A 57215-nucleotide genomic window follows, 5' to 3' on the forward strand; every position below is an offset into this window, starting at 1 on the left:
GCTGTGCCCATACATTCCTTTCGGCAATCCATATTGCTGCCATTGTCATTTTTTACCTTTAATGAGTCCTGACCCTAACGTGCGCCGGGGAGGGGTTGGGGGGTGTGGGGGGATGGGGAGGTCCGCCCGCGCGAGGCGGGGGCCTCCCCTTCCCCCCACAGAAAAACGAATATCCCCCATCATGCGGCACGTTGCCTTGCGGCGACGGTGCGGGTAGATTGCGGAGAGGAGAGGCAGCCGCCTTTCCGTCACTTCAGCCACGCATCGAAAGGATCGAGCATGAGCGAGACACGCAAGGAACACGATTTTCTTGGGGAGCTGGATATCCCCGCCGACATCTATTACGGCATCCAGACGTACCGGGCCGTGGAGAATTTCAAGATCTCCGGCATCAGCATCTCCATCCTCAGCAAGTTCATCCAGGGCATGGCCTGCGTGAAGAAGGCGGCCGCCCTGGCCAACTGCGAGCTCGGCGTCCTGTCGCAGGAAAAATGCGAGGCCATCTGCAAGGCCTGCGACGAGGTGGTGGCCGGCAAGTTCGACGATCAGTTCCCTGTGGATGTCTTCCAGGGGGGCGCGGGGACCTCATGCAACATGAACGCCAATGAGGTCATCGCCAACCGGGCGCTGGAGATCATGGGACACAAGAAGGGGGAGTATCAGTACTGCCATCCCAACAATGACGTGAACCGCTCGCAGTCCACCAACGACGTGTACCCCACGGCCATCCGCATCGCCCTCTACGCCAAGCTGACCCAGCTCATCGGGGATATGGACTACCTGCGGCAGGCGCTGGCCGACAAGGCGGAGGAGTTCCACGACGTCATCAAGATGGGGCGCACCCAGTTGCAGGATGCCGTCCCCATGACGCTGGGCATGGAGTTCGCGGCCTATGCCGAGACCATCCGCGAGGACATGATGCGCGTGGGCGAGGCCCGCAACCTCATTGCCGAGATCAACATGGGCGCCACGGCCATCGGCACGGGCATCAACAGCCCCGAGGGCTATGCCGCGCTGGTGACGCGCAAGCTGCGCGAAGTGTCCGGCGTGCCGGTGGAAATGGCGGACAACATGGTGGAGGCCACCTCCGATACCGGGGCCTATGTGCAGCTTTCCGGGGTGCTCAAGCGCTGCGCCACCAAGATCTCCAAGATATGCAACGACCTGCGCCTGCTCTCCTCCGGCCCGCGCTGCGGCTTCAACGAGATCAATCTCCCGCCGCGCCAGCCCGGATCGTCCATCATGCCGGGCAAGGTCAATCCGGTTATGCCCGAGGTTATGAACCAGATTTGTTTCGACATCATCGGCAAGGACGTGACCATCACCCTGGCCGCCGAGGCCGGCCAGCTCGAACTCAACGTCATGGAGCCGGTCATCGCCTATTCTCTCTTTTCCGGCATGAAGCGGCTGGGAGCGGGCTGCCGCAGCCTCGTGGACTACTGCATCCGCGGCATCACGGCCAATCGTGAGCGCTGCCGGGAGCTGGTCTATCATTCCATCGGCATCGTGACGGCGCTCAATCCCTATCTGGGCTATGAGACGTCGGCCTCCATCGCCCGGGAAGCGCTGGAAAGCGGCCGTTCTCTTGTGGACATCGTGCAGGAGCGCGGCCTGATGACTCGCGAGCAGCTCGACGAACTGCTCGCGCCGGATCACATGCTCCAGCCCGGGAAATGGAAGAGGTAGCCAGGCCCTGACAGGGGAAGAAAAAAGGGGGGGCCATCCCGTGATGGTCCCCCCCTTGCCGTTGCCTGCCTGCCGGCTACTGCGCGCCGCTGAGGCGGCCCGTGATGTTGTCGCGTATCCACTTGGCGTCCAGCCATTCCAGCGGGGTCACCTCCACCCCGCCCACCAGGATGCCGAAGTGCAGATGATCGCCGAAAGCCAGGCCGGTACTGCCTGTCTTGCCGATGATGTCGCCCTTGTTGACCACGGTCCCCTTGTTCACGCTGATTTCGCTGCAATGCGAATAGAGCGACATGAGCCCCATGCCGTGATCGATGATGATAAGATTGCCGTAAATGCCCATATCGCCGACAAAAATGACGCGTCCGTTATTGGCGGCGGGGATGTCGGCATTGCGTACCGAGGCAAGGTCGAAACCCAGATGGTAGGATTCGCCCACCTGTTTGCCCTGATAGCTGAAGAAGCGGTGGTCGGCAAAGCCCGCGCGGGGCGCGGAGCGGGGCAGGCGGGTGAAGGTCCCGTCCCAGAGCTGCCCGGCCACGGTATCCCGGCTGAGTTCGCGCAGGGCCTCCACATTGGCGGCGCGCACGTTGTTGTTGATGGTCAGGTAGCAGTCCAGCGGGGAGGAGGCCTGCGGCGCAAGATGCCCCAGCTTGTTCTGCACGTTCATAAGAAAGTCGTCGCTGATGGTGATGCTGTCACTCTTGAACTTGCGTTCAAGGGCCATGACGGTCAGGCGGTTTCGCGTGGTATTGCCGGCCAGGTCGGTGGCCGTGATCTCCACCGCGTTCTTGTACTGCACGGCGGTCATGGTGTAGGGGAAGGGGAAGTAGCAGATGTAGCTTCCGTCCTTCTGCCGGTAGCCGGGCACGAAGTAGCCCGCCACCAGCACGCCGCTGGCGACGACGTCCTCATCGATGGTGTACTTGATGACCGTGGAGCCTCCGCGGCGCACATAGGGGGGCAGGGTCTTGACGGAGATGCGCGGCGGCTGGGTATCCAGCCGCATGGAACGCAGCTCGGTACGGGTGTTGCCCTGTCCGAAACCGGCCAGAGAGGCGTCCGTGGCACGTATCTCGAGCTCGAAGGCGCCTTCGCGCAGGCCGGCGTCCTTGAAGGGCACTTCCACCGTGTGCTCGGTGAGGTATTGGTCGAAATGCTTGCTGAAAATGGTGTTGACCACGTTGTTTTTACGGATGCCCACGCTGAGCGAGCGTATGCCCGAGGGGTCGCTCATGGTGATGGTCAGTACGCTTGCCGGCGATATGCGGTCCGTTTCCGGGCTGACGGTGACGACAGGCCCGTCGAGATCCTTGAAAAAGACGTAGGCCGCGGCCCCCAGTGCCGCGATGACCAGCAGCATCAGAACCGAGGAGAAAACCCCTTTTTTGCGCATGATGCACTCCTTGTCTGCAAGATTTTCAGCCTTGCATACTTCGCCGATTTTTTCAAGAATGGGGCAGCCGCGGCGGAAAGATCCGCGGCGGCATGGGGCGGGCCCGCACGGCCGGGCCTCGTTGACTTGTACGGTAAAATCTGTTTTGTGTCGGTGTCATGCAGTATCCAGGTCCTCCATCCTCCGTTTCGCCACGCCCTGTGCGGGTGGATCCCAAGCGTCAGCGCGCCCGCATGGTGCGGGAGCTGGAGGCGCGCGGCATCCGGGATGCGGCCGTACTGGCGGCCATGAACAGCGTGCCCCGGCACATCTTCGTCCAGGAGGCGTTGCGCGCCCATGCCTATGAGGACACGGCCCTGCCCATAGGTTACGGGCAGACCATCTCCCAGCCGTCCACCGTGGCCCGTATGACCATGCTGCTGGAGACCTTTCCCGGCTGCCGGGTGCTGGAGGTGGGGACGGGCTCCGGCTATCAGACGGCGGTGCTGGCGGCCCTGGGCTGTATGGTCATCACCATCGAATGCGTGCGCGAGCTGCATCAGCATACCCGCCGGCTTTTCCAGTCCCTGGGGCTGCGCGACGTGCACAGCCTGTTCGGGGACGGCACGCTGGGCCTGCCGGATGCCGCGCCCTATGACCGCATCATCGTCACGGCGGGCGGGCCGGTCGTCCCTCAGCCGCTGTTGCAGCAGCTTGACGACGGCGGCATCCTGCTTATCCCTGTAGGGACGAAACCCCGCAACCAGCGTCTGTTGCGCCTGGAGCGCCGCGGGGACACCATCGAAGAATCGGATCTCGGCCCGGCCGCCTTCGTGGATCTGGTGGGCGACCACGGCTGGTAGATCCGCCGCAGCAAGGAGTTAGGCTATGGCTTCCTGTTCTTCCTGTTCCTCCGCCTCGTCCTGCGCCTCGGCAGGGCATCCGGGGGGCGAGGGCTGTCTTGAAAGCGCCATGAGCAAGCAGGACGAGATGATCGCCCGGCGTCTGGAGCGCATCCGGCACAAGATATTCATTATGAGCGGCAAGGGCGGCGTGGGCAAGAGCTCGGTCACCGTCAACGTGGCCGCCGCGCTGGCCCACCGGGGTTTTAAGGTGGGCATCATGGATGTGGACATCCACGGCCCCAGCGTGCCCAATCTGCTGGGACTGCCGTCCGGCATCGACATGAACGAGGACAATGCCCTCGTGCCCTCCCGCTACAACGGCAATCTTTCCGTCATCTCGATGGATTCGCTTTTGCAGGACCGCAATACGGCCATCCTCTGGCGCGGCCCCAAGAAGACGGCGGCCATCCGGCAGTTCCTTTCCGACGTGGCCTGGGGCGATCTTGATTTCCTGTTCATCGACTCGCCTCCCGGCACCGGCGACGAGCACATGACCGTGCTCAAGCTCATCCCCGACGCGCTGTGCGTGGCCGTGACCACCCCGCAGGAGATCTCGCTGGCCGATGTGCGCAAGGCCATCAACTTCCTGCATCATGCCGGCGGCAAGCTGCTCGGCGTGGTGGAGAACATGAGCGGGCTGGTCTGTCCGCACTGCCATACGGAGATCGACCTGTTCAAAAAGGGCGGCGGCAAGGAGCTCGCCTCCCATTACGGCGTGCCCTTCCTTGGGGAGATCCCGCTGGATCCGGTGACCGTGGTCTCGGCGGACAGAGGCGTCCCGGTGGTTTTCCTGGATCAGGAGAGCGCCGCCAGGGAGGCTTTCCTGAAGGTGGCCGATGCCGTGGCGGCCGCGGCGGAAGCCGGTACGGCGGCCGTCCCGCCGGCTGAATAGCGATCCCCCCCGGAGGGGCCGCGGCCCCTCCGGGAGCCATGCCGCATTTCCGCTTTTATCTCGCTGAAAAATATGCTACGTCAGGACGATTCCTCTCGGAGCCGATAACTGCCCATGAAGCTGAACCTTGCCAACAAGATAACGCTGCTGCGCATTCTGCTGGTGCCGCTGATCATCGTTCTGCTCTATTTTGAAGGGCCGGTTTTCTGCGTCCTGGCGGTCTGCGCCTTTGGCTTCGCCTCGCTGACGGACTGGGTGGACGGCTATATCGCCCGCCGCCGGAACATGGTTACGAGCATGGGGAAGTTTCTTGATCCTCTGGCGGACAAGGTGCTCATCTGCTCCGTGCTCATCATGTTCGTGCATCTGCGATGGGCGCCGGCCTGGGTGGTCATCATCATGGTGTGCCGCGAACTGGTGGTGACCGGTCTGCGGGCCATCGCCATGGACGAAGGCATCGTGCTGGCGGCCGACAAGTTCGGCAAGGCCAAGACGGTACTGCAGATATGCGCCATCATCCCCCTTACGCTGCATTATCCCTACTGGGGGCACGAGCTGTGGCGGCTGGGGGAATGGCTGCTCTATCTTGCCATGCTCATGTCCATTTTTTCCTGTATCAATTATTGTATGGGCTTTTATGGAAAGCAACGCAAGCAAGCTTCAGCTGCGGCTGAAAAACTGCATACAGACGATCCTCGAGCTTGAGCCGCAGATGCAGGACAGCGGCCTGGAGCAGGTTTTTGCCCGTGAGCTGGAAGCTCTGCGGGCTTTTCTGGCACAGGTGGACGGCATGGCGCTGGTCGAGGCGGACGTCTGTCGTCTGGAGACGGCGACGGCGGTCTTTTTGTCCGAATTGCGCCCCAGCATGGGAGTCGGCGGGCGCAGGGTGTTGCAGTAGATGGTCGCGCGGGTCGCCATTCTCATCTCGCTGTGGACCATCAACCTGGTATTGTTTTTTCATATGGTCTGGGGCGAGGGCGGTATCATGGTCTACCGGGACCTCAAGCATACCTATGCCTCGCTGGAGCAGGAGATCGCCAGCATCGACGCGGAAAACCTCGCCCTGAGCCGGGAAATTCGCCTTTTGCAGACAGACAAGCAGTATGTGGAAAAGATGATCCGCGAACGTCTGCACTATGTCCGGGAAAACGAGTTGCTCTATCTTTTCTCGTCCGATAAGGACGCCGCAAACGGGACGGCTGATGATGACGGAAAAAATTGAATGGTACAAGGAAGTTCTGGAGCTGGAGCCCAATTCCAAGGTTTTTCTGCCCCTGGCGCACCTCTACGCCTCGCGTAACGAGATCGATGAGGCCGTGGCCGCGCTGGAGCACGGGTTGAGCCGCCATCCCGAGCACATGGAGGCCCGCCTCTTTCTCATCGAGCTGCTCTACAAGGCCGGCCGCCAGGCGGAATGCACCGTCCATGTGCGGGAAATGAGCCGCCTGTTCTCCTCCTACGCGCATTTCTGGCAGGCCTGGGCCGTGTGTCTGCGCACGGCCGGCGAAGCGCCGGAAATGTCGGCCGCACTGCGCCTCATGGCGGTCAATTTCCTCTACGGCCCCATTTCGGTCGCCGCGCTCATGGAGAAGGGGCTGGATGCCGTGCTCGGCGAACTGACCCCGGCCGCCGGCAAGGTGGCGGACAAGGTGCTCGCGGCCATGCCGGCGGGACCTGACACGACCGCTGCGGAACCGGTCGTCGCAGCGGAAGAAGCGGCAGCGCCGGCCGCGGAGACTCCGGTCGCGGAGACGCCCGCCGCAGGCAGTCCCGTCGGGCAGGCCTTTGCCGCCGATGCCGACACGGATGAAGAAAATGATGACGACGTGCTGCCCGCGGATATGCCCCTGCCGCGCGACGCCGAGCTGGATATGCCGGTCAGCTTTGCCGGCGATGAGGACGGTATGGATGCCGGCGAAGCCGCGGCTTCTGCCGAAGAACAGCCCGTCGCTTCCGCCGATGCGCTGACTCCCGCCGCCCCCCCGCTGGTGGTGGCCCCCGCCGCCCAGGCTGACGGCGGCACGGAGGAGAGCGGGGAGGGGGTCTCCCTGCGTACCCGCTCCATGGCCGAAGTGCTGGCCGAACAGGGCGACCTGCGCGGCGCGCTGGACATCTACCGGGAACTGGAGAACGCCGCCGCCACGCCCGAGGAACGCGCCGATCTGCGCCAGCGCATCACGACGCTGTCCGCCCGTCTGTCGGGGCAACCCGTCCTGGAGGCCGCGACCGATCAGCCCCTTGATGCCGTGCCCGGCAAGGAAAAGCTCATCAATGTGCTTGAAGCGCTGGCTGAACGCGTCGAAGCCAGGGCCCAGAACTGATTCAGGGGAGAGACGCGCGTGAAGAAAACGAGTTTTCTGTGCGGTACCGTGCTGGCGGGCAGCCTGGCCCTGTACGCCTGCAGTTCCTACCAGCCGACCAAGAATGCCTGGAAGACCACCAAGGATCTGTGGTACACGTATGTCAGCGTGCCGGCCAGGGTGGACTACAGCGAAAAGGGTGATCTTTCGCCGCGGGCCATGGCCCTGTCCACCTGCATGATGGGCATAGATGTGGAGCTTTCCCGTTTCGAGCGCACCATGATGAACGCCGACAGGGCGCCCACGCGGGAATGGCTGGACAAGCTCTTTGCCGACTACCCGTGGGTGAGCGGTTTTGCCGGGGTCAAGTACGACGGTACGCTGCTCGGCCATGAGCCCGGTCCGAGCCTGAAAAATCTCGACTTCATCCCGCTGCTCTATGAGGACAAGAAGCAGAACAGCCGGGCCCTGCGCGGCTATGTGCAGCAAAGTCCCCTGGGCCCGGAGGTGATGCTGGCCGCCCCCCTGTATGACGGGGTGGATTTCCTCGGCATCGTGGTGGCCCACTTCGATATGCGGGCGCTCTCCAAGTTTTCCAGCAGCCCGGAGGACCTTGTCATCCTGTCGCCCGCGGCCCTGCTCTGGCCGGGCAAGTACGACTTTGCCGCCACACCGTTGGCCGGAGTGGACTGGGAGACCGTCGCCAGCAAGAGCACCAGCGGCACATGCACCAATGAGCGCGGCAGCTTTTACTATCAGATCCGCTATCTTGGCAATCTGCCGCTCATCTTTGCCGTGGTCGAGTCCGGTTCCTTCCCCGAGGGCAACGGCGACGTCAACCAGGGCACGCCCTTCTTCCCGCAGATCACGGAAAAGCTGCCGCCACCGCCGCAGCCTGAACGCAAGAAGAAGGATGACGATACGACGTCCGCCACCCCGCAGTTCGGCGCGTCCGAGGAGTCGATGGATCCGCTGAGCGCCGTGGATGCCGAGATCCGCGCCACCCAGCAGCCGCATGACATCCAGCCGGGCAGCTCGCAGTCCGTGCTTGAACCCGGTCAGCCTGCGCCTGAGCGCAAGTCCCGCGTGCAGGAGCGGGCGCTCGAGGGCGAAAACGTACAGGTGCGTCGTCCTCAGCGTCGCCGCCTGCACATCCCCGACGAAGCGCTGGAGATGCCGGAAGCGCCCAAGCCGGAACCGCGTCCGACCATCCAGATGCCCAGCCCCTTCGGCCCGCGGCCCAGCCGTCCGGCTGAGGACGGCGCTGCCGCCCCCGCCGACACGCCGGCCGATACCGCACCGCAGGCCACGCCGGATGCCGCCGCGCCCGCGCAGGCCGGCGACGCCGAAAAGGCCGCGCCCGCTCCCGAGGAAAAGGCCGCTCCGGCGGAACAGCCCGCCGCGGCGCAGGAAACGGCGGCGGAGGAAAAGCCCGCCGCTCCCGAGGAGCCGTCCAGGCCCGCGACGCTGCCGGGCGGACGTCCCAGCCCCTTCGGGCCGCGCAAGTGATGTCGCGCGTCGTGAGGCAGACAGGAGAAACAAGCATGAATACGGAAGTCACGGTCACCGAACATCTGCTCCTGCATCAAAAGAAGTCGCCGCATGCCACGGGCCAGTTCACCGGCCTGCTGTATGACCTCATCCTCTCCGGCAAGTCCATCGCCTTCCGCATCAACAAGGCGGGGCTGCTGGATGTGCTCGGCGGCACGGGAGAAGTCAACGTGCAGGGCGAGAACGTACAGAAACTGGACGACATCGCCAATCGCATCATGCTCTACCGCATGGAACGGTGCGGCGCGCTGTGCGCCATGTCCAGCGAGGAGGAGCCGGATCTCATCCGCGTGCGGCCCGAATTCCCGCAGGGGGACTACATCCTCATCTTCGATCCGCTGGACGGCTCCTCCAACATCGACGTCAACGTCAATGTGGGGACCATCTTCTCCATCCTGCGCCGTCCCGAAGGCAACAGCGGGGAGGTGAGCCTCGAGGAAGTGCTCCAGCCCGGCTGGAAGCAGGCCGCCGCGGGCTATGTGCTCTACGGCCCCTCCACCATGCTCGTGCTGAGCACAGGGCAGGGCGTGCACGGCTTCACCCTCGATCCCGGCGTGGGCGAGTTCCTGCTCTCGCATCCCGACCTGACCATCCCGGAACAGGGCTATATCTACTCCGTCAACGAAGGGAACCGCCAGAACTGGGATGAGGCCACGCGCGAAGCCGTGGAATGGTTCCATACCGCGCCGGCATCCAACGGCAAGAACTACTCCGCCCGCTATGTCGGCTCGCTGGTGGCGGACTTCCACCGCACGCTCATCTACGGCGGCATCTATATGTATCCGCCGGACAAGGCCAAACCCAGCGGCAAGCTCCGCCTCATGTGCGAAGCCAACCCGCTGGCCTTCCTGGCCGAACAGGCGCGTGGCAAGGCCTCGGACGGTTACGGTCGCATCCTTGACCGGCAGCCCGACAAACTCCACGCCCGCACGCCGCTCTTCATCGGCTCCGCGCGGGATGTGGAAGCCGTGGAAGCCATCTACGCCAAGTACCCTCGCCCCTAGGGCAAAGCGTATCGCCACGACGGACGGCTTGTTTTGGCGGGGAGAGGGAGCCCCCTTCGCCTGGGGCCTGTTGACACCAGTTGCTGTTTGTTTGGGGGGAAGGGGAATCCCTCGCTCCGTTGTCGATGCCCGTAAGGCTCCTTCGTCGCCTGACGGGCACGGCCCGCGGTCGCCATTCGGTCGCTCCCCTTCCCCCCAAAGCCCCCATCCCTTCCCCAGCGCGCTTTTACCGGGGGGCGAGAACACGAGGCAGGCCCGCCCCAAAAGGGAAATGAAACGTGTATGGATAATTTGCCTTATCCATTGCAATAAGATGTAAAATTTGTGTTGACAGGCCCTGGCGCGAGTGGGGCTCCCTTTTTCCCCACCATTCTTCCTTCCCCAGCGCGCCGTAAAGCGCTTTGCCTTTTCCAAAAGCAAACCGCGAGGCGGCGGCACGGCACAGTCCGGCCTGAAGCGGAAGGCCGCACTTTTCCACGAAACGACGGGCTGTTCTGAAAAGGGCACTGCCGCAACTGAACGCCTCACCCGCCGGAACGGCGGCGAGGGGAGGAGGGAGTCCGGCAACTCCATCCTTCCTCACCGTACGACGCCCGTTTTTCGCCGCACGCCGCCGCATTGCCGAATGAGGCCGACGTCCATCCCACCGGGGATGGACAGGCGAAGGGACGGCTCATGCGTCGCCGCAATTTTTACCTTCCCTGATAAAGCGCATTGGGGGAAGGGGAGGGGGCAGGGGGAGGGGGGAACCTCGTGCGCGCCGGCCAAGGGGGGGCCCCTTCCCTTGAAAAAGGCTGCGACAGCAGCGCCGCAGGTGTTGCGCGCATCGACAGAGCAGAGGCCCTCCCCCGGAAAAACTGCTCGTCGAAAAAGGAGCGAGAGAGCCGACATGTTGTGCCTGGGGATAGAAAGTTCATGTGATGAAACGGCGCTGGCGCTGGTGAAGGACGGCAGGCTGCTGGACGCGGTGCTGGCCAGTCAGGCGGACATGCACGCGTTGTTCGGCGGCGTGGTGCCGGAGCTGGCCTCACGGGAGCATTACCGCTACATGGGGCCGCTGTATGACACGCTCATGGCCCGCAACGGCTGCACGGCGGCGGATCTGGACGTGGTGGCCGTCTCGCGCGGCCCGGGCCTGCTGGGCAGTCTGCTGGTGGGGGTGGCCTTTGCCAAGGGGCTTGCGCTGGCCAGCGGGGCGCGCCTTGTGGGCGTCAATCACCTGCATGCCCATCTGTTGGCGGCGGGGCTGGAGCAGGAGCTGGTCTTCCCCGCCCTTGGCCTGCTGGTCTCCGGGGGGCACACGCATCTGTACCGGATGGAAGGGCCGGACGCCTTCGTCACGCTGGGCCGGACGCTGGACGATGCGGCCGGTGAAGCCTTCGACAAGGCGGGCAAGCTTATGGGGCTGGCCTATCCGGCCGGGCGGCTCATGGACGAGCTGGCCGCCGGCGGCAATGCCGCAGCCATCGCCTTTCCTCGCCCCTATGTGCATAATGAGACGCTGGATTTCAGCTTCAGCGGCCTGAAGACCGCGGCCGCCGCCTTTCTGGACGGCCTTCCCGCGGACTGCCGCTGGCCGCGACCGCTGCGAAGCGCTGAAGAGGCCCCGCCCATCCTGCGCGATTGCTGCGCCGCCTACACTCAGGCCATCGTGGAGACGCTGCTCATCAAGACCGGGCGGGCGCTGGACAGGCATCCCGACCTGAAAACGCTGGTGCTGGCGGGAGGGGTGGCGGCCAACAGCCATCTGCGGCGGCAGGCCGAGGAACTCATGCGCCGGCGCGGCGGACGGCTTGTCGTGCCGTCGCCCAGGCTCTGCACGGACAATGCGGGCATGGTGGCCTATGCCGGCTGGCTCCTGGCCAGGGCGGGCGGCCGGCATGACCTGACGCTGGAGGCCGTGCCGCGCGGCCGGCCGCTGCCGGACGATCTGCTGCATGATCCTCCGCGGCAGACGGCTTGACACTTTGGCACGGGCAATCTACCTTGTCATACCGTGTGCCGGGCCGCTGTGACGGCGCGGCGCATTCCGATGTCAACACTACATGACAACATGGAGGAAAACCATGGCTGAACAGATTACCGACGCGACCTTTGACATGCAAGTTTTGAAGTCCGATCAGCCGGTTTTGCTTGACTTCTGGGCGCCCTGGTGCGGTCCCTGCCGCGCGCTCGGGCCGGTCATCGATGAACTTGCCTCCGAATACGCGGGCCGCGTGCTCATCGGCAAGATGAATGTGGATGAAAATCCCGTTACTCCGGGTAAATACGGCATCCGCGCCATCCCGACCCTCATCCTTTTCAAGAACGGGGAAGCCGTGGAACAGGTGACGGGCGCCGTCAGCAAGGACGCCATCAAGACCATCCTTGACAACAAGGCCCTGGCATGAGCGCGGTGGACGCCATCGTCATCGGCAGCGGCCCCGCCGGCATCACGGCGGCGCTCTATCTGGCCCGTTCCGGCTGCTCGGTCATGCTGTACGAACAGATGGCCGCGGGCGGGCAGGTGCTCCAGACGGCCGAGCTGGAGAACTATCCCGGCTTTCCCAAGGGCATCAAGGGCTATGAGCTGGCGGATCTCCTTTCGGCGCATCTGGAAGGACTGACCGTCACCCGCTCGAGCGAGGCGGTGCAGGAGGTCAGCGGACATGCCGGGGCCTTCACCGTCAAGACGTCCACGGGAAGCGTCACCGGCAAGGTCGTGGTGGTCTGCACCGGCGCGCATCACCGGCGGCTGGGAGTGGAGGGCGAGAGCCACCTTCAGGGCAAGGGTGTCTCCTATTGCGCTCTGTGCGACGGCAACTTCTTCCGCGGACAACCCGTCGCCGTGGTGGGCGGGGGCAATTCCGCGCTGGAAGAATCCCTCTACCTGGCCAAGCTCGCTTCCAGGGTCTATGTGATTCACCGGCGCGACGCCTTCCGTGGAGCGCGCATCTACCTTGACAAGCTGGAAGCCATGCCGGACAAGGTGGAGATCGTGCGCAGCTCCACCGTGACGGCTCTGCATGGCGACAACGCCCTCGAGGGAGTGACCGTCTCCAACGTCAACACCGGCGAAAAACGCCGCCTTGATGTGCAGGGGCTGTTCATCTATGTGGGCTTCGAGCCCGGTACGGCCTTCCTGCCCGCCGCCGTCGAGCGCGACGCGCAGGGCTTCATTGTGACGGATGCGGAAATGCGTACCAACGTGCCCGGCATCTTTGCCGCCGGGGACGTGCGCGCCAAGCTGTGCCGTCAGGTCATCACTGCCGCCGGAGACGGCGCAACAGCCGCGCAGGCGGCATTTGTCTTCCTGGAACAGCTCCATGCGTAAATCACTGCTTCGCTCGCTGGTCTTGGCCCTGTCGCTCTTCACTCTTTCCGGCTGCGGCATCATCGATATGGTCTATCTGCCGCCGCCGGAGGACACCGCGCAGGAACTCTTCGAGTCCGGCAATGAGGCCATGAGCGAAAAGAACTATGTGCGCGCGGCGGAGCTGTACATCAAGCTGCGTGACGCCTTCCCGTTCAGCCCCTACACTCTGGAGGCGGAACTGGCGCTGGCCGACTGCTACTACCTGGACAAGGAGTACATCCTGGCCGCCGAATCCTACAAGGATTTCGAGTCCATGCATCCGCGGCACGAGGCCATCCCCTATGTCCTCTACCAGACGGGCATGTCCCTGCTCGGACAGTTCGTCTCCATCGACCGGGCGACCACGGAAGTGCAGGAGGCTTACGAATACTTCAACCGGCTCCAGCAGACCTATCCCGATACGCCCTATGCCAGGGACGCCACGGCAAAAATGGCGGAGTGCCGCAAGATCATGGCCGAGCACGAGCTGTACATAGCCGACGTTTTCTGGCACATGGGCAAATACGGCCCGGCCTGGCGGCGGTACGAGTATATCATCACGACGTATGCCGACGTGCCGGAGGTGGCGGATCATGCCCGCGAAAAGGCTCAGGCGGCCTACCTCTACTATCGTGAGGAGCAGTCCGACGAGTTGCGGCAGCGGCGCGAAGGCACATGGAAAAACTGGTTCAATTGGCTCTAGGGCAGGAATCCTGCCCCTTGCGGCAACAAGCCCCCTCGGGGGCTTTTTTTATCGGTGGTGAAGCATGCAAACTGATCACGCAGCCGCCAAGCATCGTGCGGCACTGGCCTCCGTTGTGGCGGCGCTGGCGCTGACCGCGCTCAAGCTGGCGGTGGGCCTCTACACCAACAGTCTCGGCATCCTCTCCGAAGCCCTGCACAGCGGGCTCGATCTGCTGGCGGCCATTATGACCTTCTACGCCGTGCGGATCTCCAGCCGCCCGGCGGACAGCGGACACCCCTACGGCCACGGCAAAGTGGAAAACCTCTCCGCCCTCGCGGAAACGCTGCTCCTCTTCATCATCTGCATCTGGGTGGTCTATGAGGGCGTGGACAGACTGCTGTACGGCGGCGAACCCGTGATCCCCTCCCTGTGGGGAGCGGCCGTCATGGCCATCTCCATGATCGTCGACATCAACCGCGTGCGTATGCTGCGGCGAGTAGCGCGGGAGACCAAAAGCCAGGCGCTGGAGGCCGATGCCCTGCACTTCGCGACGGACATCCTCTCCTCGGCCGTCGTCCTGGTGGGCGTGCTGGCCGTCTGGGTGGCGGCGGCGCTGGAGGTCCCCGGACCGGTGCACGCCGTGCTCGTGCAGGCGGACACCGTGGCCGCCCTCATCGTGGCCTGCATCATCTTCCGTTCCAGCGTGCACATGGCCCGCGACGCCATCAATACGCTCATGGACTCCGGCGCGACGGACGAACAGCGCGACGTCGCCCTGGCCGTGGCGCGCGTTCCCGGCATCACGGCCGTGAGCCGCGTCCGCGTGCGGACCAGCGGGCCGCAGTCCTTTGTGGATCTGACCGTGGGCGTGGATCCGCAGGTGCGCGTCAGCGAAGGGCACCGGCTGGCCCACGAGGCCGAGCAGGCCGTGAGCAGCCTGCTGCCCGGTGCGGATGTGACCGTGCATGTGGAGCCCATGCTGGCCTCGGCCGCGGCGGGGAACCCCGTTGCGCTGGTGCAGGCCGCTGCCGCCGCGCACGGGCTGGCTGTCCATGACGTGCATGTGTTCCAGACAGACAAGGAGGCGCGCATCGAATTGCATGTGGAAATGGACGGGGACATGCCCTTCGCTCAGGCTCACCAGCTGGTGCGCGATTTCGAGGAGCAGGTGCGGCGTCAGTGCCATGTACAGGACGTGCTGACCCATCTGGAACCCCGCGAGGCCATCTCCGCCTGCCGGGGGCTCACCGCCTCCGCCCCGCAGGCGCAAGCCGCCTGGGAGCAGATCCGGCAGGCCGTGGAACGCGACCCCCTGCTGCGCGCCGCTCACAACTTCTCCGCCTACGCCACGGCCGAACAGGGACTGTGCGTCAGCTTCCACTGCCGCGTGGCCCGCGACCTTTCCGTGGAACAGGCCCACACTCTCTCCGTCCGCCTCGAACGGCAGCTCCGCGAGCTCATGCCCTCCCTCGGACGCATCAGCATCCATCTGGAGCCGGAAGAAAACGGCTAGATGATTTCTTCCGCCGGATGCCGGGCTGAAGCCGCCGGCGCGAAAAAAGAAAAAAAGGATGTCGTCGGGAGGCGACCAAACCCCGGTGCATGGCCGAAGCCGCCGGCCAGCGGCGAAAAAGAAAAAACTCACATCACGCCGGCGTATCTTCGCCGGCTTCCGGCATGACGCCTGCTGTCTGGTGGAGACGTTGCCAGAGCTCGCGCAGGCCGGTTTTTTTGCTGGAGGAAGTGACGAGCGGGGCGACGCCGAGGATGTCGCGCCACTGGGCGGCGCGGGCCGCGCGTTCCCGCTGGGTGCACTTGTCTGCCTTGGTGAGGATGGGGAGGATCTCCAGACGGCACTCGCGGGCGAAGTGGGAGAGTTCGAGATCGAGTTTCTGGGGTTCGAGGCGGCTGTCCAGCAACAGGGCGAGGGCCTGCAGATGGCTGGCCCCGGCAAGATATTTTTCGAGCAGCTTCGCCCAGGCCTGACGTTCGGTGTGGCTGGCACGGGCGTAGCCGTAGCCGGGCAGATCCACGAGGTAGTAGCCCTGCGGCTCGACGCGGTAAAAATTGATGGAGCGCGTCTTGCCCGGGGTGGAGCTGACCTTGGCCAGCTTTTTCTGGCCGGCGAGGGCGTTGATCAGCGAGGATTTGCCCACATTGGAGCGTCCGGCCAGCGCGATCTGGGGCGATTCGATGCTCAGGAGCTGGTTCAGGGTATAGATGGTATGTTCGAGTACCAGATGGGGCATGGTCTCCTCCGGGCAAGCTTGACAGGGCGGGAGGCTTGATTCACAATACCAAGTTCCATCTATCATTGTAGCCCGATGCGGGCGGTTTGGCAAATGCCTTTCCCCGCCGCGCCCGGGCCAAGAGGAGAAAGCCCGACATGTATTCCACCACCGACTTCCGCAAAGGCCTGAAGATCGAAGTTGAAGGGATCCCCTACGAAATCGTGGACTTTCAGCACTTCAAGCCCGGCAAGGGCGGGGCCATGGTGCGCACCAAGCTGCGTAACATCCTGACCGGCCGCATGCAGGACATCACCTTCCGCTCCGGCGAAAAGGTGGGCAAGCCCGACATGGAGACCCGCGACATGCAGTTCCTGTATCATCAGGACACGGATCTTGTCTTCATGGACATGACCACCTTTGAACAGCTGGAAATGGCTGCCGAGATCACCGGCGGCAAGGACGCCTTCCTCAAGGACGGTCAGCAGTGCCGCGTATTGCTCTACAAGGGCAAGCCGCTGGACATCGACATCCCCCTGAGCCTGGTGCTGGAAGTGACCGCGACGGAGACCGCCGCCAAGGGCGATACCGTGAGCAACGTCACCAAGCCCGCCACCCTGGAAACGGGCGTGGTGGTGCAGGTGCCGAGCTTCGTCAACGTGGGCGACCGCATCAAGGTCGATACCCGTACCAAGGAATATCTCGGCCGCGAATAGGCGAGCCTCGCACGCATGGCTACGGAAACGCCCCGCAAGTTCGGCCGGGAACTCTTCGGCCTCTTCCTGCTGTTCTGGTCGTTGTTGCTGCTGCTCAGCATCGTCACCTTCGATGTCAACGACCCCAGCCTCAATCATGTGGTCAGCAGCGATGCCGGCGTGGCGAACAGCGCGGGGCTTTTCGGCGCGTATGCCGCCGGTCTGCTCAATGACGTGTTCGGCATCGGGGCCTATATCTGGCCGGTGCTTTTTGCGGCGCTGGGGGCGGCCTATGTGTCGCCCGCCTACGCCCTGCCGTGGTGGCGCTGGTGCGGAGCCTTCCTGCTGACGGTGGTCCTGCTGGTCATCGGCTCGGCCTGGGGGCTCTCCCTGGGGGACATAAGCGGCGGCGGCATGGTGGGCAATGCGCTGCACGGCAATACCAGCCGCTACCTCAGCCCGGTGGGCTCCAGCCTGGTCTGGATCTTTGTGGTGCTCATCGGGCTCCAGCTCTGCTTCGACATCTCGTGGTTCGCCTTTGCCGCCCTGGTGCGGGACGAGGCGCGCTTGCGCTGGCGGCAGTTCCGGGCGGGCGAGCTGTTCCGCGCCGGCGAGGAGGGGGACGCCGCCGGGGAAGCGGAAAAGACGCCGCGTACCTTCCGTGAGCGGCTTGCCGCGCTAGGGCAGGCCCTGCGCGAACTGCGGCGCAAGACCAGGCGGGAGGTGGGGGAATCTTCCTTTCTTGTCCGCCTGCGCGACCGGCTGGGCAACATCCGCCCGCTGACGGACGAAGCCATGCCGGAGGTCTATGACGACACGGCGGAGGAAAACGGCCCCGCTCATGGCGGCATCAATCATCAGGCTGCCGGACGGGCGCGCTCGGCCGCCAACAAGATCAACCGCCTGCGCGACGCCCGCACCGACGCTGCGCCCGAGACGCCTGACGTGACGCAGGAACGGGCGCCGGAAGTCTTTTTGCCCGGCGATGGGCCTGCCGACATGCCGTGGCGGGCTGAGCCGGCGCAGTCGTCGCCGGAAGATTGCGCGGCACGGACGCCGACTCCCGCGGTGACGGACGCGCCGCATCCGCCCGCCTCCTTCCTGCCGCCGGAAGGCGTCATCGTGCCCGAGGTGTTCGGCGAAGACGGCAGGCCGCTGCCGCCGGAGGCGCAGCCCGCGCAAACGGGGATGGCGGCCGAGTTTCACGCCTCCGCCGGGCGGGACGAAACCCCGGCGGCGGATATTCCGGCGGCCGAGCCGGAGCCTTTCCGCACGACGGAGATATCCGCTCCGCCGGTGGGGCCGACGGCGGAACTGCTGGCTGATGCCTATGCGGAAGAAGCCGCCGAACCGCTGGACGTCACGGCCAATGCCCCCACCGTGCCGCCGGTCACGACGCCTCCCGCCAACACGCCGCCGGCGGCTGCTGTCGGACAGGCGGTGGGTGATGCGGTCAGACAGGCCGCGCGCACGACCCTTGCCGTGCTGGGCCGCAAGGCCCCTGTGCCGCTGCCGGGCCTTGACCTGCTTTCGCCGCCTGCGCCGGACGCCGTGCGCCCCGTGGAAGACCCGGCGCGTGCCCGGGCGCTCATGGCCTGCCTGCGGGATTTCGACATCCAGGCGGAGCTCGTGCGCGTGACGCCCGGCCCGGTGGTCACCATGTATGAAGTGCGGCCCGCGCCCGGCGTGCGCGTCAACCGCATCGCCAACCTGAGCGGCGAGATTGCGCTGGCCCTCAAGGCCATCGCCGTACGCATCCAGGCCCCCATCCCCGGTCAGGACACCGTGGGCATCGAGATTCCCAATACCGAGCGGCAGACTGTGAATTTCCGCGAGCTGGTGGCCAGCGAGGCCTTCCGCAAGGGCTGCGGACCGCTGACTATGGTGCTGGGCAAGGACATTGCCGGACGGCCCGTGCTGGCCGACCTGGCCAAGATGCCGCATCTGCTGGTGGCCGGGGCCACCGGCGCGGGCAAGAGCGTGTGCCTCAATGGCATCTTGCTGAGTTTGCTGTACCGTACGCAGCCTTCGGAGATGCAGCTCTTGCTGGTGGACCCCAAGCGCATCGAAATGGCCGTCTATGCGGATGAGCCGCACCTCGTGCATCCTGTGGTCAAGGAGATGTCCGACGCCAAGAACGCGCTGGACTGGGCCGTGCACGAGATGGACAGCCGCTACGACGCCATGGCCCGTCTGGGCGTGCGCAACATCGCCGGCTACAATCAGAAGCTGGCCTCCTACGGTGATGCCCTGCCGGACGATCTGCGCGATCTGGAGCCCATGAGCTATCTGGTCATCGTCATCGACGAGCTGGCCGACCTCATGCTCACGGCCGGCCGCGAGGTGGAGACCAGCATCGTGCGGCTGGCGCAGCTGGCCCGCGCCTCGGGCATCCATATGATTCTGGCCACCCAGCGGCCCAGCGTCAACGTGGTGACCGGTCTCATCAAGGCAAACTTCCCCTGTCGCATCTCCTTCCAGGTGGCCTCGGTGCACGACTCGCGCACCATCCTCGATCAGGCCGGCGCGGAGCATCTGCTCGGCCGTGGCGACATGCTCTTCAAGCCCAGCGGCGGCCAGTTGCAGCGCCTGCACGGGCCCTTCGTCAGCGACGAGGAAGTCCACAACGTCGTCCAGTACTGGAAGCGCCACCTCAGCCCCTCCTACAAGGTGGACTTTGCCTCCTGGGGACTGGAAGCCGCAGGGCCGGGGGCCGGACGCGCCGGGGGCGGCGGCAATGCGGCCAACGACCCCGTCTATCCGGCCGTACAGGCCTTCGTGACCGAACAGGGCAAGGCCTCCATCTCGCTGGTGCAACGACGCTTCAACATCGGCTTCAACCGCGCCGCCCGCATCATGGAACAGCTGGAACAGGACGGCATCATCGGCCCCGCCTCCGGCAGCAAACCGCGATCCGTGGTCAAATAGGGGCCAGGACAGTTTGCCTGGGGGAGGGGGAGTCATCCCCAGCGCGCTTTTGCCTTTGTCCCCACTTGCGCCGGCAGGGCATGGCAAAGGCGCGCCCCTCGCGCTTGCTCCTGCCGGACTTTTTGCGTACAGCGGAAGAGGGCGGCGGCCTTGCGGCGCAAGGCCCGCGTCCGCAGCGGCGCGGACATGGCCCGTGCGTCAGCCGGGGAGTCCGTCGCGCCGTCCGTATTCGAGTCTTCACGTCCAAAAAGGAGAAATCCCATGCGGCAACGCATTTTTCCGCTCTTGTGTTCCCTTCTGCTGCTGGCGGCCATGACGGCCATCGCACAGGCAGCGCCGTCCGACATCGTGAGCGGCATCCGCAAGCGTTACGACAGTCTGCAAAACTTCACGGCCACCTTTGAACAGACCCTGACCCACAAGGAAAGCGGCAATGTGGAAAAGCGCAAGGGGACCCTGCGCTTCAAGAAACCGCTGCTCATCCGCTGGGAAACGGAAGCCCCCACGCCCGAGACCCTCGTGGTCACGGAAAAGGAGATCTGGGATTACCTGCCCGATGAGGAGCTGGCCTACCGCTATCCGCCGGACCTCGTGCAGGATTCGCGCAGCATCATCCAGGTGCTCACCGGCCAGTCCAATCTTGACCGGGACTTCGACCTTGCGGAAGAGGGCAGGGAAGGCGGCCTGCGCAAGGTGCGCCTCTATCCCAAGGACCCCAGCCCGCAGATGGTGGAGGCTCTCATCTGGGTGGAGAACGATTACCTCATCCGCCGTGCGGACATCATCGACTTTTACGGCAATCATAACGACGTGCGTTTCGTGGACTTCAAGTCCAACAGCGGCGTGCCCGCCTCTGTCTTCAGCTTCACCCCGCCCAAGGGCGTGGAAGTGGAAGACCGCAGGGAAAAGGATGCCGTCCCGGAACGCGAACTGTTCAATTAGTGCATTTTTTCGGCCTGTCGCTTCGCGGAAAAACCGCGGTTTTTCCGCTCCCTTTCTTCCTGCACGGCCTCTGCTGTTGATGCCCGTGAGGTTCTGAGTTTTGCGGGAAAGCCTACAGCATGCCCCACCTCCCCCCAGATAAAAGCGCGCTGGGGGAAGGGTGGGAGGCTTGGGGATCCCCTCCCCCAAAAAACCGAGCACATCGTGCCGCAGCGCAGCGTAGATGAGAGACCATGACCACACCCTTTACGGATTGTTTTTTTGATCTGGACGGCACGCTGACGGATTCCGCGCCCGGCATCCTCAATGGCGTACAACTGGCGCTGGCGCATTTTGGCCTTCGGCCGCCGCGCGAGAGCCTGACGTTTTTCATCGGGCCGCCGCTGCTGGAGTCCTTTGCCGTCTATTTTCCGGGTGAGCCGGACAAGGCGCGAACGGCCCTGCGCATCTACCGGGAATATTATCGGGAGCGGGGCATGCTCGAGAACAGCGTCTACGACGGCATAAGCGATCTGCTGGCCGCGCTGACCGCCGCGGGCGTGCGCGCGCATCTGGCCACGGCCAAGCCCGAGCCCTTTGCCCGGACCATCGTGGAACATTTCGGCCTGTTGCCGTATCTTACGGTGCTGGCCGGCGCGGAACTGGACGGCCCGCGGCACGACAAGACGGATGTGCTGCGCTATGCGCTGGGACTGGCGGCCCTGCCGCCGGGGGCCCGTCCCCTTATGATCGGCGACCGCCACCATGATGTGGAAGGGGCGCATGCCGTGGGCCTGCCCTGTGCGGGCGTGCTGTACGGCTACGGCAGCCGCGAGGAACTGACGGGAGCGGGCGCGGACTATGTGTGCGACTCGGTGAAGGCGCTGCGCCGCCTGCTGCTGCCGTCCTGAGGACGGGATGCCTTGCCAGACGTCCCGTGCCTGCGTACAACAGGAGGGCGGTTCCGTCATGCGCGACCGGACCGGACGTCTACTCAACCGCCGCAAGCGGAGGACAGAATATGGGTTTTGCCAATTCCAGTTGCAGTTTCACGCGCTTTCGCGTGCTGGACAGTCTGACTGACGAGCAATGGAGCGCCATCCCTGACAAGCTCCGGCAGTACGCCTTTCAGGACATCGACGAGCTGCCGGAGATGCAGGCGCACGGCTGGGTCTGCTTCGAGGATATGCTGGACAGCGCATGGCGCACGGCGCCGCCGCAGAAGGGCGCCTATTTCGTCTTTTCGCTGCGGCTGGACACGCGGCGCATCCCGGCGGGCGTGGTCAAGAAGCATCTGGCGCTGGCCCTGCGCGAGGAAAAGGAACGCATGCAGGCGCAGGGCAAGAACTTCATTTCCCGCGAACGCAAGAAAGAGCTGAAGGAACAGGTGCTTTTGCGGCTGCGACAGCGCTTTTTGCCCGTGCCGGCTGAATTCAACGTCATCTGGAACACGGCGAAGAACGAGGTCTGGTTCGCGTCCACCCAGAACAGGATGATCGATCTGTTCATGGAATTCTTCCTCCTGAGTTTTGAGGTGCACCTGGAGCAGCTCACGCCGTACAGTCTGGCCGAGACCCTGCTGGACGAGGAGGCCATGAGCCGCCTTGACCGCATGGAACCCACGGAATTTGCCGTCAACGCCTGAGGAGAACACCCATGAGCACCATCAGCGACTCCACGGACAGCATCCTCGGCAAGGAATTCCTCACCTGGCTCTGGTATCAGAGCGACGTGGCCCCCGGCGCCTTTGTGGACGCCACGGGCGCGCCCTTTGCCGTGAGCATGGAACAGCGCATCGTGGTACAGGGCGGCGAGGGCGAGGCGCAGGAGACCGCGTCGGTCTCCGGGGCGCTTTCCCCCCTGCGGGAAGCCCGCTTCGGGCTGGGCACGGGCAAGAAGGTCTCCCGCGCGCTGGTACGCCTGGAAAAGGACGAGCTGGCCTTTCAGGTCAGCCTGCGGGCCGAGGATTTCAGCCTGAACAGTTTGAAGACGCCGAAGATCGAAAAAAGCGGCGACGATGACGATCCCGACGCGCTGCTGCTGGAAAAGATCTATCTGCTGGAAGTCTGCACCGGCCTGCTGGACAGCCTGTTCCAGCGTTTCCTGCGGCTGCGTCTGTCCGCGGACTGGCTGCGGGAAGTCAACGATATGCGGCAGTGGATGACCCGTACGGAATAGCCACATGGGCAGCGCGTCGCTTTCTTCGGGCTCCCGGCTGCGGAGCGGCCGTCAGCTCCTGCTGCGGCTGGGGCGCAAACTGCTCTGGATGCTGCTCGTGCTCTGGGGCATCACCATCATCAGCTTTGCGGTCATCCATCTTGCGCCCGGCTCTCCCACGGACATGGAGACCACGCTCAACCCGCTGGCGGGCGAGGCGGCCCGGCGGCAGCTCGATGCCCTCTACGGCCTCGACAAGCCGCTGCATGTGCAGTATCTGGACTGGCTTTCCCGCATGGTGCGGCTGGATTTCGGCGTGTCCATGTCGGCGGACGCCCGCCCCGTGCTGGACAAGATCCTTGAGCGCCTGCCCCTGACCGTGGGCATGAACGTGGTCTCGCTGCTGCTCACCCTCTGCATCGCCGTGCCGCTGGGCATCCTTTCGGCCTGCCGCCGCAATTCCTGGCTGGACAAGGGCGTGACCCTGCTGGTCTTTCTGGGCTTCGCCATGCCGTCCTTCTGGCTGGCCCTGCTGCTCATGCTCTTTTTCGGGTTGGAACTGCAATGGCTGCCCATTTCCGGGCTGACCTCGCTGGACTTCCCGCATATGTCCTTCTGGGAAAAATGCGTGGACGTCATGCGCCATCTGGCCTTGCCCATACTGGTGTATACCGTGGGTTCGCTGGCGGGCATGTCCCGCTATATGCGGGCCTGCATGCTGGAAGTGCTGCGCCAGGACTACATCCTCACCGCGCAGGCCCGGGGGCTTTCCGGGCGCATGGTCATCTGGCGTCATGCCCTGCGCAATGCCTTACTGCCGGTCATCACCCTGCTGGGCCTGTCCGTGCCCGGCCTCATCGGCGGCAGCGTCATCATCGAATCCATCTTTGCCCTGCCGGGTCTGGGGCAGCTCTTTTATGCCGCGGTCATGGCGCGCGATTACACCATGATCATGGGCAATCTGGTGCTGGGGGCCGTGCTGACGCTGGCCGGCAACGTGCTGGCCGACATCTGCTATGGCCTGGCTGATCCGCGCATCCGTTCCGCACAGGAGAAAAACGCATGATGCCTCGTGTGCTGCGCCGCTGCCTGGGGCGGCATCTCATGTTCACGCTGGGGCTTGGCATCGTGCTCGTCATGTCCCTTGCCGCGCTCTGCGCGCCGCTCATCGCTCCCTATGATCCCACGCAGGAGCATGGCCACGCCGTCCTCATGCCGCCGTGCGCCGAATTCTGGCTGGGCACGGACAGACTGGGCCGGGACGTGTTCTCCCGCCTGCTCTACGGCGGACAGGTCTCACTCTGGGTGGGCTTCGTGGCTGTGGGCATCTCCGTGAGCATCGGCACGGTGCTCGGCCTCATCAGCGGCTATTTCCGGGGCTGGGTGGACGAGATCATCATGCGCGGCGTGGACGTCATGCTCTGTTTCCCGTCCTTCTTCCTCATCCTGGCGGTCATCGCCTTTCTGGAACCCAGTCTGGCCAACATCATGGTCGTCATCGGCCTCACGTCCTGGATGGGCGTCGCGCGGCTCGTGCGGGCCGAGACCCTCAGTCTGCGCGAACGCGAATTCGTGGCGGCCGCGCGACTGGCGGGCTGCTCCACGGCGCGCATGCTCTTCGGTCATATCCTGCCCAATGCGCTGGCCCCCATCCTCATCACCGCCACCCTGGGCGTGGCAGGGGCCATCCTGGTGGAGTCGAGCCTGAGCTTTCTGGGACTCGGCATGAGCCCGCCCACCCCGAGCTGGGGCAATATGCTGCAGGACGGCAAGAACGTGCTGGAGTGCGCGCCCTGGCTCTCGCTCTATCCGGGGCTTGCCATCCTCATCACCGTTTTGGGCTACAATCTGCTGGGGGAAAGCCTGCGCGACTGGCTTGATCCGCGTCTCAAGCAGTAAAGGGGGGACGATGCTGGAACATCTGAGGATACGCAATCTGGCCCTCATCGAGGACATGGAGCTGGACTTCGCGCAGGGCATGAACGTGCTCACCGGCGAGACCGGCGCGGGCAAGAGCTTCATCCTCAAGGCGCTGGGCTTCTTGCTGGGCGACAGGCTGGCGGCGGACATGGTGCGCCCCGGCGCGGAACGCGCGCAGGTGGAGGCGCTCTTCCTCCTGAACGGGGAAGAGTGCATCATCCGGCGCGAACTGCTGGCCGAGACCGGCCGCAGCCGCCTTTACGTCAACGACAGTCTGCGCTCGCAGGAGAGCGTACGCCAGCTGCGGGACGAGCTGCTGGTGCATACCAGCCAGCACGGGCAACAACAGCTCCTGCAACCGGCCTTTCAGGCCCGCCTCATGGAAAGCGCCCTGCCGGAAGCCGGTCTGCTGCGGGAGAAGGACGAGCTGCTGGGACGGTTGCGGGACGTGGCGGCCCGCCGCGAGGAGCTCAGGCAGCGGCAGACCGGGCTTGCCGACAAGCGCGACGTGCTGGAGATGCAACAGCAGGAGATCGACAAGGTGGCCCCTGAAGAAGGCGAGGAAGAACGCCTTGAAGAAGTGCGCGCCCAAGCCCGTGCCGCCGAGCAGGCCGGGGAACAGTACGAGGAAGCCCTCTGCCTGCTGCACGGGGAGGAGGAGCCCGGCTTGCTGGACAGGCTCGGCCGCCTTGAACGCCTGCTGCACCAGATGGCGCATGATAACGACGAGTTGCAGGCCGATGCCGAGGCCGTGACGGCCGTACGGCAGCAGCTCCAGCATCTGAGCGGCGTGCTGCGCCGCCCGCCCGTGCCGGACGATCTGCCGGACATGGACAGCGTGGAGGAGCGCCTCTACGAGCTGGCTCAGCTCAAGCGCAAACTGCGCCGCAGCATGGACGAGATCCTGGAACTGCGGCAGGAGATCGAGGAGAACCTCTCCTTCCTCGATGCCTGCGCGCTGGACATCTCCGCGCTGGACAAGGAAGAAGGCCGGCTTGCCGCTTCCCTGCGCGAGGTGGTGGAGCGTCTGCGCCCGCTGCGGCGGCAGGCGGCGGAAGACTTTGCCCGTCGCCTCGAGGCGGAGTTGCGGGAGCTGGGTTTCTCCGAACAGGTGCGCGTGCTGCCGGATCTTGTCCCGCAGGAGATCTGGCCCGGCATCGAGGATGACCGGGTGCGCATCCTCTGGGCCCCCAACCCCGGGCAGGCCCCGCAGCCGCTGGACAAGATCGCTTCCGGCGGCGAGCTCTCCCGTTTCCTGCTGGCGCTGGTCAGCGTGCGGCCCAAGGCCGAGAACGCCACCTTCATCTTTGACGAGGTGGATGCCGGCGTGGGCGGCATGACGCTCAACAAGCTGGCCGACAAGCTGGCCCGGCTGGCCGAACAGCGACAGATGCTGCTCATCACCCACTGGCCGCAACTGGCGGCGCGGGCGCAGCGGCATTTCCAGGTCAGCAAGCAGATACGCGGCAACAGCACCTTCACGGTCTGTGCCCGCCTCGGTGCCGCGGATCGCCATGCCGAACTCGCCCGCATGGCCGGCGGCGGCGCACAGGGCGAAGCCGTGGCCGGCAGCCTGGAGAAGGAAGGGCAGGCGGCGGATGAGGGCCTGTAAGCAGGATCTTGCACGCAATCTCAGGAAATAGGTAAAATAAATCGTCCACGCTCGGCTTGCCGCTGGGGGGCCTTGCGTTCCGGGCGCTTCCCCGGTGCGCCGTTGGAGGGTTTTGCCATTGCAGACAGTAAAACGTGAGGTGGCGGCACAACGCCGTCCGGCCCAGACCTCGCGGGAAAACCGTATTTTTCACGGAACGACAGGCCGTAAGGTGTGGAGCGCGAAGCGTTTCACACGGAATGTCCTCTTTCAGGAAACGGACGGGGCGGTGGTCCGCACGGCTGACGAGGGGGCTGCGTCATCATGGGATGGCGCTTTTTGAAAGGAGGTGGGGCGTTGCCTGCTGTCCGGCAGCATGCCGGCCCTGCTCGTGTCGCCTTCTGGCGGCGTTCCGCCAACCCGGCGCATCCTGCACCGCTTTCCGTTTTTCTGCCGGTGCGAGGGAAAAATGCTTTCTTATCACCCATACGCCTCGGCAAAATTTTCCTGCTCGCCTGCCAAGACGTTTTGCGATGAACGAAGACGGGGAGCAAGCCGCCTGATTTATCAATATTTTTTTTTCAGAGGGGAGCAAACGGTACAGTATAGCTGATTTGGTATTATTTTTGCAAAACTGGAGAGAAATGGTATGGTCAGGAAATTTCTTCTGCCCGGAGGATACCGTGGACTCTCACAGCTCCAATCAGCTTGCCAGCATGGCCAATGTGCTGCGTGGCATGCCGCCGGCCATCGCCTGCAGCGATGAGACGCCGCCGCTGACAGCCGCCGGTTCGCGCGCTCTTGAGCAGCTGGAGCAGCACGGCCGCGGCCTTGTCGATCATCTTGAGGCCCTGCTGGATGCCCGGCAGGAGCGCTTCATCGCGCACCTGCGGCAGCATCTTGGCGAAATGGTCATTGACAGCAAGCTGCATTTTTCCCTCAACGCCGAGGGCCAGCTCATCATCGAGGGCGAGGACGGCTCCACGGACGATCTGTGTCAGATCGTGGCGGAGATCCCTTCCCTGCAGGAAGACTTCCAGGAGATGGCCAAGCTGGCTCTCCTCAGCTACGGGCTGGACATCGCCTGCCAGGCACAGGCTGAGCTGGAGCAGGAAGGCGCACAGAACAGCCTGTTCACCCGTTTTCATATGTGCCTGAAAGGGCCGTTCTCGCATTTTTATGTACGCTGACCCGGTCAGCGGGCGGCTCCCCCCGGCATGAGTCGGTGCAGGGCAGACAGCTTGCCATCCTGAACGAAAAACGGTACAAACAGTTTCCCATCATGGGGGCGCACTGGTTTCGACGGGGATGTGGAAGCCGGAGTTGCAGGTCGAGGCGCCGCTGGCCTCGTAAAAAGCGGCAACCAAGTAATTGCCAACAACGATTACGAATACGCCTGCGCTGCCTAGTCAGCAGGGCTCCTGACCGCATAGACGGTCACGTCAGACGGACTGATGCCTGATACGTCCGGCTGGCGACACATTATCAGGCTGGCGATACCCGGCGCCTGCCGGGGGCCATCGCGAGGAGTGCACCGGCGGGCTGGTGTCGTCGCGCCCGGTCAGGGGCTACCGACGGCATGAGAACCATCCCTGACCTACACCTGTAGACGCTTCGCGTGGAATGTTCTCGGACGGGGGTTCGACTCCCCCCGCCTCCACCAACCAAGCATTTCAGAAAGTGTGCAGAAGTCCGCAACGCCTTGAGCAGCGCGGACTTTTTGCTTTTGCGGCGGCCTCATCTGGACAAACTATATTTTTATATATGATAATATATAAAAAAGGAGAAACTATCCATGAATATGCTTGAAGCGGCAGCCGGCTATTGCGCTGCGACCTTTCAGCCATGCGGATCATGCGGGCAGTGCACGCATCCGTCGGGCAGGTGCAGCGGCAGCTGTCGCGTCTGTTCGGAAGAGGTGAATTATCACCGGGGCGGCAGGGCGGATTATGATTGTCAGAATTTCATGTACTACTACATGTGCCGCTATGCCTGGAAGTATTGCTCGGAAATATTGTACGCAGTGGAAGAAATTGATTTTTCCCGCCCAGCAACCTACACTATCCTCTCCCTTGGCTGCGGTGGTGCGCCGGATCTGATGGCTTTTGCTCTGCACTTTGACGAAAAGGACGGGACAAACATAAGCTATATGGGATATGATGCCAATCCATACTGGAACATCATCCATGCGCTCGTATACGGCTATGCACAGGCACACGGCATTGCGACAAAATTTTTCATAAAGAATATATTTGACATTCTTGCTGATGATAAAACAGAGCTTTATTCATCAAATATCGTCATACTGCAATATCTTATTTCTCATTTTCCGCCAGAAAAAAGATACGAGCTGGCGGGAATGCTCTTTGATGGTCTGATCAGGAAGGTCCTGAAACATCCATCCCGAGTGTCCCCGACACTATTTTTGCTGAATGATATAGACCACGCCGACGTCAGAAAATATTACGATCTTTTTTTGGAGAAGCTGGCCAAAAGCGACTGCTCTTTTTCAAGCATGCGTCGGCATTTCAAGGAAAGGGAGAACGACTACGGCGACGGCTCGGTACAGTACGCGAGCTGCAACAATAGATTTTCCATCCCCGAAACGATAAAAAATGATTTTGATTGTGCAATAAAATGCTCAAGCGCGCAGCTATTCGTCAAGGTCGAGTAGATACCCATGATACTAAGCGCAAGTAGGCGGACAGACATCCCCACATATTATTCGGCATGGTTCCTCAATCGTGTCAGGGAGGGGCATGTATACGTCCGCAATCCGATGAATGCGCGCCAGATCAGCAGGATAAGCCTCTCGCCCGATGTCGTGGACGGCATCGTCTTTTGGACAAAGAATCCGCTCCCCATGCTGGACAAGCTGGATGGACTCAGGGACTATACATACTACTTTCAATTTACGCTCACCAGTTACGGCAGAGATGTGGAAAGCAATGTCCCCAGCAAAAACGATGTCATCATCCCGGCATTTCAACGCCTGGCCGATCTGATCGGGCCTGAGCGGGTCATCTGGCGCTATGACCCCATTTTTCTCACGGAAACATATACGCCAGAGTACCACATGCGCTACTTTGAGAAACTGGTTCGCCGGCTTGCGCCGTACACGCAAAAATGCACCATCAGTTTTCTGGACAGCTATAAGAAAATCGAAAGGAACATGGCCGCGCTCAGGCAGACCGTGCTTACCGGCGAGCAGCAAAGCCGGCTGGCCAGCGGCCTTGCGGAGATCGCCCATAGTCATGGCTTGCGGCTGGATGCCTGCGCCGAGGAGGATGCCCTGTGCCAGTATGGCATCGACCGTGCCCGCTGCATTGACGGGCAGTTGTTCGAGCATCTGTTGCACTGTCCGCTGAGTGCAAAAAAAGACAAGAACCAGCGCCCCCAATGCGGGTGTGTGGCAAGCGTGGACATCGGCGCTTACAATACATGCGGCAACGGCTGCCGGTACTGCTATGCCAACCATAGTGAAAGCTCCGTCCAGGCGAACCGGAGGAGGCATGTTCCCGATTCTCCGTTGCTGATCGGCGAAGTTGGTGAGGGGGATGTCGTCAGCGAGCGCAAGGTCGTTTCCTGCAGGGCAAGACAGCATCAATTGGCATTATGATTGCGCGCAAGGGGGGATGCAGCGTTTCTCCGTGGCGTGACGGCAGACCTGTGGCGGGGGAAGTATTTCAGCTTGACACTCCTCAGCCTGTCTGCCTACGAAGAACATGAGTGAAGATCTGCCGAAACCATACGGCGACATCCCTACATTGTCACACATAATGGACGCCATCAGCATGCGGAGTGATCGTCTTCTTTTCGAAAGCGATGCCCATTTGTTGCCAGGTGTATCGCGCCTGACGGCCGGCAGGCTGTGTCTCCTGCTCGTGTGCGGGGTCATCCTGCTCAGTGCGGCTGCCGGCACGGGCTGGGCCGGCGCGGCGGAGCGGCGTCCTCTGGAATGGGCGCAGCCTGTGGAGGCAAAGGGGCTGCCCAATCTGCACAGAGTCTCCGGCAAGCTGTACCGGTCCGCCCAGCCTACGGCGGAGGGCATGCGGGAGGCCGAGCGGCTGGGCATTCGTACGGTTGTTTCCCTGCGCAGCGGGCAGCGGGATGCACTGCTGGCCGTGGGGACGGATCTGGTGTTGCGGCATGTGCCCATGCGGGCCTGGAATCCGCATTTACCGGGCGCGGTGGCGGCCCTGAGCGCCATAGCCGTCTCTCCGGGGCCGGTGCTGGTGCATTGCTGGCACGGGGCGGACCGCACCGGCATGGTGGTGGCGTTGTATCGCATGGTGGAGCAGGGGTGGACGCGCGAGGCCGCCATTCGGGAAATGCTGGAAGGCGGCTACGGCTACCACAGCATATGGAAAGACATCATCACCTTTCTGGAGACTGTGGACGTGGAGGCGCTGCGTCGGACGCTGCGTGACAATGCGGCGCTTCCCTGCCTGTCGTCTGAAGGCGGGATACCGCCTGCCGTCGGTCAGGGGGCTGTGTGCGGGAGGCAACTGCCGGGATACGCGGGGCAGAAGGCGCAGCCCGGATATAAGGAACGCCTGGCGGTCGAACCCTCCGACGGGTAGGGGGGCCTTCTTTTTTTCTTCTTTTTTTGTCGTTGGCTGGTGGCTGTTGCCCGGCATCTGGGCGTGGTCGCCTGCGCGGCGACATCCTTTTTTCTTTTTTCGCGCCGGCTGGCGGCTTCAGCCCGGCGCACGGGCTTGGTCGCCTGCGCGGCGGGCGGCAGGGGGTGAGAGGGGCGTGCCCCTCTACACCCCCTGCGACCCCCTACACCCCCTTGTCCGTGTGGCGTCGGGCGTCACTGTCGCCTGTTGTATACCTTGTCCGCCGCTCGCCGCAGGGGGCAGGTCGGCGCGCATCTTCCCGCTTCGCGGGCGATATGCGCGCCTGCTGCGGCGCTCCCGCGTTGCGGGGATCGCCTCCGCGCCCCGGCTCGCTGGGCTGACGGGGCATTTTCCCGGCCTGTGCCTTGCCCGGCGGGGAGCATTTTTCCTTGGATGAAACGTATTCCCCAGTGCGGAGGGTGCCTTCTGACGGGAAGCCTTTTTCTGCATGGGGCATTTCTCCCGTCTGTACGCTCTTTCCTGAGAGGAAGGAGCTTTTTTCTTATTTGCCGCCGGCTGATGGCTGTTGCCCGGCATCCGTGCGTGGTCGCCTCCCGGCGAGGGGCAGGGGGTGAGAGGGGCGGCCCCCTCTACACCCCCTACAACCCCCTACACCCCCTTGTCCGCGCGGCGGTGGGAGTCTCTATCGTTTGTCATATACCCTGCCCGCCGCTCGCCGCAGGGGGGCAGGTCGGCGCGCATCTTCCCGCTTCGCGGGCGATATGCGCGCCTGCTGCGGCGCTCCCGCGTTGCGGGGATCGCCTCCGCGCCCCGGCTCGCTAGGCTGATGGGGCATTTTTCCGGCCTGTGCCTTGCCCGGCGGGGAGCGCGCGTCTGTTCCCCCAATGTACTGAAGTGGCAACGGACGGTTTTACCTGCGGGAGAACATACCAAGAGCTTCCCGCATGAGGTCAGGACGATTTTTTTGCCTCACTGTGTTCTCCCGGCACAGTGCACCGAATCAGCTGGGGGAAAGCCGTTTTTCCGGCGTGCGGGCAGGGCTGTCCTTGTGGAGAAAGACAGTGCGGCAAAAAGGAGTTTCAAGCGTAAGCGCGGCAGGGCGCGGAGGAGATCGCCGCCCCGCAGGGGCGGAAGCTCCGACGCCGGACGGACGCTCGGCCCGCGCTCTGCGCGGGACAGCGGGAGGCCGAACGCCCGCTGCCGCGCGGCAGGGAGGAGGCAGGGGGACGCACTCCGCAAGCGAACGCTCGTCAAGGATGGCTGCCCCGACGCGGGGTAAGGGGTTGTAGGGGGCAAGGGGCGGCGTAAGCCCCTGCCCCCTGCCCCTCGCCGGGAGGCGACCAAACCCCGGTGCGGGGCTGAAGCCGCCGGCCAGCGACGGAAAAAGAAAGAAAAATGATGCCGCCGGGAGGCGACCCGGCCCGGCGTCCGGGCCGAAGCCGCCGGCCGGCGCGAAAAAAGAAAAAAGAAAAAAGGATGCCGCCGGGAGGCGACCTGGCCCGGATGCCGGGCAGAAGCCGCCAGCCAGCGACGGAAAAAGAAAAAAAGAAAAGGCGACCACCCCCCTGCGGGGCAGCGGTCGCCAGTCGGCGATATAAAGAGGAAAATTCCCCCACCTAGCCCTCAAGGAAAGCGCGGTACGCCTCAAACGTGGCAAAAAGATCCACGCTGCTCGAGAGCTCAAAGGGACTGTGCATGGAGAGCAGAGCCGGGCCGCAGTCGATGACCTGCATGCCGTAGGCGGCGAGAAAAAGCGCCACCGTGCCGCCGCCGCCAAGATCCACCTTGCCCAGTTCGGCCACCTGCCACGGGATGCCGCGGGCATTGAGCAGGCCGCGCAGCTCGCCCAGGAATTCGGCATCGGCTTCGCTGGCCCCGTACTTGCCCCGCGAGCCGCCCACCTTGCTGAAGCAGGGGCCGTAACCAAGCTGGGCGGCGTTCTGCTTTTCATGGACTTCGGGGAAGTCGGGGTCAAAGGCGGCGGTCACGTCGGCGGACAGGGCGCGCGTGTTCATAAATACCTGTGAGACAGGCAGGGAGGGCGCCCAGGCGCGGGCGATGTCCTCCACGCAGAATTGCAGGAAGCGTGAGGAGGCGCCGGTGGCTCCGTCGGAGCCGATCTCCTCCTTGTCCCAGAAAATGACGGCCATGTTCGGCGCATTGCGGCCGGGGCGGGCGGTGAGCAGGGCTTCCAGCGCCGTGAAGACGCAGATGCGGTCATCCTGACCGTATCCGCCGATGAGGGCCTTGTCCAGCCCCACGAAGGCGGCCGGGCCTGCGGGCACGACCTGCATGTCAGCGGAGATGAAGTCTTCCTCCCGCACGCCGTATTTGTCGTGCAGCAACTGGAGCAGATAGCTCTTGAGGGGCTCCTTTTCGTCGTCCTTGCCGCTGCGCCCGGCACGCGGGGCCGGACTGTGGGAAAGGATGATGTTCAGCTTCTCGGCCTCAAAGGCGTCATTCAGAGGCTGGGTGGACTGCTTCTGCGCCAGATGGGGCAGCAGGTCGGCGATGGTGAACACCGGATCGCCCGGTCGGTCGCCGATGGCGATGGAGAGCGTCTTGCCGTTTTCCAGGCTGACGACGCCGCGCAGAGCCAGCGGTCGGGCCAGCCACTGGTATTTGCGGATGCCGCCGTAATAATGCGTCTTGGCCTGGGTGACGCCGGGCTGCTCGATGAAGGGGCGCTGTTTGAAGTCCAGACGGGGCGTGTCGGCATGGGCCGCGATGAGGTGCAGCCCCTGCGAGAGGGGCGCGCGGCCCCGGCGGGCGGCAAAGAGTGCCTTGCCGCGGAAGGGACGCATGAACAGACCGTCCCTGGGGTTCTCGCCGTAGCCCTTTTCGGCAAGGCGGCGCTGCACATAGGCTACGGTCTCGCGTTCGGTCTTGCAGGTGGAGATGAATTCGATGTAGCGCCTGGCGAAGCTTTCCATTTCCTTGCGGCGGGTGGCCGTGGCGGCATAGGTTTTCCAGGCGCTTTCCGGCGTGTAGGCGATATTGGGAGTGTTTTTCTTCATGGCTGTATCCTTTCTGTGAGCGCGGCGCGCAGCAGTGTGGCCACGCAGGCATGATCCTGCTCGCTCAGCGTGCGGGGGTCAAGGCAAAATCCGTGGTCGTCCAGCCGGCCGATCAGGGGCGGGTCGCCATCCAGCAGGCGCTGGCGCAGCTCGACGGCGGAACAGCGCGTCGGCTCCAGACAGACGAGGGTGGTCGGCAGATCGTATTGAGGGAACGCGCCGCCGCCCACGCGGGAGACGTCTTCGCGCAGCCGTATGGAGCAGGCGTCGCCCAGCGCGCGGCGCAGACGGGCGGCAAGACGCCGGGCCGCACGGGCCAGCGCTTCGGGAGCCAGAAAGATCATGCGCAGCGTGGGGATGCGCTCCCGCGCCAGCTCCGGGTCGCAGTAGAGGCGCAGGGTGGCTTCCAGCGCGGCCAGGGTGAGCTTGTCGCAACGCAGGGCGCGGGTGAGCTGATTGGCCTTGAGGGCGGCGATGCGCTCCCGGCTGCCCGCGATGATGCCGGCCTGTGGGCCGCCCAGCACCTTGTCGCCCGAAAAGGTGACGATGTCGGCCCCGGCGGCCAGCACCGAGGGCACGGTGGGCTCGTTGGGCAGGCCGCAGGCGCTGAAGTCCGTCAGGCTGCCGCTGCCCAGATCCTCAAAGACCGGCAGGTCGTGCTGACGGGCCAGGGCGGCCAGCTCTTCCAGCGGTACGGCGCTGTGGAAGCCCAGGATGCGGTAATTGGAGGTATGCACGCGCATGAGGGCGCGGGTCCGCTCGTTGATGGCGGCGGCATAGTCCCGCAGATGCGTACGGTTGGTGGCCCCCACCTCGCGCAGCGTGGCGCCGCTCTTGGCCATGACCTCGGGGATGCGGAAACTGCCGCCGATCTCCACCAGCTCGCCGCGCGAGACGATGACCTCGCCGCCCCGGCAGAAGGTATCCAGCACCAGCAGCACGGCCGCCGCATTGTTGTTGACCGTCATGGCGGCTTGTGCGCCGGTGAGGCGGCAGATGAGCTGTTCCGTCAGTTCCTGTCGCGACCCGCGCCCGCCGGTACGCAAGTCCAGCTCCAGAGTGGAATAGCCCTGCGCGGCCCGCAGCACGGCTTCGCAGGCTTCAGGCGCAAGGACGGATCGGCCCATATTGGTGTGCACCACCACGCCCGTGGCGTTGATGACCGGGCGCAGCCGGGGCCGCAGGGCGGCCCGCACATGGGCCAGCAGCAAGGGCAGATGCGCCGCCAGGGCGAGCTGGTCAGGCTCGCTCACCCGACCGGCGCGGATGTCCTCGCGCTGCCTGTCCCAGTAGACGGTGACGGCTTCGCGCAGCAGGGGGCGCGGCTGCGCGCGCAGTTCCGGCGCGCGCTCCAGCAGGGCTGTCAGGCAGACATCGACGGACGGCAGGCAGCGAAAAAGATTCATGCGGGTTCCTCCGGGCTGAGGGGATCCGGCATCGTCAGATAGCGCGGGAACAGGCTGAAAAATTCCGCCAGCAGATACAGGGAGCCGCAAAGCACCACCGGAGCGTCGGCAGCGGCGGGACGAAGCGCGCCCGCGGCGGCCAGCGCGGCGGTCACGTCCGGCACGGCGCGGGCCGTGGGACGGGCCCGTCCCGCATTGCAGGCCGCCGCCACGGCGGAGGCATCGGCGGCGCGTTCGTTGTGCAGTTGCGGCACGAGAAGGGGGATGTCCCCCAGTTCCTTTTGCAGCAGGCGCGCCGCGGGCAGCCAGTCCTTGTCGGCAAGGCAGGAGAAGACGGCGCAGCGCGGCGTCCGCCCGAGCTGGCGCAGATGGTGGACCAGCGCCTGCATGCCGTGCGGATTGTGGGCCCCGTCCAGCAGCAGGGGCGGATGGGAGGCGCAGGCGGGGAGGGATTGCAGGCGGCCCGCGATGAAGGCGCGGGCAAGGCCGTCGGCCTCGGCGGGCGTGGGCGCGGCGGAGGCGGACAGGGCGGCATGACCGAAGCGCGGGGCCAGCGAGCGCCAGGCCGCCAGGGCCACGGCGGCATTGACGCGCTGATGCGGCCCGGCCAGGCCGAGCGGCGCGGCGGGCGGCAGGGGCTCCACGAAGCTCAGTGGCGCGGCATGAGCGGCCGCCGCGGCTTCGAGCGCGGCGCGGGCCGCCGGATACTGCGGCGCGCTGACGACGGGGGCGCTGTCGCGGATGGCCGCGGCCTTGTCGGCGGCGATGTCGGCCAGGGAGGGGCCGAGGATGGCCGCATGATCAAGGGCAATGGGCGCATAGCAAAGCGCGTCGGCCGGACAGGCGGTGGTGGCGTCGTGGCGGCCGCCGAGGCCGGCTTCGAGGATGGCCAGCTCCACGCCGTGGCGGGCAAAGGCCAGCAGGGCAAGCACGGTGAGGAATTCAAAATAGGTCAGTTCCGGGCAGGCGGCGTAGACCTCATCGGCCAGGGCCGGCCATGCCGCCTCCGGCAGGGGCACGCCGTCCAGCCGGATACGCTCGGCGGGGGAGACGAAATGCGGCGAGGTGTACAGCCCGGTACGCAGCCCGTGGCTGCGCGCCAGACTGTCCAGAAAGGCGGCGGTGGAGCCCTTGCCGTTGGTGCCGAGCACCTGCACGCAGACAAGGGGGGGGCGGACGGGGAAGAGGCGGGCAAGGGCCTGCTCCATGCGCTCGAGCCCCAGCTCCATATGGAAGAAGCCGCGGGCGTCAAGATGGGCGATGACCTGGGCAAATGAGGGAAAGGTGGTGTGCATGGGAGGGAGTATGCCAGAAAGCACGGGCCGTTGGCTACTGCCGGGAGGCGCAAAAAACGCGGCGCGGGGCAGGCGGTCGGTGCGGGAAGGAAAATCCGCCTGCCCGGTTGCTTTCCGTATCGGGCTGCCCTAGCATACGCGCATGGAAAAAACGATCATTCCCACATTATCGACTGGGGACGTCGCCGCCCGTTGTACGGTGTTTCTGCTGACCGCCGACGCGCGTTCGCCGCGTCGCGAGGAGCTGGTCAAAGCCACGGGAGGAGCCGTGGTGCGGATCTGTACCGACGTGGCGGCGCTCAATGCGGCCGTGCGTGCCGCATCCACACATTATTGTCTTATCTGGAGCGAGGCCCTCGTGCCGGCGGAAGGCCTGCTGCCGCGCCTGGTGGGGCGGCTGGAAGCTGATGCGGCCTGCGTGGGGGTGTCGCCCGTCTGGACGTATACGCTGGGCGACAGGCGCATCAACGCCCTGGCCGGCATGGCCGTCACGGCGGACGGCGGGCTGTGCGCCCTGTACGAAGGCCGGGACGCGGCCTCGGCCCCGGTGCGCGGCGTGCGTCGCTGCGCGCTGGCGCCCGTACAGTCCCTGCTGTTGCGGCGGGAGGCTTTCGTGGCGCTGGGCGGCCTGTCGGAGCAGCTCGATCCGCTGCTGGCCGGGCCGGATCTCTGTTTGCGTCTGGCCGCGCAGTACAGCCGGCAGGGGAGCGGCACGGCCTTCTTCGCCGTGGAACCGGAAGCGCGGGCGGACCTGACGGACATCCTGCTGCCCCTGAAGCTGGTCGGCCTGTGGAACAGTCTGGTCTCGCGCGGGCGTCTGTCCTGCCCTGTGGCCGGGGATCTCCATACGCATTGCGCGGCGGACGGGCTGACCTGCGGCGTGAGCCGCTGGCTGGTGGACGGTCCCGCGGATCAGCTTGCCCCGGATGTGGACGCGGCGGCCCCGTGGCAGGAAAGTTATCTCGCCTGGCGCGCCAGCGGGGATGCCGCCCTGTTGGCCCGCAGCGTGGAGGCCGCCCCGGCGGCGGAAAGGGAGCGTCTGCTGGAGCTCTGCCGCTCATTGCCGGACTGCCTGCCGCACACGGCGGCATGGTACGCCGCGCGGGCGGAAAAACTGCGCGCCTTTGCCGGCCGGCACGGGCTGGACGCCATGCAGACGGCGCTGTCGGACTGGGATGCCGCGGCCTTTCGGACGGACTGTCTCGTGCCGGCCATGCAGGCCCTGCGACGGCAGGACGTGTACGAGGCGTCGCTGGAGGCCTGCCCGGGGACCTATGATGCCTGGCTGGAGCTGGAGGAAGGACCGCGCCGGGCCGCTGCCGCCGAAAGGACGCCCGCCGCGGTGGGGCAGGCGTCCACCGTGGAGACCGGCGCCGCCAGGCCGCGCCTTTCCGTACTCATGCCTGTCTGGAATACCGATCCCGCCTTTTTGCGGGCGGCGGTGGATTCCGTGCTCGGGCAGACGTACGCGGACTGGCGGCTCTGCATGGTGGATGACGCCTCGGACAGGCAGGAGACGCGCGAGCTGCTGGACAGCCTGAAAGATGCCGATGCGCGCATCCGCCTCGTGCGGCGGGAGACGAACGGCGGCATCGCCAGCGCCTCCCAGGCGGCGCTGGAACTGGCGGACGCGCCCTGGGCGGCGCTGCTGGACCATGACGACATGCTGGCTCCCGACGCGCTGGCGCAGGTGGCCGATGCCGTGGCCGCCCAGCCGCACTGGCGCTATCTGTTCAGCGACGAGGACAAGATGGACGCCGCGGGCGTGCGGCGCAATCCCTTCTTCAAGCCCGGCTTTGACCGCGATCTTTTGGAGGGCGGCAATTACGCCTGTCATCTCTCGGCCTTTGACCGGGAGACGCTCCTTGCCTGCGGCGGCTTCCGCGAAGGCTTCGACGGCGCACAGGATTTCGACCTCATCCTGCGGGTGACCGACGCGCTGGAGGACAGGCAGATCGGGCACATCCCGTCCATCCTCTACCACTGGCGCGTGCATCCCGGCAGCTGCGCCGGCCAGGTGGGGGCCAAAAAGGGCGTGGAGGACGCCTCCCGCCGGGCCCTGGCCGACCATCTGGTCCGCTGCGGACGACAGGACGAGATCTGCGGAGCCGGGCTGACCAACTTCTTCCGTCTGGGCCGCCCGCTGCCGGAAAAGGCCCCGCGCGCCAGCGTGGTGCTGCTGGCCCGCCCCGGCGTGACGGTGACGCCGGCCCTGCGGCAGACGCTGGAGGAGCTCGCCGCCCTCTGGCCCTGCGAGATCCTGTGGCAGCCGGTGGACGTCTCCATCGACGAGCCCAGCCGCGCCCCCTTTGCGGACTGGAAGGCCCTGCCGCCGGCCACCAACTGGGCGGGCGGCTGCAATGCCGCCGTGCAGGCGGCCTCCGGCGAGCTGGTGCTCTTCCTCGATGCCGCCCTGGCCCCGCTGCCGGGCTGCCGTCCTGAACAGCTCCTCATCCAGGCCATGCGGGAGGATGTGGCCGTGGCCGGAGGGATCATCCATCGTGACGGCGCGCTGTGGAACGCCGGGCTGGCTCCCGGCGCGGGCGGACTGCCCTTTGCCTTCATGCGCGGCATGCCCCGCGAGCTGCTGCGGCATGTGGCCTGGGGCCAGCTGCTGCTGACCCGTCCCAGCATCGCCGCGCCTATGGAGTGCATGGCCTTCCGGCGTGCGCTCTATCTGGATCGCAACGGCTTCAACGTGAACTTCGGGACGCTTTCCGGGGCGGACTTCTGCCTTGGCGCGGCCCGTCGCCGCCTGAAGACGCTCGCCAGCCCGTGGGCCCAGTGGACGCTGTTGGGCGAGCATGCCGAGGACGCCCTGGCCGTGCGGACCCAGATCGCCATCCAGGAAGGCTCGGGGACGCAGTGCGGCACGCTGCGCGCCGCCGAAACGCGGGAGTCCTACATCGCTTATCAGCAGATACTCCAGCGCTTCAAGGACCGCTGGGGCGACGACATCCGCCGCAGTCCCATCCGTAATCGCCAGCTCGGCGCGGCCTTCGACAACGGCTGGCGTCTGCCGCTCTGATTGCCGCGCAGGAGCGGAAAGGGACACGTTTGCCCGCGCGGCATACGGGTCAAGGTTAAAAAAATCGCCTCCGGCAGATGCCGGAGGCGATTTTTTGCGCGGGAACCAGCGCGGAGGACGAAGGGCCAGCCGCTACGGCCGTCGCGACAAAAACAGGACCGTGTCCGCCGGGGACGGGAGCAGCGCCCCGCCGCCCGCGGCCGGGCCAAAGGCGGGACGGAGCGTCCGCGATGCCGTCTAGCCCAGCACGGCGGAGCCGCGGAAGGAGATGTCCACGATCTCATAGGTGACGCGTCCGCGCGGGATGTCCACGCTGACTTCGTCGCCCACTTCCTTGCCCAGCAGGGCCTGGCCCACGGGCGAGAGGAAGGAGATGGAACCCTTGGCGGGATCGGCTTCGTCCGGGCCGAGGATGGTGTAGGTGCGGCTCTCCTCGGTATCCACGTCTTCCACTTCGACGGTCGCGCCGAAAATGACCTTGTCGCCGCTCAGCTTGTCAAGATCGATGACCTGGTAGAGCGCAAGGCGGGACTCGATGTATTTGATGCGGGCCTCTGCCATGCCCTGCCGCTCCCGGGCGGCGTCATAGCCGGCATTTTCCCGCAGGTCGCCTTCTTCCCGGGCTTCCTTGATGGCCTGGATGATCTGCGGGCGTTCGCTCTTGAGGCGGGCCAGCTCGTCCTCCAGCTTCTTGTAGCCCTGTGTCGTGATGGGGATGGTGGTGACAGCCATAATGTTTCTCCCTTGCGCGCACAGCGCGGTGAGCATGACCGCTGCCGCCGGCGTGCGGGCAGCGAGGGCAGCGCGGGGCTGCCATGTGGTTACCGGGGGCCGGATGGCAACGGCTCAAAAAAGAAGTGCCCGAAACCACCTTGGCGGCTTTGGCACAGTCAGAAAAAAAGTGTCCTCCACGGCATGAGCATGGCATGGGGACAACTCTACTGGTGGAATGACCATACGCTTTCCGGCGGTGGCGGTCAAGCCTCCACGGCTGGCGACCGCCCACGCCCCGCCGGCCGCCGCATCCGGCGGGCGGAGCGGAGATGACGGCAGATGACCGGCCTTGCTTGCGAAATATGGGAAAATGGGCTACGCCTGAAGCAATAAAAACAATCTGTTCCGATCGAGCCGCCATGAAAAAATATTTGCGCTATCTTGGCCCTGTGCTGATCAGCTGTCTGTTTTTGCTGGCCATCTACCTCCTGTATCAGAAGCTCAAGGCGTACAGCCTGGAAGAGATCCGGCAGAGCATCGAGCAGGTTTCCTTTTTCAGCATCGGTCTGTCCATCTTTCTGACCGCCATCAATTATCTTATCCTCGTGGGCTACGACTGGCTGGCGCTCAAGGCCATCCACAAGAGCCTGCCGCTGCCGCGTGTGGGGCTCGTCTCACTGGTGGGGCAGTCGGTCAGCTACAATTTCGGGGCCCTGCTGGGGGGCACGACGGTACGGTATCGCTTCTACTCGGCGTGGGGCTTCTCCTTTTCCGAGATCGTGCGGCTGGTGCTCATGCTGGCCGTCACCTTCTGGGTGGGGGCACTGGGCCTGAGCGGCCTCATCTTTCTCGTGGCTCCGCCCGTCATCCCCGACGAGCTGCTGACGAAAATGCCCATCAAGGACATCCGCATCCTTGGCGTGCTGCTGTTGTTCGTGGCGGTGGTCTATCTCGTGCTCTGCTTCCGCGTGCGTAAGCCCGTGCACATCTTCGGCAAGGAATTCGTTTTCCCCGCGCCGCGCATCGCCGTGGCCCAGATGGTCGTGGCCGGGGTGGATCTCATCGCCGCCGCTTCCTGCATGTATGTGCTGCTGCCGCATGATCTGGGCATAAGCTTCATCGAATTTCTGCCCGGCTACCTCATGGCGCAGGTGGCGGTGGTGCTGACGCACATTCCCGGCGGGGTGGGCGTCTTCGAACTGGTCATCATCCATCTGACCCATACGCCGCGCGAGCAGGCCGTCTTTGCGGCGGTGCTGCTGTTCCGCCTCATCTACTACATCCTGCCCCTGCTGGCGGCCGCGGTGCTGCTGGCCGTCTACGAGGCCCGCCAGAGCCGTAACATGCTGCGCGAGGCGGGGCGCTGGCTGTCGGTCGTCTCCCATTCCGTTTCCGCCTACCTGACCTTCGCGGCGGGCGTATTCCTGCTCATTTCCACGACATTGCCCATCCGTGCGGCGGCCCTGGCCCGCATGAGCGAGATCCTGCCGCGCGTGCTCATGGGGGCCGGGCACTTCGTCTGCGCGCTTTCCGGCGCGGCGCTGCTCTTCGTTTCCTACGGGCTGGAGCGGCGGCAGCGGCGGGCCTACCTTCTGGCGGCGAGCGCGCTGTCGCTGGGCATCATCGGGGCGCTGCTCAACGCCTTTTCCTGGGGCTGCGCCCTTATGAGCGCCGTGGTGCTGCTGGCCGTGGTGCTGGGGCGGCGGCGCTTCTACCGCTCCTCCTTCTTCTGGGAGGAACCCGTCCCCCTGTACTGGCTGGGAGCCGCCTTCGGGGTGCTGGTGATCAATTTCGCCCTGGGCTGGTTCATCTACGCGCCCCACTGGGAACGGGCGGAACACTGGGGCTTCGATCAGGGCTTCAACGCGCCGCATGTGCTGCTCGGCTTTGCCGGCATCGCCGTGCTGGTCATCGTGGGCTGGCTGTGGCGCGTGAGCCTGCGCCGCCACAAGCGCAGGCGCGAACAAAAGGCGCAGGCGACGGGCGACGCGTAACGAGCGGCGCGAAAGCGAGAAGAAAGATACGGACGGCCCCCGGCTGATGCTGGGGGCCGTCGTTTTGTCGCCGGGAAGGTGGGGACTGCCAATACCCTGTCGCGCTGCGGCGGACGGGTGCGGACATCCCGTGAAAAGTGTGCCCGCATACTGTCATATGCGGGCACACGCGGTCAGTCTGGCAAGCGGGGCTTGTTGGCTAGAACTCGTAACGGAAGGTGCCGAACACCCCGTGGGCCGTGGTGTGCGCCCCGGCCTGAAGGTTGTAGTTCACGCCGAAGCTCAGCGCGTCATTGCCGAATTCGATCCCGGCCTGTCCCATATAGGTGATGTAATCCAGCGTCTGGGTTTCCACCTCGGCCGTACGGTCGACGCCCGTGAAACGAACATCGCCGCGGGCCTTGATGTCACCGGCCGCCGGGATGACCGCCAGATCGAGACTGGGGGTGAAGCGCCAGCCGTTGCCCGTCTCGATATCCTTGGAAAAGGCGACGCCCACGGGGAATGTCCAGATGTTCTGGTGCAGGGCATCGCCCTCCAGAATCGTACCGCCGCTCTTCACGTCGTAGTCATAGGTGTTCAGGCTGGTATAGCGCACACCCACATGGGGGATGATGTCCAGCACGCTGGTCTCCAGCTTGTACTCGCCGCGCAGGCCCGCGCTGAGGGCATAGGCGTTGATGTCGCTTTTGAGATCGCCCATCTGCATACCGGAGGGCAGTTCCTGTTCCACATCATTGAAGGTGGAGGTGTAGTGGAGATCGGCCGTAAGGCTGAAGGCATTGGGAGTCCAGCCCACATAGGCTCCGATACCCCAGAAGTTCATGTTGTTGGTGGTCTTGTTGAAGTCGCCGGAACCCTCGGCATAACCGCCGCCGATGTTGAAGGTGATGCCCGCGCGGATGGCCTCGGCAAAGGTATAGTCAGCGCCGATGGCCACGCCGCCCAGACCGCCGCTCATATCCATGTCGAAGTTGCCGCCTTCCAGCCCGAAGCCGTTCCAGCTCTGGTACAGGGGCATGATCCACATGGCGAAGCCGGTCTTGCCATTATCGACGGCTTTGCCATCTTCCCCCATGCTCTGGAGGCCTCCGTGCGGGGCCGCCAGACTGGTACGCTGGCTCACAGCCGTGCCAGCCGCGTTATGCGCGGCCCAGGTCAGCTGCGGCACACCGCCGATGACCGCCATGCGTGCCGCCCCCTCGATGGTGGACGCCGCAAGAGCGCTGTTGGTTGTGCCGATATGGGTGTCGCTCAGCGCGCGGGAAAGGAAACGCACGCCCCCCTGTGACGACTGCACGTCCACGCCGGGGGTAAGGGCCATGCGATCCACCAGCGTCGCCATTTCGCCGGACAGTGCGGGAAAGGCGCTTGCTGCCGCGTTGGATGTGAGCGTCACGCTGTAGGCGCCGGTTGCCGTATCAAAGTCGCCGCCCGTGGCGGAAAGCAGGGCCGTGCTGGTAGTGAGGTTGGCATCCGTCCAGCCGGCGGGATCCTTGCTGGCCGTGCCGAAATTGGCGGTGACGTTCACCGTCTGGCCGCCCTGACCGCCCACGATATGCAGTTTTGCCCCGGAGGCCACGTTCAACGTGCTTGTGCCGCCCGCTTCCCCTGAAAGGGCCGTGCCGCTGCCGACGCCCGCGGCATCGACGACCAGCAGTGAGCTGTCGGCAAAGGTCGCGCTGTTGGCTGTGGCGGGAGCGCCTCCATGCACCCATGTGCCGTCCACATTGATGCCGCCTGTGGCGGCCAGCGTCTGGGGCGTGCGGATGGCCAGGGCGGCGGTGATGTCTTGCCCCCAGCTCCCCTTGCCGTCATTTTGATAGCGGATCACCTCGCTGCGGAGCCATTCGGCATCCGTGCTGCCCAGCGAGACCATGCTGTTGCGGCCGGCGGTGAGCAGGCCGTCCACCGTATCGGCGGCAAAGCTCAGGCCGCCCAAGGCGGCGTTGGAGGTATCGCCCGCCGCGATGAACGGCGGATCAAAGGCGATCTTGCCCCCGTTCATTTGGATGTTGGCCGCCGTGAAGGACGTAGCGCCGTTGCTGGAACCCACTTTGATGTCTGTCTGTGCATTGCCGGTAAGCCCGCCATTCACAGTGATTTTTCCTTCCCCGCCCTGCGCGTTCGATCCCACAAGGATCTGGCCGCCGTTATCCTGGAGCGTTCCCTCGATGGTCAGGCTGGAAAAAAGAGGCTCCATTTTTTCCGTCATATCTCCTGTCACCTGCAGGAGCCCGCTCTCTTCCACGGAAACGTCGCCAGTGACGTTCCAGTCGCCGGACGCGACCTTCATTTCGCTGTTTATGGTCGGTCCGGCCGCTCCCACAACGACGCTGCCCTGCACGGTACCCCCCACGACGAGGGGGGAGGGGTCCGAATTCCCCAGGCGCAGCGAACCGCCGTTGAGGGTCAGCGTCCCCGTGCCGTCGCCTATCTTAAGATCCCGGTTGCCGGCGGAGGCATCCCCCGTCAGGTACAGTTTGCCCGTCGACAGCAGGAAGTTGTTGGTCGGCGAGCGCAGTTCCATGGCACTGGCTTTGAGCGTCGCTTCCATCCCGCTCGGATTGCCCTCGGCAAATTGGGTCGTTCCAAGGTTGAGGGTATTCCCCTCAAGCACGAATGTGCCGTTGATGGATATCCTCCCGTAGTCCTCCATCTTCACCTGGCCGGCGGACGGCGCGGTGGTCACGAAGTCGCTGACGTCCATAGTCAGGGTCTCCGAGCTTTGGACTTTCACATTGGTAGCGCCGTTCACGGTCTGACCGGTCTGGAGCCAGGTATTCCAGGCCGCGGCATCAGCAAGTTCGGTCTCCGCCTGCGCTCCCGCCGGCATGCCCAGCGCCAGCGCACCGGCCAGGAGCGTGCCGCCCAGCACATTGAGCATATGGCATTTTTTGAGGATGGCGCGGTAGCGTTTTATAAGCATCCCCAGTGAACCTTGCGACATGTGCATGATCCTCTCCTTTGTACATGGTTATCTGTTTGGTGGGTGAATGTCCGGCTGGTCGGCGCTTTTTTGCAGCGTGCCGGGCATCCGACGGTCTGCACGACGACAGTCCGCTTCCTTATGATCATTCCGTGCGTTCCCGCACATGCGTGTGCCGCAAGGAGCGGCGTTCACTTCGCGATTACAGCTTGGTTATATTTTGTTGAGTATACCAACATTAGCGGCGGGTCAACGTCTCTTGGTATCATTCCAAGATGGACGATCATCCGAAACTGACTGAAGCCACGGCCCGCGTGCTGACCCGCCTGCGGGAGGATGCCGGGCTGAGCAAGCGCAGGCTGGCTGCCCTGACCAGCATCGACCGCGTGTATCTGCTCCAGCTGGAGCAGCAAAAATACCGCCCGACCCTCAACGCCGTTTTTTTGCTGGCGCAGGCCCTGGGTCTGCCGCCGGGGCGTCTGGTGGACATGGTCGAGGCGGAACGGCTGCGCCTTCTGGATGACGGGGCGGAGGCGGTCACGCGGGAGGCGCAGGACGCTCCGGCCGAGCCGGGCCGGGGGCAAGCGCGGGACCAGCGAGAGGCTCCGCCAACAGGGGAAAGTCCTTCCGAAACCTCGCCTCGGCGGCGGTGAGGATGTCATGGCAGGCGGGATGGCGCAGCGCGCGCAGACGGTGCAGCACCTCGCCAGCCCCGTCGCCGTCGGCATTGCGGCAGAGCGCCTCCAGCAGCAGGGCGCCGGCACGCGCATACAGGTACTGGGCGTGCGGCGAAAGCTCACGGCAGGGCAGGGAGCACCACAGGCGTCGCACCGGCGTAGCCGCCTGGGGCAGCAGGGAGCGGCCCATGTGCCAGAGCGCGCCCGCCCGGCCGCCCCCGCGCGGATCGTTGCGGGCCTCCAGCGCGGCAAGGCAACGGTAGACGGCCACGGCCCTGCCGCTTTTTCCCTGCCGGAGCTGATGGAGCAGAAAAAGCCGGACGGCATCCAGTTTGAGCGGAAAAAAGCCGTCGAGCCGCCGGATATGCCGCAGCACAGCCGGCAGGCGGCTGCTGTCGCCGTCATGGCACAGCCGGCGAAGATATTCCAGAACGGCTTCGCGCTGGATGTCCTCCGGCAGACACAGCAGAAGGGAAGCAAGCGTTTCGCGCATGAAAGACCTCCGAAAACATGACCATATTCCAGTCTTTCAAGCAAAAAGGCTCCGCCGTCAACAGGGGCTGGATATTTCTGTATGAAAATTGAATATTCTCGCAAGATAGTGAAATAGCAGGCGAAAAAAATTTTTTTCGTGCGGGCGGGATGGCTGCGCCCAGCGTGGCCGGAGCGTGCTGGGAGAGATATGACGTGGACTCAGCGCATACGTCCTGTTTGCTTTGGGTGGCGAATCGCCTCGTTCTCCTGCCATTCCCTCGGGAAAAGCGCGCTGGGGACGGGATGTGGGGGGCGTGGGGGAAGAATGACGGGAACGCCTTTTTCGCTTCGCAGCGAAAAGACTGGGCCCTCCCGGGCCGCCTTTCGGTCGCCGCCAGCGCGGGAGCGGGTTTCCCTTCCCCCCAAGCCCCCCATCCCTTCCCCAGCGCGCTTTTACCGGAGAAGAGGCAGGAACACGTGGCAACCCCGCCCCCAAAAGCAAGCGGAGCGTGTACAGCTTATTTGTTTTATATATTGAAATTATTTGTAAAATTTGTGTTAACAGGCCCTAAAAAACGCGCCGGGCGTGTCAGCCGCGACAGGCGTCCAGTTCCCGCAGCCAGTCAGGCGTCAGGGCTTCGGGCAGGCGGCGGATGAGATCGGCCACCGGCGTGTCGGGCCGGGGCTCGCAGAGGACGGCAAGGCGGCGTGCGCTGCGGGAGGCGGCCTGACAGGCGGCGCAGAGGGGCCAGCCCGCCGCGGCGAAGGCGGTGACGAGGCCGGTCACGATGTCGCCCGTGCCGCCGATACATTCCATAGCCGGGACGGAGGGGCTGTCGATGACGGCACGCACCTCGCCCTCACAGACGATGTGGTCCGCCGCGCCCTTGATGAGCAGATGGCGCGGGCTGTTGCCGTGCGCCAGCACGCGCGCGAGCAGGGGAGGGATGTTGTGGTCCTCGGCCAGCAGGAAGCCGCGCGTATAGAAGGGGTGCGGGGCCTTCTCGTCCGCGAGGAAGGCCAGCTCGCCCACATCGGGCGTGAAGAGGTCGTAGGCGTCGGCATAGCCGCTCATTTTGGCGGCGTACATGAAGCCCGCGTCGGCCAGCATGAGCGGCGGCCGCGGCAGGGCCTGAAGGGCCAGCAGCACACGGTTGTGCCAGTCCGCGTCCGGGAAAAGGTAATGGAAGGTCAGACCCCGCGGCGCGAGGCGGGCGGCGTTGTCGCACAGCCAGGCATAGAGGCGGCGGCTGCCGTCGCCCGTACCGACATCCCCGGCCAGCAGGGCGCGAGGGACGTCCGTGCCGAGGGCTTCGCAGGCCAGCAGGGCCGTGGCGGCCAGCGCGGCGGTGCCGCGTTCCACGGTCACGCCGTGACCGTCCGGCAGGCGAAGGGTCGCGCCGTCCAGCCGCAGGGGGCCGTCGGGCGGGGCCAGGGAAAAGTCCGCGTCCGGCACGCTGCCCGCTATGCACCACATGCGAGCTGCCTCCGGGCTTCTTCAAAGGCTTTCTGCAGGCTGTAGCAGCACAGCGTCTGGCCCAGGCGCAGCGGCTCGACGGCCGTCTCCAGCTTGCAGCCGCACAGCTTGTGCGCCAGCCACGGCACGTCCGGGCAGCCGCCGCCGGAAATGTTGACGATGCGGCCGTCCCGCGTGTCCACGGTGATCTTCATATTGGCCGCCCGCACCATGAGCCAGCGATCCAGCCGCTTCACCTGACAGAGCGAGACGGGCTCCAGCAGCTCATCCGTGACCACGGCCACCTGACGCGGCTCCTGTCCTCCCTGCCGCAGGCATTCCAGGACGGCCGCCTGCCGCAGGAGCGGAAAGGCGATGACCATGTCGCAGCCGGTCTGCAATTGCGGGGGCGGGCCCTTGACCTCCACGGTGAAGCCGGCGTCGCGCAGGCGGCGTTCGGCCCGGATGACGTCGCCCGTCTGGTCGAAGACCAGCAGGGCCGTGGCGGCGGGTGCGGCGGACGGACGCGCGTCGCGGGAGGCGGCGGGCCGCAGCAGGGAGGAGAGGCGTTGCAGCAGGGTCGGCATGGCGGTGGTCGTCTTTTTGTCGTGCGGCGGGCGGGCAGGTCGTCCGTCCGCCGCACGGTCAAGGGTTACTTGTGGATGTCGAGCCGGAAATCCGGCCCGTCTTCGGTGACGTCCACCGCAAAGCCGCCGTTGCGGGCGGCGCGGCTGACGTTCTCGCGGCTGGCCTCGTTGTCCACCAGCACGGTGAAGCTGCCGTCGGGCATCTTTTTGGCGGCGGTGAGGAAGAGGAGGACAGGTTGCGGGCAGGAAAGGCCGCGCGCATCGATGAGTTCAGCCATCAGGCGCCTCGCTTGCAGTTGAAGAATCCGATGATCAGGCAGACGGCCAGTCCGCCCAGCGCGCCCAGCATGCCGTGGGGGCCGATGCCCGTGGCGCTGGAAGCGAACCCGAAGTTGTGGGCCACGGCCGCGCCGAGGATGAGCCCGACCACAAAGACCGCGGCGTCATTGTCGCCCTCGCCGGCCATGAAGAGCTGGCGGCCGGGGCAGCCGCCGGCCAGGGCAAAGGCCAGCCCGGCGGTGACCATGCCGAGGAAGTTCCAGAGGCTCTCGGTGTGGGCGATGGGCTGGCCTTCCATGCCGGGATGAAAGCCGCCCAGCGCGACATTGAGCACGAGGGCGCAGGCCAGCATGGCCAGCACGCCCAGGGCCAGATGCCATTGCTTGAACAGGAGCACGTCACGGATGGCCCCCATGGTACAGAAGCGGCTGCGCTGGGCGAGCACGCCCACCACAAGGCCCGCCACCAGCGAGAGCAGCACGGGCGCGTGCGCCGCGCCGGGGCCCTTGAGGGAATAGAAGAGCACGCCGCTCTTGTCCTGCCCCTCCACCTGCGGATTGAGCAGGAGCAGGACCAGCAGGGCCAGCATGATGCCGGGCAGGATGAGCCCGCTCACCTTGCCCTGACTCTGGCTGCGGCCCAGCGAGAAGCCCTGCCGGAAGAAGAGCGTGCCGATGCCCACGCCGACGATCAGGCCGGCCAGCCCGAAGAGGGCGTTGGCGTCCCCGCCGGCGAGCCGCATGATGACGCGCCAGGGGCAGCCCAGAAAGACCAGCGCGCCGATGGCCGCCACCATGCCCAGCAGCAGGCGGATGATGGGCGAGGAGCCGCCGCGCGCCCGGTACTCGCCAAAGAGCAGGGAGGCGCAGAGCGCCCCCAGCACCATGCCGAGGATCTCAGGCCGCAGATACTGGACGATGGCCGCGCGGTGCAGGCCGATGGCTCCGGCGATGTCGCGATTGAAGCAGGCGACGCAGATGCCCATATTGCCGGGATTGCCCATGCGTTGCAGCAGGATGGCCAGCGCGCCCAGCACGAGCCCGGTGCAGACCACGCCCGCCGTGGTGGAAAAGAAGTTGGAACCGGTTTTCATGAAACCTCCTTGTGATGCGGATGACACAAGGCAGCGCGGGACGTGGCGCGCGGGTCGCAACCGCGACGGCAGGGACGGAAAACCGGTCAGGAGCGGGAAGGAGGGAGCCTCTTTGCAGCCGCCGGCCGACGCTTCCGTCCGCAGGCGCTCCACACCGTGGAGCGACCGGATAGACGTCAGTTGCGATACGACGGCATGGCGCTGCTTCCTCCGAGAATGTCCGCCCTTCCTCTCTCGGTGGAAGAGCGGCTGAAAAAGCTTAGGCAAGCCCGTGGAAAAGGTCAAGGCAGGGCGATGGAAAAAAGCGTCCGCCCGACGTGTCCGTGTGACGGTGCGGCCCCGGCGGGCTTCATGGCAAGGAGAGGAGATAGGGGCGCAGCGTCGGGCGGGTACGGATGTCGCCGTGATCGACGATATGTCCGATCATGGCGTCGTCGGTGGTGATGATCGGGCTGGGGCCGCGACGGAAGCCCAGCCCGCAGGGGACTTCGGCGGAAATGAACACGCCCGCCTGATAGTAGTGCGTGCCGTCGCAGACCAGTTCCGCCTTTTGCTGATAGATGAGGGGCTGTCGGGCATAAAAGCCGTCGGTGCGGGTGACCGCCTGGCCATTTTCCCAGATGGTGATGTTGCGGCCCTCGCGGCCCCAGATGGGTTTGGCCACCTGGGCCACATCCGGCAGGGGGGAGCTGGCGGCGGGCAGAAAGTGGGGATTTTCGGGAAAAAGGCGCTGCACATGGGCCAGCAGGGCCTTGCTCTGATAAACGGCCGCGTACGGGGGATTGCAGACCACAAGGCCGGGATCCCGCTCCATGCTGCGCAAAAGCTCGCGAGCCATCCGCTCGTCCTCAAGAAAGAGCAGATCCCAGGGGACCATCTTGATCATAAGATGAAATATCTTGTCGATATAGGCGCCGCTTTTGTCCACGGAGCACAGGCCGTGATCCCTGTCGATGCAGACGTCCGTCCAGTGCAGGCAGGTCCCCGTCAGCCCGGCGTGTTTCGCGGCGTCCTTGATGATGAAGGTGTTCAGATCATCCTCGCCGTCGGCGGCGTTGGTGAACAGGACGCCCCGTCCGGCATGGGCGGGGAGCAGTTCGGCAAAGAAATCCCGCAACTGCTCGAACAGGCTGTTGTACTGGAAATGGTCCGGGTCAAGCTCGTGGTATCTCGCAAGCGCGTACTGCAGGGAGGAGACCTCAAAGATGGAGAAGGGCGTATCGGCGTTGAATTCCAGCAGCTTGATGGGCAGACCGGCAAGCCCGCCCGCAAAGTCGAAGCGGCCCAGCATGTGCGGATGCCGGATGTACTCGCGGTAAGTGCGCTCGATGACCGGCACGGCATAATCCGGTATGCCCAGTTCGTCCAGACGCCGTGAGGCGATGAAGTATTCCGCCGCGCTGTCCACGTCCCGAAAGCAGCGCTCAGCCGCCGCGTAATAGGCGTCGGCCTCCTCCTGTGAGATGATGAGGATGTCCGAACACTTTCCCTCCTTCGGGTAGCCGAGGGCGTCGTACAGACTGTCCGGGAACGGAGGAAAACGGAACAGATCCATGCTCAGCTTCCCGAGCTCATGCCGCTGAAGCTGCCGCCGCGCGCCGTGATGTTGGCCCGCTGCGCACCGGACGAGACCGCGCCTTTCGACGAGCCGAAGAAGAACGGCAAGAAGCTGGAAGACCCGCCGCTGCTGTTTTCATCGCTGGAGTATTCCGCTGCTTTTGCCAGTTCCGCCTCCTCCCGCGCCTGCTTGGCGGAAAGCGCCTTCCAGCCCGCCCAGCCAAGCGAGGCCAGCGCCAGAACGGCAAGGCAGCCGAAGAGTTTGGGAAACTTGCCTCTTTTCGCGGCGGAGCCGTCCGCACCGGATCCCTGCTGTCCGGGGTCTTCGGGCCAGGGGGTGAGCATCGTGCCGCCCATGTGCGGATTGTCGCATGCTGTGGCCATGTCCGCCGGGCTTGTCCGGCTGAGATATACGGTCATGTCCTTTCCTTCGTATCGACGAAAAACAACAGTGTGGAGGACGCCGGGAGGGCGGCCTGGGGCATTTTCCTTTTGAAACGCTGCGCGTTTCCAAACGCCCCGTCCTTCCCGGAAAAAACGCGGTTTTTCCGCTCACTTTGGGGCGGGCGGCGCTGTGCCGCCTCGCGTCCGGCTGTTTTTAAAGGCAAGACGCTCTATGCCCCGGCCTCATCTGCCCGGGAGAGGCGCACCTCGTCCAGTCCGTCCCGTTCCTCAAGGAGCACGTCGATACGCTCCTCGCGGCGCGTGGCCACGCTGCGGCCCACATAGGTGGCCTCAATGGGCAGTTCGCGGTGGCCGCGGTCCACCAGCACGAGCAGTTCCACGCTGCGCGGCCGGCCGTAATCCTGGAGCGCCTCCAGCGCGGCCCGGATGGTGCGCCCGGTAAAGAGCACGTCGTCTACGAGAAGGATGTTCGCCGCGTTCACGGGGGCGGGGATGCTGGACTGGCCGATCTGCGGTTTGCCTTCCAGGCTCGTCCAGTCGTCACGATAGAGATTGATGTCCAGGGAGCCCAGGGGCAGCGGATGTCCCACCCGGCGGGAAAGCAGGTCGGCCAGGCGGCGGGCCAGATCCACCCCGCGGCGCTGGATGCCCACGAGCTGGAGGCTTTCGCACCGGCCGTGCCGCTCGTAGATCTGGCTGGCCAGCCGGTCGAGGATGCGGGAGATCTCTTCCCTGTTCAGGATGACATGGGCATTCATGGGGCCTCCTCAAAAAAAGGGGAAGGGACGGCTGCGGCAACGCGGGCCCGACCTGCCGTCCCGGGCATGCGGAGGCGCGGCCGCTTGGGCGGGACGCGTCCGGCGCGGCGGCGCATCGTCCGCCGCGCTGCAAGGGGTTCTAGCCTTTTTTCCCGGACTTGAAAAGACGGCGGCAGGGCCGCATTGACAAGGGCCCGGACTGGACTTACTTCTCAACAACCCCAAAAAACATCATCGGAGGAGCCATGCTCACGTTGACCGAACAGGCCATCAGGGAACTGGAAGCCTTTTTTGCCGACCGTGACCGCGAACCCATTCGCGTGTACCTTGCCCCGGGCGGATGCTCCGGGCCGCGGCTGGCGCTGGCGCTGGATGCGCCCGGCGATGACGATCAGTCGATGGAAGCCGGGGGCTTCAGTTTCTGCATCCGTAAGGATCTGCTGGATCAGGTGGAGGCCATCACCATCGATGCCTCGCCGCTGGGCTTCGAGCTGACCCCCAAGAATCCTCTGCCCAACACGGGCGGCAGCGCCTGCGGCGGTTGCTGCGGCGGCTGCGGCTCACATTAACATACTGAGGGAGCATATATGCTGACCGTATCCGAAGACGCCCGCAAAGAGCTTGAAGCGTACTTTGACGGGAAGGAAAAGAAGACCATCCGCATCTTTCTGGCCCCGGGAGGCTGAAGCGGCCCGCGCCTTGCGCTGGCTCTGGACGAGCCTCTCGATTCTGACGACGTCATCGAGGAAGCCGGTTTCCGCTTCTGCATCGACAAGGAACTGCTGGATCAGGTCAAGGGCGTGAGCATCGGCATAAGCTACATGGGCTTCACCCTTGATCCCGAAGTGCCGCCGGCATCTGCCGGCGATTCGGGAGGTTGCGGGTCCTGCACGTCCTGCGGAACGCACTGATGACCGGCCCTGCCCACGGCAGGAAGCCCATGCGGCGGCCGTGACGCCGGAAGGCGGGACCCGAGTCCGGTTCCGGCATTTTTCGCTTTCGTCGCAGTGAGAGGAGTTCACGCCGGGCATATTCTTGCCCCCCAAGGGCGGAACTCGTGAACATACGGGCGGCGGAGACGGTCTTTTCCGTTTCCGCCGTCATTCATGCCTGCGGAGATGTCGCCCCGTCTTTCCGGCGGCGGGCGCTTTCCCGGCAGGGCCGTCAGGGACACATACAGGCCCGAGGGCCCGGGTAGCATCTTTACATGACCGCGGAAAAACTCCTTCCCTATCTTGAGGCCCCGGCAGGGGAATGGCGTCTGGAACGCAGCGGACTGGCCACGCGCTGCCGTCTGGCGGCCGAAGCGCTGGCGGCGGGACGCAGCGCCTGCCTGCTCGTGCGTGACCGTGACGAGCTGCACAATGCCCGTGCGCTCGTATCGCTCTTCATCCCCGAACTCTCCGTGGATGATCCCCCGCTCACCCGGCCGGCATGGGCCTCCCCCTGTCTTGCGCTGCCGGATACGGCGGGCATACGGCAGGGGAGGGACGTCTGGGCCGCGGGCATGGCCGCCTTTCGCGGGCTGGCGGGCGCGGGGCCGCATTGCGTGGTGGCCGGGCCGGAAAGTCTGCTGCTGCGGCATCCGCCACGAGATTTTTTCGCACAGACCGGCCTTGATCTTGCGCGCGGGCAGGACTTTCCCCCGGAGCTCCTGCTGGAGCAGGCCGTGGAGTGGGGATATGAGCGCGTGCCGCTGGTCAACCGCCCCGGCGACATGGCCCGGCGCGGGGACATCCTGGACATCTTCCCTCCCGGTTATGCCCGGCCGCTGCGGCTGGAATTTTTCGGCGACGTCATCGAGGAGATCCGCCTCTTTGACCCGGAAAGCCAGCGCTCGCTCCAGAATCTGGAGGAATTCAGTCTGCTGCCGGCGCTGCCCTTCGCCTGCGCCCCGGCCGATATGCTGCGCTGGAAAGAGCGCCTGGACGGCCTGTTCGCCCAGGGGCGGCTGAGCGAAAACCAGCATTACTGCCTCAAGAAGGCGCTGCACGGCGGCGGGGTCGGCCTGTTCCCCGGGCTGCTGCATGACGATGCCTCGTTGCTGGAAGACTGGCTGCCCGCGGACGCGCTCTGGCTCCTGCCCGGCAGGGCGGACGCCGAGGATGCCCTTCGCGAGGGCGCGCTGCGCCTGCACCGGCTGCTGGAAGAGGAGGGCGGCGATCTGGCCCAGCCGGCGTCGCTCTGCCTGCGTCCCGACCCGCAAAAGGCCCCGTGGCAGGACAGGGTCGCCATCTTTGCCGAACCGCTGGTCATGGGGATCGAAGAGCAGGGCGCGGCCCTGCCGGAACGCCGTCTGCACGGCTTTGCCGACCTCTTCCCCCTGCCCGGCGCGGCGGACAGACCGTGGCAGCAGCTTGCCACGGGCCTGCGGCAGTGGCAGGCCGAAAAGCGGCAGGTCATCCTGAGCTTTGCCTCCGGGCGCAGCCGCAACAAGTTCCTGAAGCTGGCCGAACAGGACGGCATCGTGCCGGCCCTGCGCTATGCCCCGGAACAGCACGGGCTGTTTGCGCTCGTTTCGGGCTTTCGCGGCGGCGTGGAGCTTGCCTGGGACGACAGTCTGCTGCTCGGCGAGGACATCCTCTACCCCCGGGCGGAAAAGACGCCGCGCGTGGCCTCCCGCGCCTTCCGGGGCATGGACAGCTTCGACGACCTGAAGCCCGGCGCGCTGCTGGTGCACAGGGATTACGGCATCGGCCGCTTCGCCGGGCTGGAGCATATCGACCACAGCGGCACGGGCAATGATTTCCTGTTGCTGGAATACTCCGGCAACGACCGCCTCTATGTGCCGGTGGACCGTCTGGGCCTTGTGCAGCGCTTCAAGGGCGGCGACGGCGCGGAGCCCGCGCTGGACAGGCTGGGCGGTCCCTCCTGGGCCAGCGGGCGGGAAAAGGCCCGCAAGGCCATTGAGAAGATCGCCGCCGATCTCGTGGAGATGTACGCTTATCGCAAGGTGGCCAAGGGCTTTCGCTATGACCCGCCGGGCGAGCTCTACCGCGAGTTCGAGGCCACCTTCGGCTTTGAGGAGACGCCCGATCAGGCCCGCGCCATCCAGGATGTGCTGGACGATATGGACAAGCCCGAACCCATGGACCGTCTCGTCTGCGGGGATGTGGGCTTCGGAAAGACGGAAGTGGCCCTGCGGGCCGCCTTTCGCGCGGCCTCCGAAGGGCGTCAGGTGGCGCTGCTCTGCCCGACGACCGTACTGGCCGAACAGCATTTCCAGACTTTCCGGGCGCGTCTGGCCGGCTTCCCGGTCAATGTGGGGCTGCTGAGCCGTTTCGTGCCGCGCGCCCGGCAAAAGGAAACGCTGGCCGCGGCCGCGGCAGGGCAAATAGACATCCTCATCGGCACGCACCGGCTGCTGTCGGCGGACGTCAGCCTGCCGCATCTGGCCTTGCTCATTCTGGATGAGGAGCAGCGTTTCGGCGTGCGTCACAAGGAAAAGCTCAAGGCGCTCAAAAAAAACGTGGACGTGCTGACCCTCACGGCCACGCCCATCCCCCGCACCCTGCAATTGTCCATGTCCGGCATCCGGGATCTCTCGGTCATCGAGACCGCGCCGCAGGAGCGCAAGCCCGTGGCCACGGCCGTTCTGCGGCGGGACGAGAACGTCCTGAGGCAGGTGCTGGAGCGGGAGATCGCCCGGGAGGGGCAGGTATTCTGGGTCTACAACCGGGTGCAGGGCCTGCCGCGCGTGGCCGACTATGTGCGGAGCCTCGTGCCCCAGGCCCGTGTGGGCATGGCGCATGGCCAGATGGGCGAGGTGGAGCTGGAAGAGAACATGCACAAGTTCTGGCACGGCGAGCTGGATGTGCTGGTCTGCACCTCCATCGTGGAGTCCGGTCTCGACTTCCCCCGTGCCAATACGCTGGTGGTGGATCAGGCGCAGATGTTCGGGCTCGGCCAGCTCTACCAGCTGCGCGGCCGCGTGGGCCGCAGCGACCGGCAGGCCTACGCCTTCTTCGTCGTGCCGGATGCCGAACGCCTGTCCGACGTGGCCGAAGAACGCCTGCGCATCATCATGGATATGGACTATCTGGGCGCGGGCTTCCAGGTGGCTATGGAAGATCTGCGCCTGCGCGGCGCGGGCAACATCCTGGGCGAGGTGCAGTCCGGTCACATGAGCCGTGTGGGCCTCGATCTCTATCTGGAGATGCTGGAGGAGGCCGTCTCCCGCCTCAAGGGCACGCCCGCGGCCATCGTGGCGGAAACAGAGCTCAACATCGGCTTGCCTGCCCATATCCCGCAAAGCTATATTGCGGACGGTCGCGAGCGGCTGCGCTGCTACAAGGCGCTTTCCTCCGCCGTGGGCGGGGCGGCCCGCGAAGAAGTGGCGCTCTCGCTGCGCGATCGTTTCGGCGCCTTCCCCGTGGAACTGGAGAATTTTCTGGCCGTGCTGGACTTCAAGCAGTTCCTCGGCGAAGTGCAGGTGCAGCGGGCCGACATCACGCAGGATCATGTCAAGCTCGTCTGGGCCGACGGGCAGGATGCCGTCTCCCCGGAAAAACTGGTGGCCCTCGCCGCCGAGACGCCCGGCGCGCGCCTGCTGCCCCCGGCCGGGCTCTTCTGCCCCCTGCCGCAGGGCATGAGCGTGGGCGAGGGACTGAGCGCCATCCGCAGCAGGCTTGAGACCGCCCGTCTGCCCCGTTAGAGCATGTTGATCCTGCTGGTTATTGGGGATAAGGGAGACCCCGCGCGCTGCTGTCGATGCCCGTAAGGCTCCTGCGTCGTCTGACGGGCACGGCCCTGCGGGCCGCCATTCGGTCGCGCGCTGCCGTCGATGCCCGT

At 65.1% G+C, this 57215-nt stretch carries 48 protein-coding genes and 1 other RNA gene; 34 read left to right on the forward strand and 15 right to left on the reverse strand.

Annotation, left to right across the window (positions count from 1 at the left end):
- Nucleotides 1-279 precede the first annotated feature (279 nt).
- Nucleotides 280-1686 (forward strand): aspartate ammonia-lyase, encoded by a 1407-nt coding sequence (gene aspA / locus Q0J54_RS04205; protein ID WP_296304166.1) that lies wholly within the window; start codon nt 280-282, stop codon nt 1684-1686.
- Nucleotides 1687-1762: 76 nt separating this feature from the next.
- On the opposite strand, the gene Q0J54_RS04210 is transcribed toward aspA, so the two are convergent.
- Complete coding sequence (locus tag Q0J54_RS04210) at nt 1763-3082, reverse strand: M23 family metallopeptidase (RefSeq protein ID WP_296304167.1); 1320 nt, start codon at nt 3080-3082, stop codon at nt 1763-1765.
- Nucleotides 3083-3240: 158 nt separating this feature from the next.
- Between Q0J54_RS04210 and Q0J54_RS04215 the strand changes: the two genes are divergently transcribed.
- The 13 genes from Q0J54_RS04215 (at nt 3241) to Q0J54_RS04275 (ending at nt 15245) form a co-directional block, all read left to right on the forward strand.
- A complete protein-coding gene (locus Q0J54_RS04215; protein WP_296304168.1) occupies nt 3241-3924 on the forward strand; it encodes a protein-L-isoaspartate(D-aspartate) O-methyltransferase in 684 nt (227 codons plus the stop codon).
- 25 nt (nt 3925-3949) lie between these two features.
- Complete coding sequence (locus tag Q0J54_RS04220) at nt 3950-4858, forward strand: Mrp/NBP35 family ATP-binding protein (protein ID WP_296304169.1); 909 nt, start codon at nt 3950-3952, stop codon at nt 4856-4858.
- Between the two features lie 114 nt (nt 4859-4972).
- Nucleotides 4973-5563 (forward strand): CDP-diacylglycerol--glycerol-3-phosphate 3-phosphatidyltransferase, encoded by a 591-nt coding sequence (gene pgsA, locus Q0J54_RS04225; RefSeq protein ID WP_296304170.1) that lies wholly within the window; start codon nt 4973-4975, stop codon nt 5561-5563.
- 7 nt (nt 5564-5570) lie between these two features.
- Nucleotides 5571-5756, forward strand: coding sequence for a hypothetical protein (locus Q0J54_RS04230; RefSeq protein WP_296304172.1), 186 nt, complete (start codon nt 5571-5573; stop codon nt 5754-5756).
- The gene (locus tag Q0J54_RS04235; protein WP_296304173.1) at nt 5757-6080 is read left to right on the forward strand and encodes a septum formation initiator family protein; all 324 of its coding nucleotides are present in this window, start codon (nt 5757-5759) and stop codon (nt 6078-6080) included.
- Complete coding sequence (locus tag Q0J54_RS04240; protein ID WP_296304174.1) at nt 6061-7179, forward strand: tetratricopeptide repeat protein; 1119 nt, start codon at nt 6061-6063, stop codon at nt 7177-7179. The genes Q0J54_RS04235 and Q0J54_RS04240 overlap by 20 nt, the downstream gene beginning before the upstream one ends.
- Before the next feature lie 18 nt (nt 7180-7197).
- On the forward strand, nt 7198-8667 hold the full coding sequence (locus Q0J54_RS04245) for a hypothetical protein (protein ID WP_296304175.1): 1470 nt from the start codon (nt 7198-7200) through the stop codon (nt 8665-8667).
- 35 nt (nt 8668-8702) lie between these two features.
- Entirely contained in the window at nt 8703-9713 is a 1011-nt protein-coding gene (gene fbp, locus Q0J54_RS04250) for a class 1 fructose-bisphosphatase (RefSeq protein WP_296304177.1), read from the forward strand.
- 889 nt (nt 9714-10602) lie between these two features.
- Nucleotides 10603-11676: a tRNA (adenosine(37)-N6)-threonylcarbamoyltransferase complex transferase subunit TsaD gene (tsaD, locus tag Q0J54_RS04255; RefSeq protein WP_296304178.1), complete on the forward strand. Its 1074-nt coding sequence runs from the start codon at nt 10603-10605 to the stop codon at nt 11674-11676.
- A 103-nt stretch (nt 11677-11779) separates the two neighbouring features.
- Nucleotides 11780-12103: a thioredoxin gene (gene trxA, locus Q0J54_RS04260; RefSeq protein WP_296304180.1), complete on the forward strand. Its 324-nt coding sequence runs from the start codon at nt 11780-11782 to the stop codon at nt 12101-12103.
- A complete protein-coding gene (gene trxB / locus Q0J54_RS04265) occupies nt 12100-13026 on the forward strand; it encodes a thioredoxin-disulfide reductase (RefSeq protein WP_296304181.1) in 927 nt (308 codons plus the stop codon). The genes trxA and trxB overlap by 4 nt, the downstream gene beginning before the upstream one ends.
- Nucleotides 13019-13750, forward strand: a complete 732-nt coding sequence (locus tag Q0J54_RS04270; RefSeq protein ID WP_296304182.1) for an outer membrane protein assembly factor BamD — start codon at nt 13019-13021, stop codon at nt 13748-13750. Before trxB ends, Q0J54_RS04270 begins: the two co-directional genes overlap by 8 nt.
- 64 nt (nt 13751-13814) lie before the next feature.
- Nucleotides 13815-15245: a cation diffusion facilitator family transporter gene (locus tag Q0J54_RS04275; protein WP_296304183.1), complete on the forward strand. Its 1431-nt coding sequence runs from the start codon at nt 13815-13817 to the stop codon at nt 15243-15245.
- A gap of 133 nt (nt 15246-15378) precedes the next feature.
- Here the strand turns inward: Q0J54_RS04275 and yihA are convergent, their stop codons facing one another.
- Nucleotides 15379-15981, reverse strand: coding sequence for a ribosome biogenesis GTP-binding protein YihA/YsxC (gene yihA, locus Q0J54_RS04280; protein WP_296304184.1), 603 nt, complete (start codon nt 15979-15981; stop codon nt 15379-15381).
- 137 nt (nt 15982-16118) lie between these two features.
- On the opposite strand from yihA, the gene efp reads away from it, so the two are divergent.
- The 14 genes from efp to Q0J54_RS04350 all read left to right on the forward strand — a co-directional run bounded on the left by efp (nt 16119) and on the right by Q0J54_RS04350 (nt 30755).
- Nucleotides 16119-16676, forward strand: coding sequence for an elongation factor P (gene efp / locus Q0J54_RS04285; protein ID WP_296304185.1), 558 nt, complete (start codon nt 16119-16121; stop codon nt 16674-16676).
- A 15-nt stretch (nt 16677-16691) separates the two neighbouring features.
- A complete protein-coding gene (locus tag Q0J54_RS04290) occupies nt 16692-19583 on the forward strand; it encodes a DNA translocase FtsK 4TM domain-containing protein (protein WP_296304186.1) in 2892 nt (963 codons plus the stop codon).
- Between the two features lie 261 nt (nt 19584-19844).
- Nucleotides 19845-20525 carry an outer membrane lipoprotein chaperone LolA gene (lolA, locus tag Q0J54_RS04295; protein ID WP_296304187.1) on the forward strand — a complete coding sequence of 227 codons (681 nt, stop codon included), beginning with the start codon at nt 19845-19847 and terminating at the stop codon, nt 20523-20525.
- A 233-nt stretch (nt 20526-20758) separates the two neighbouring features.
- Nucleotides 20759-21415 (forward strand): HAD hydrolase-like protein, encoded by a 657-nt coding sequence (locus Q0J54_RS04300; RefSeq protein ID WP_296304188.1) that lies wholly within the window; start codon nt 20759-20761, stop codon nt 21413-21415.
- 110 nt (nt 21416-21525) lie between these two features.
- Nucleotides 21526-22149, forward strand: coding sequence for a recombination-associated protein RdgC (rdgC, locus tag Q0J54_RS04305; RefSeq protein ID WP_296304189.1), 624 nt, complete (start codon nt 21526-21528; stop codon nt 22147-22149).
- A gap of 11 nt (nt 22150-22160) precedes the next feature.
- The gene (locus Q0J54_RS04310; RefSeq protein WP_296304190.1) at nt 22161-22682 is read left to right on the forward strand and encodes a hypothetical protein; all 522 of its coding nucleotides are present in this window, start codon (nt 22161-22163) and stop codon (nt 22680-22682) included.
- Nucleotides 22683-22686: 4 nt separating this feature from the next.
- Nucleotides 22687-23727 (forward strand): ABC transporter permease, encoded by a 1041-nt coding sequence (locus Q0J54_RS04315; protein WP_296304191.1) that lies wholly within the window; start codon nt 22687-22689, stop codon nt 23725-23727.
- Nucleotides 23724-24560, forward strand: coding sequence for an ABC transporter permease (locus tag Q0J54_RS04320; protein WP_296304192.1), 837 nt, complete (start codon nt 23724-23726; stop codon nt 24558-24560). Before Q0J54_RS04315 ends, Q0J54_RS04320 begins: the two co-directional genes overlap by 4 nt.
- Nucleotides 24561-24570: 10 nt before the next feature.
- The gene (locus tag Q0J54_RS04325; protein ID WP_296304193.1) at nt 24571-26193 is read left to right on the forward strand and encodes an AAA family ATPase; all 1623 of its coding nucleotides are present in this window, start codon (nt 24571-24573) and stop codon (nt 26191-26193) included.
- 623 nt (nt 26194-26816) lie between these two features.
- On the forward strand, nt 26817-27362 hold the full coding sequence (locus Q0J54_RS04330) for a hypothetical protein (protein ID WP_296304195.1): 546 nt from the start codon (nt 26817-26819) through the stop codon (nt 27360-27362).
- Between the two features lie 94 nt (nt 27363-27456).
- Nucleotides 27457-27835, forward strand: a transfer-messenger RNA (tmRNA) gene (ssrA, locus tag Q0J54_RS04335).
- Nucleotides 27836-27967: 132 nt separating this feature from the next.
- Nucleotides 27968-28846: a hypothetical protein gene (locus Q0J54_RS04340; RefSeq protein WP_296304196.1), complete on the forward strand. Its 879-nt coding sequence runs from the start codon at nt 27968-27970 to the stop codon at nt 28844-28846.
- 6 nt (nt 28847-28852) lie between these two features.
- Nucleotides 28853-29791 (forward strand): DUF1848 domain-containing protein, encoded by a 939-nt coding sequence (locus tag Q0J54_RS04345; RefSeq protein ID WP_296304197.1) that lies wholly within the window; start codon nt 28853-28855, stop codon nt 29789-29791.
- 106 nt (nt 29792-29897) lie between these two features.
- Nucleotides 29898-30755, forward strand: a complete 858-nt coding sequence (locus Q0J54_RS04350) for a tyrosine-protein phosphatase (protein ID WP_296304198.1) — start codon at nt 29898-29900, stop codon at nt 30753-30755.
- A 1616-nt stretch (nt 30756-32371) separates the two neighbouring features.
- Here the strand turns inward: Q0J54_RS04350 and Q0J54_RS04355 are convergent.
- From Q0J54_RS04355 to Q0J54_RS04365, 3 genes are read right to left on the reverse strand one after another with little or no spacing between them, the layout of a single operon-like run.
- Nucleotides 32372-33772: an aminopeptidase gene (locus tag Q0J54_RS04355; RefSeq protein WP_296304199.1), complete on the reverse strand. Its 1401-nt coding sequence runs from the start codon at nt 33770-33772 to the stop codon at nt 32372-32374.
- Complete coding sequence (selA, locus tag Q0J54_RS04360) at nt 33769-35178, reverse strand: L-seryl-tRNA(Sec) selenium transferase (protein ID WP_296304200.1); 1410 nt, start codon at nt 35176-35178, stop codon at nt 33769-33771. Before selA ends, Q0J54_RS04355 begins: the two co-directional genes overlap by 4 nt.
- Nucleotides 35175-36473, reverse strand: coding sequence for a cyanophycin synthetase (locus tag Q0J54_RS04365; protein ID WP_296304202.1), 1299 nt, complete (start codon nt 36471-36473; stop codon nt 35175-35177). The genes selA and Q0J54_RS04365 overlap by 4 nt, the downstream gene beginning before the upstream one ends.
- Nucleotides 36474-36615: 142 nt before the next feature.
- On the opposite strand from Q0J54_RS04365, the gene Q0J54_RS04370 reads away from it, so the two are divergent.
- Nucleotides 36616-39501: a glycosyltransferase gene (locus Q0J54_RS04370; RefSeq protein WP_296304204.1), complete on the forward strand. Its 2886-nt coding sequence runs from the start codon at nt 36616-36618 to the stop codon at nt 39499-39501.
- Nucleotides 39502-39738: 237 nt separating this feature from the next.
- Here the strand turns inward: Q0J54_RS04370 and greA are convergent, their stop codons facing one another.
- Nucleotides 39739-40233: a transcription elongation factor GreA gene (gene greA, locus Q0J54_RS04375; protein WP_296304205.1), complete on the reverse strand. Its 495-nt coding sequence runs from the start codon at nt 40231-40233 to the stop codon at nt 39739-39741.
- Nucleotides 40234-40634: 401 nt separating this feature from the next.
- Between greA and Q0J54_RS04380 the strand changes: the two genes are divergently transcribed.
- Nucleotides 40635-42209 (forward strand): lysylphosphatidylglycerol synthase domain-containing protein, encoded by a 1575-nt coding sequence (locus Q0J54_RS04380; RefSeq protein ID WP_296304207.1) that lies wholly within the window; start codon nt 40635-40637, stop codon nt 42207-42209.
- Between the two features lie 199 nt (nt 42210-42408).
- On the opposite strand, the gene Q0J54_RS04385 is transcribed toward Q0J54_RS04380, so the two are convergent.
- Complete coding sequence (locus Q0J54_RS04385) at nt 42409-45165, reverse strand: autotransporter domain-containing protein (RefSeq protein ID WP_296304208.1); 2757 nt, start codon at nt 45163-45165, stop codon at nt 42409-42411.
- Nucleotides 45166-45413: 248 nt separating this feature from the next.
- Here Q0J54_RS04385 and Q0J54_RS04390 point away from each other — a divergent pair, with 248 nt between their 5' ends.
- Nucleotides 45414-45791 (forward strand): helix-turn-helix transcriptional regulator, encoded by a 378-nt coding sequence (locus Q0J54_RS04390; protein WP_296304210.1) that lies wholly within the window; start codon nt 45414-45416, stop codon nt 45789-45791.
- On the opposite strand, the gene Q0J54_RS04395 is transcribed toward Q0J54_RS04390, so the two are convergent.
- From Q0J54_RS04395 to pyrR, 8 genes are all read right to left on the reverse strand, one after another.
- Nucleotides 45676-46308 carry a hypothetical protein gene (locus Q0J54_RS04395; RefSeq protein WP_296304211.1) on the reverse strand — a complete coding sequence of 211 codons (633 nt, stop codon included), beginning with the start codon at nt 46306-46308 and terminating at the stop codon, nt 45676-45678. The genes Q0J54_RS04390 and Q0J54_RS04395 overlap by 116 nt on opposite strands.
- Before the next feature lie 570 nt (nt 46309-46878).
- Nucleotides 46879-47766, reverse strand: a complete 888-nt coding sequence (locus Q0J54_RS04400; RefSeq protein ID WP_296304212.1) for a sugar kinase — start codon at nt 47764-47766, stop codon at nt 46879-46881.
- A complete protein-coding gene (locus tag Q0J54_RS04405; protein ID WP_296304213.1) occupies nt 47754-48332 on the reverse strand; it encodes a DUF3343 domain-containing protein in 579 nt (192 codons plus the stop codon). Before Q0J54_RS04405 ends, Q0J54_RS04400 begins: the two co-directional genes overlap by 13 nt.
- 65 nt (nt 48333-48397) lie before the next feature.
- Nucleotides 48398-48610 (reverse strand): sulfurtransferase TusA family protein, encoded by a 213-nt coding sequence (locus Q0J54_RS04410; RefSeq protein WP_296304214.1) that lies wholly within the window; start codon nt 48608-48610, stop codon nt 48398-48400.
- Nucleotides 48610-49704, reverse strand: coding sequence for a YedE family putative selenium transporter (yedE, locus tag Q0J54_RS04415; protein WP_296304216.1), 1095 nt, complete (start codon nt 49702-49704; stop codon nt 48610-48612). Before yedE ends, Q0J54_RS04410 begins: the two co-directional genes overlap by 1 nt.
- 349 nt (nt 49705-50053) lie before the next feature.
- Nucleotides 50054-51259, reverse strand: coding sequence for a glutathionylspermidine synthase family protein (locus tag Q0J54_RS04420; protein WP_296304217.1), 1206 nt, complete (start codon nt 51257-51259; stop codon nt 50054-50056).
- A 2-nt stretch (nt 51260-51261) separates the two neighbouring features.
- Nucleotides 51262-51681: a hypothetical protein gene (locus tag Q0J54_RS04425; RefSeq protein WP_296304218.1), complete on the reverse strand. Its 420-nt coding sequence runs from the start codon at nt 51679-51681 to the stop codon at nt 51262-51264.
- A 194-nt stretch (nt 51682-51875) separates the two neighbouring features.
- The gene (gene pyrR / locus Q0J54_RS04430) at nt 51876-52424 is read right to left on the reverse strand and encodes a bifunctional pyr operon transcriptional regulator/uracil phosphoribosyltransferase PyrR (protein WP_296304219.1); all 549 of its coding nucleotides are present in this window, start codon (nt 52422-52424) and stop codon (nt 51876-51878) included.
- Between the two features lie 245 nt (nt 52425-52669).
- Between pyrR and Q0J54_RS04435 the strand changes: the two genes are divergently transcribed.
- From Q0J54_RS04435 to mfd, 3 genes are all read left to right on the forward strand, one after another.
- On the forward strand, nt 52670-52993 hold the full coding sequence (locus Q0J54_RS04435; RefSeq protein WP_296304220.1) for an IscA/HesB family protein: 324 nt from the start codon (nt 52670-52672) through the stop codon (nt 52991-52993).
- Nucleotides 52994-53011: 18 nt separating this feature from the next.
- The gene (locus Q0J54_RS04440; protein ID WP_296304221.1) at nt 53012-53335 is read left to right on the forward strand and encodes an IscA/HesB family protein; all 324 of its coding nucleotides are present in this window, start codon (nt 53012-53014) and stop codon (nt 53333-53335) included.
- A 296-nt stretch (nt 53336-53631) separates the two neighbouring features.
- On the forward strand, nt 53632-57078 hold the full coding sequence (gene mfd / locus Q0J54_RS04445) for a transcription-repair coupling factor (RefSeq protein WP_296304222.1): 3447 nt from the start codon (nt 53632-53634) through the stop codon (nt 57076-57078).
- The last annotated feature ends 137 nt before the right edge of the window (nt 57079-57215 follow it).

This window comes from uncultured Desulfovibrio sp., from assembly GCF_944324935.1.
GTDB lineage: Bacteria > Desulfobacterota > Desulfovibrionia > Desulfovibrionales > Desulfovibrionaceae > Desulfovibrio.

Bases quoted from the DNA above. Each gene is read 5' to 3' on its own strand.
- aspA (WP_296304166.1), top strand. From the start codon at position 280: ATGAGCGAGACACGCAAGGAACACGATTTTCTTGGGGAGCTGGATATC.
- Q0J54_RS04210 (WP_296304167.1), bottom strand. From the start codon at position 3,082: ATGCGCAAAAAAGGGGTTTTCTCCTCGGTTCTGATGCTGCTGGTCATC.
- Q0J54_RS04215 (WP_296304168.1), top strand. From the start codon at position 3,241: ATGCAGTATCCAGGTCCTCCATCCTCCGTTTCGCCACGCCCTGTGCGG.
- Q0J54_RS04220 (WP_296304169.1), top strand. From the start codon at position 3,950: ATGGCTTCCTGTTCTTCCTGTTCCTCCGCCTCGTCCTGCGCCTCGGCA.
- pgsA (WP_296304170.1), top strand. From the start codon at position 4,973: ATGAAGCTGAACCTTGCCAACAAGATAACGCTGCTGCGCATTCTGCTG.
- Q0J54_RS04230 (WP_296304172.1), top strand. From the start codon at position 5,571: ATGCAGGACAGCGGCCTGGAGCAGGTTTTTGCCCGTGAGCTGGAAGCT.
- Q0J54_RS04235 (WP_296304173.1), top strand. From the start codon at position 5,757: ATGGTCGCGCGGGTCGCCATTCTCATCTCGCTGTGGACCATCAACCTG.
- Q0J54_RS04240 (WP_296304174.1), top strand. From the start codon at position 6,061: ATGATGACGGAAAAAATTGAATGGTACAAGGAAGTTCTGGAGCTGGAG.
- fbp (WP_296304177.1), top strand. From the start codon at position 8,703: ATGAATACGGAAGTCACGGTCACCGAACATCTGCTCCTGCATCAAAAG.
- tsaD (WP_296304178.1), top strand. From the start codon at position 10,603: ATGTTGTGCCTGGGGATAGAAAGTTCATGTGATGAAACGGCGCTGGCG.
- trxA (WP_296304180.1), top strand. From the start codon at position 11,780: ATGGCTGAACAGATTACCGACGCGACCTTTGACATGCAAGTTTTGAAG.
- trxB (WP_296304181.1), top strand. From the start codon at position 12,100: ATGAGCGCGGTGGACGCCATCGTCATCGGCAGCGGCCCCGCCGGCATC.
- Q0J54_RS04270 (WP_296304182.1), top strand. From the start codon at position 13,019: ATGCGTAAATCACTGCTTCGCTCGCTGGTCTTGGCCCTGTCGCTCTTC.
- Q0J54_RS04275 (WP_296304183.1), top strand. From the start codon at position 13,815: ATGCAAACTGATCACGCAGCCGCCAAGCATCGTGCGGCACTGGCCTCC.
- yihA (WP_296304184.1), bottom strand. From the start codon at position 15,981: ATGCCCCATCTGGTACTCGAACATACCATCTATACCCTGAACCAGCTC.
- efp (WP_296304185.1), top strand. From the start codon at position 16,119: ATGTATTCCACCACCGACTTCCGCAAAGGCCTGAAGATCGAAGTTGAA.
- Q0J54_RS04290 (WP_296304186.1), top strand. From the start codon at position 16,692: ATGGCTACGGAAACGCCCCGCAAGTTCGGCCGGGAACTCTTCGGCCTC.
- lolA (WP_296304187.1), top strand. From the start codon at position 19,845: ATGCGGCAACGCATTTTTCCGCTCTTGTGTTCCCTTCTGCTGCTGGCG.
- Q0J54_RS04300 (WP_296304188.1), top strand. From the start codon at position 20,759: ATGACCACACCCTTTACGGATTGTTTTTTTGATCTGGACGGCACGCTG.
- rdgC (WP_296304189.1), top strand. From the start codon at position 21,526: ATGGGTTTTGCCAATTCCAGTTGCAGTTTCACGCGCTTTCGCGTGCTG.
- Q0J54_RS04310 (WP_296304190.1), top strand. From the start codon at position 22,161: ATGAGCACCATCAGCGACTCCACGGACAGCATCCTCGGCAAGGAATTC.
- Q0J54_RS04315 (WP_296304191.1), top strand. From the start codon at position 22,687: ATGGGCAGCGCGTCGCTTTCTTCGGGCTCCCGGCTGCGGAGCGGCCGT.
- Q0J54_RS04320 (WP_296304192.1), top strand. From the start codon at position 23,724: ATGATGCCTCGTGTGCTGCGCCGCTGCCTGGGGCGGCATCTCATGTTC.
- Q0J54_RS04325 (WP_296304193.1), top strand. From the start codon at position 24,571: ATGCTGGAACATCTGAGGATACGCAATCTGGCCCTCATCGAGGACATG.
- Q0J54_RS04330 (WP_296304195.1), top strand. From the start codon at position 26,817: ATGGTATGGTCAGGAAATTTCTTCTGCCCGGAGGATACCGTGGACTCT.
- Q0J54_RS04340 (WP_296304196.1), top strand. From the start codon at position 27,968: ATGAATATGCTTGAAGCGGCAGCCGGCTATTGCGCTGCGACCTTTCAG.
- Q0J54_RS04345 (WP_296304197.1), top strand. From the start codon at position 28,853: ATGATACTAAGCGCAAGTAGGCGGACAGACATCCCCACATATTATTCG.
- Q0J54_RS04350 (WP_296304198.1), top strand. From the start codon at position 29,898: ATGAGTGAAGATCTGCCGAAACCATACGGCGACATCCCTACATTGTCA.
- Q0J54_RS04355 (WP_296304199.1), bottom strand. From the start codon at position 33,772: ATGAAGAAAAACACTCCCAATATCGCCTACACGCCGGAAAGCGCCTGG.
- selA (WP_296304200.1), bottom strand. From the start codon at position 35,178: ATGAATCTTTTTCGCTGCCTGCCGTCCGTCGATGTCTGCCTGACAGCC.
- Q0J54_RS04365 (WP_296304202.1), bottom strand. From the start codon at position 36,473: ATGCACACCACCTTTCCCTCATTTGCCCAGGTCATCGCCCATCTTGAC.
- Q0J54_RS04370 (WP_296304204.1), top strand. From the start codon at position 36,616: ATGGAAAAAACGATCATTCCCACATTATCGACTGGGGACGTCGCCGCC.
- greA (WP_296304205.1), bottom strand. From the start codon at position 40,233: ATGGCTGTCACCACCATCCCCATCACGACACAGGGCTACAAGAAGCTG.
- Q0J54_RS04380 (WP_296304207.1), top strand. From the start codon at position 40,635: ATGAAAAAATATTTGCGCTATCTTGGCCCTGTGCTGATCAGCTGTCTG.
- Q0J54_RS04385 (WP_296304208.1), bottom strand. From the start codon at position 45,165: ATGCACATGTCGCAAGGTTCACTGGGGATGCTTATAAAACGCTACCGC.
- Q0J54_RS04390 (WP_296304210.1), top strand. From the start codon at position 45,414: ATGGACGATCATCCGAAACTGACTGAAGCCACGGCCCGCGTGCTGACC.
- Q0J54_RS04395 (WP_296304211.1), bottom strand. From the start codon at position 46,308: ATGCGCGAAACGCTTGCTTCCCTTCTGCTGTGTCTGCCGGAGGACATC.
- Q0J54_RS04400 (WP_296304212.1), bottom strand. From the start codon at position 47,766: ATGTGGTGCATAGCGGGCAGCGTGCCGGACGCGGACTTTTCCCTGGCC.
- Q0J54_RS04405 (WP_296304213.1), bottom strand. From the start codon at position 48,332: ATGCCGACCCTGCTGCAACGCCTCTCCTCCCTGCTGCGGCCCGCCGCC.
- Q0J54_RS04410 (WP_296304214.1), bottom strand. From the start codon at position 48,610: ATGGCTGAACTCATCGATGCGCGCGGCCTTTCCTGCCCGCAACCTGTC.
- yedE (WP_296304216.1), bottom strand. From the start codon at position 49,704: ATGAAAACCGGTTCCAACTTCTTTTCCACCACGGCGGGCGTGGTCTGC.
- Q0J54_RS04420 (WP_296304217.1), bottom strand. From the start codon at position 51,259: ATGGATCTGTTCCGTTTTCCTCCGTTCCCGGACAGTCTGTACGACGCC.
- Q0J54_RS04425 (WP_296304218.1), bottom strand. From the start codon at position 51,681: ATGACCGTATATCTCAGCCGGACAAGCCCGGCGGACATGGCCACAGCA.
- pyrR (WP_296304219.1), bottom strand. From the start codon at position 52,424: ATGAATGCCCATGTCATCCTGAACAGGGAAGAGATCTCCCGCATCCTC.
- Q0J54_RS04435 (WP_296304220.1), top strand. From the start codon at position 52,670: ATGCTCACGTTGACCGAACAGGCCATCAGGGAACTGGAAGCCTTTTTT.
- mfd (WP_296304222.1), top strand. From the start codon at position 53,632: ATGACCGCGGAAAAACTCCTTCCCTATCTTGAGGCCCCGGCAGGGGAA.